Consider the following 57,671-nt stretch of genomic DNA (forward strand, 5'->3'; position numbering starts at 1 on the left):
GGCTTCATAGCTCAACTGAATAGAGCATTTGACTACGAATCAAAAGGTTTCTGGTTTGAATCCAGATGAGGTCACCAAAAGACAGAAAATGCTGCATTAACTGCAGCATTTTCTGTCAAAAGGAAAAAGTCTGAAGAAAAGCTTTCAGGTATAAAAAATTGAAAAATAATTTGTTAGAATAAAAAATTGTTCTACATTTGCAATCCCGAAACGGGAAAACGGCTTCATAGCTCAACTGAATAGAGCATTTGACTACGAATCAAAAGGTTTCTGGTTTGAATCCAGATGAGGTCACCAACTAAAGGACGAACGCGAGTTACATCGGTTCGTCTTTTTTTTATGCCCGGAAGTTTATATTATTTATATTTGTAATAACCGATACCTGTTAAAACACACCACTATACCACAATGAAATCCCTATCCGCATTCACCATCTTCCTACTCATCTCCTGTACCTGCCTGGCACAGCCGCAAAACAACCATACGGAAGAAAAGATCTGCTTCCTCACTTACGGCTTCCCCGATGTGGAAAGGGTACAGGTGGAACAAACCATCGCCCGGAAATGGGGCTTTGCTTTTTATACAGTAGGGGAGTGTGCCGTTGATCAAACGCTCATCGACAGCGTGGCCCGTGTCAATAACATGGCAAACAGAAAGATGGAGGCAAGATACGGCAGCAACTGGAGCAGCCGCTATCAGCAGGAGGTAGATGCTGTTTTCGCCACGCCTGAAAGGGCACAGGAATTGGTGAACCAGCAACTGTATATCTGGCGCAAAGAACAGGAATTAAAAGCGCAGAACGACAGCCTCCGGTACGCCTGGGCTGCTACGGGAAGAAAAGGCGTTTATAAGGTAATCGTTTCCGGATCAGTAAAAAATACTATCTTTTACAAGCTGTTGGTAGACTATCCAAAATATAAAGTTTCCCTGCTGACAAACAGATAATTGTTTTACCCAAACGGAAACCGGGAATTATGATACGGATCAGAAAAGAAGGCATACTGCTGAAACAAACCAATCTCGGGTTTGAAAACGAAGGCGTGCTGAATCCTGCCACTATCAGGGCGGGAAACCAGGTACTTTTTTATTACAGGGCAGTACAGAAAGGCAATCACTCCAGCATCGGTTTTTGTAAATTAAGCGACCCGCTTACGGTTGAACAACGCCTGGATAAACCCATTCTGTTTCCTGAACACGACTACGAAGCCAAAGGGCTGGAAGACCCCCGCGTTGTGTGTATCGACGGGTTATACTACCTCACATACACTGCCTACGACGGCGTGAGCGCCTGCGCCGCGCTGGCCACTTCCTCCGATGGTATAAAGTTTGAAAAACACGGGCTGATAGTGGCACAAATGGATTACGCGGAATTTAAACAGCTTGCGGAAACCAATGGCCCGCTGGATGAAAAATATATCCTGTACAACGATTTTAATCCGCGTTTATGGGATAAGGATGTAGTACTTTTCCCCAGAAAAATTAATGGCCGGTTTTATTTTCTGCACCGCATAAAACCACACATACAACTGGTTTCGGTAAACGAATTATCCGATCTCACGGCGGATTTCTGGAAAGATTATTATCTCCATCTCCACGACCATATCATACTAACGCCAAAGTATAAACATGAAATGAGTTATGTGGGCGCCGGCTGCCCGCCGGTGGAAACGCCGCATGGCTGGCTTTTCATTTACCACGGCGTGCATGAAACCCCGCAAGGCTACGTATATGTGGGCTGCGCAGCCTTGTTCGATCTCAATGATCCTGCGAAAGAAATTGCACGGTTACCTTATCCCATATTGGCGCCGGAGCGGGATTGGGAAATCAGGGGAGATGTGGATAATGTTTGTTTCCCTACCGGCACAGTCGTATTCGGCGATACCCTTTATATTTATTATGGCGCCGGTGATGAAGTGATCGCCACCGGAAGCATCAGCTTAACTGAACTGCTGAATGAATTGCTGGCTTATCCCGTATAGCAGGCTATAACCGCTTCAATTACGCGTTTGGTTTCATCGGGGTCGCGCACTTTGATGCAGGCTACGCCCGTTTCCTTTGCGGGGTAATCATTGCCGCCGGGAAAAATGGCGTCTCCTGCAAACAACATTTCTTCAATAGCGATTCCCAAAATATCCCTGAGTTTATGAATGCCGTAGGCCTTGTCGATGCCGTGCCTCGTGATATCCACTGAAGTAGTGCCACCCAGGCTTACAGAAAACTCCGGGATGATACCATCCAGCAAGGCTTTCATTTTTTGCCTTTTTGCAAAATCGGGATCCCACTTTTTCTTTTCTTCCAGCGGGGCTGCCTGTCCTAATGCGGAGAAGGTGATCTGGCTGCCACGGTCTTCTATGGCAGGCCCCCAAAGCTTGGCAGCTTTATATCCCAGGGTGTTTACCACCTCGTTCAAAGCGCTAATGATTTTCTCTTTTTCTGCCGTGGTGAAATCTTCCGCATATAATTTATCCCACTTACCATTGTATGCGTAAAACTGCGTGCCGCAGGTAGGGAGAATAGATAGCCGTTCCAGCCCTTTTTCGCCAGGCAGTTTTGCCAGCACCTGCTGCTCAAACTGTGGCCAGGCGCCGCCGGAAATAATCGCCACCCTGGCCACGGTTAGTAATGAATATAATAGTCCGCTCATTTCTTCATCAATAGCAGATTTACTCTGCGCCAACGTTCCATCCAGGTCAAATACTACCAGCTTCTTCATTTGTTGCGGTTATTTTTTTAGTAAGGCCAGTGCGCGTTCACAAATATTATCTGCCGTGAATCCAAACTCACGCAGCAATACAGGTCCCGGTGCGGAGGCGCCAAAGTGATCAATGGAAATAATCTCACCCTTATCACCCGCATAACGGTGCCATCCCTGTGAAATACCCGCTTCCACTACAATCCGGTTGGTTACATCGGGGGGAAGTATCTGGTCGCGGTAAGCCGGCGATTGCGCTTCAAACAGTTCCCAGCTGGGCATGGATACGGTGCGCACGGCGATATTAAATGACTGCAGTTTCTCCTGGGCAGCTACAATTAAATCCACTTCGGCGCCGGTGGCTATCAGGATCAGCTCGGGCTTTGCATCAGGCGCATCTGCGAGGATGTAACCGCCATAGCGCAAACCGTTGGCAGCTGCATATTTGCTGCGATCCAGGGTAGGCACCGCCTGGCGGGAGAGGATCAACGCCACCGGTTTGTCCGGTTCCAGGATCGCTATCTGCCACGCAGCAGTCGTTTCGTTGGCATCTGCCGGCCGGATCACTACCAGGCGGGGAATGGCGCGCAGTGCGGCCAGCAGTTCCACGGGCTGGTGGGTAGGACCGTCTTCTCCCATAGCAATACTGTCGTGCGTAAACACAAAGATTACTTTCAATTCTGAAAGTGCCGCCAGCCGGATCGATGGCCGCATGTAATCGGAAAAGGTGAGGAAGGTGGCGCAATAAGGGATGATGCCGCCGTGTGCCGCCAGTCCGTTGGAAATAGCGCCCATGGCATGTTCCCGTACACCATACTGGATATTCCTGCCATCGTAGCCCCATACGCCGCCGGCGGCGCCCTGCAGGTCGCCGTGTTCCATCGCCGGACTTTCAAAATTACCGGCGTCCTTTAATTCTGTGTTGGTGGACGTGTTAAGATCTGCAGATCCACCGATGAAACCGGGAAGATGTTTGAAAAACGCCTGCATCACTTTCCCGGAAGCGGCGCGGGTGGCCAGTCCCTTGGCATCAGCGGCAAACGGCGCAATGTCCTTATCCCAGTCTTCGGGAATATGGTCATGTATCAGCGAGCGTAATTCTTTGGCCAGCTCCGGGTATTTTTGTCCATAGATGATCATTTGCTCTTCCCATTTGGAAGATAATGTTTTGCCAACGTCTACGGCTGCACGAAAATGATCCAGGGCTTCCGCCGGCACTAAAAAATCCGGTTCCACCGGCCAGCCAAGTTTCTCTTTCGTGAGTTTTACATCTTCAGGGCCCAGCGGGGAACCATGCGCACCGGTGGTATCCTGTTTGGGAGAACCAAAACCAATACGCGTGCGCACGAGTATGATGGAAGGCCGCTCTGTTTCTGCCTGCGCCATACGGATCGCTTCATCAATTGCTTCCAGGTCGTTGCCATCCGCTACCTTCTGGGTATGCCATCCATACGACTCAAACCGTTTTGCATGATCTTCTGTAAAGGTAACCGGTGTGGCAGATGCCAGGGTGATCCGGTTATCATCATACAAATAGATCAGCTTGCCCAGCCGTAAATGACCGGCAAGGGAAGCGGCTTCGGATGCCACGCCTTCCATCAGGTCGCCATCACTCACCAGCGCATAGGTATAATGGTCTATTACCGTATCACCCGGACGGTTATACTTTGCCGCCAGGTAAGCTTCAGCCATCGCAAGGCCCACGCCGTTGGCAAATCCCTGTCCAAGCGGACCGGTAGTTACTTCCACGCCCGGCGCCAAACCCCTTTCAGGATGCCCCGGCGTTTTACTGCCCCATTGCCGGAACCGCTTCAGCTCTTCCAACGGCAAATCATACCCCGTAACATGCAGCAAACTATATAACAAGGCAGAGCCATGCCCGGCCGATAATACAAACCGGTCGCGGTTAAACCAATGCGGATCGGAAGGATTATGACGCAGAAACCGGGTCCATAGTACATAGGCCATCGGCGCAGCTCCCAATGGCAGCCCCGGATGCCCGCTGTCTGCTTTCTGTACGGCATCTACCGATAAAAAACGCAGCGTATTGATACATAGTTCATCCAATGCAACGGGATTGGGAATAAGAGAAGTGTTGTTGGTCATGGTATTCCTTTTTTGTAAAAAAAATGATCATACATAGGTCAACAAACTTCATGCGCAGATGGTTGCCCTATTATTTTTTAATTAGTCTACTAAAATTATAGACTTTTAAAAAAATATTGTATTATTGTGCTTCGTAGGCTTTCCGGGTCCGCTTTAGGGGAAACTCATCCACCTGTTGACATACCCCGTTTATCTTTCAAAATAATACCGACATGGAAACATCATTACAGTTAATGAGGAATAGTTGCTGTGTAGCATTTGCGGCAAACCGATGTTAGGACGCATCAATCAGAAATAAAAAGGCCGGAACTGTTGACGCAGTTCCGGCTGGTAATCAAGGCTGTTGGAGACATTTTACAGTGATGGCAGTTACCTGCTTTCACCGGCCTCATTTTTTCATACCAAAGTAAAGATAATGAAAATTGCTATTGCATGCAGCTGCGGGCTGCTGCTGGCGGCTACCGCATGGTCGCAGGAATTGCGTGCACCTCACAGCGCAGATACCACCAAACCTGTGCACAGGAACATTGTTCAAAACAACATTTCACTTTCAGGACGGATTATCGACGCCAAATCACAACAACCTATCGCCGGCGCTATTGTGCATATCAAAGGCACCACCCACGAGGTGCAAAGCAGCGCAAACGGGGAATTTGCCTTTCTCACCGGTCAGAAAGTGCCGGTCATCTACCAGATATCTTCCCTGGGTTATAAACTCAAAGAAGTATATGCCGATAAATCCAATGCAGGTAATATCGCCCTGGAAGAGCTCAGTACACAATTGAATGACGTGGTGGTAGTAGGTTATGGTACCCAGAAAAGAAGGGACCTTACCAGCGCCATCTCCTCCGTAAAAGGCAGCGACGTGGTAACGGTGCCGGTAGCGAGCTTCGATGCACAGCTGCAGGGCAGGGCCGCCGGGGTGCAAATTAATTCCAATACCGGTGTTCCCGGCGATGGCGTATTTGTAAGGGTACGCGGTACCACCTCCATCAACGCCGATAATGACCCGCTCTATATCATCGACGGCGTATTTATGAATAACTCCAGCCTGCAAACGGTGAATACCGGCGGCCGCTCCAGCTCCCCGCTGGCAGATATCAATCCTGCTGATATAGAAAATATAGAGGTATTGAAAGATGCCAGCGCAACAGCCATTTATGGCTCCCGGGGCGCCAACGGCGTAGTGATCGTTACTACCCGCCGCGGCAATTATAACAGCAAAGCAAAAGTAACGGCAGACGTATCGGCAGGCGTGGCCTGGGCGCCCAAAATGTGGGACCTCACCACCGGCCCGGAACATGCTACGCTGGTCAATGAGTTTTACCGCAACTCCCTGGCCGACGCCACGGCTCTCAACGACAAAGCAGGCATCACCAAATACAGCTACCAGCCCTTCCGCGCGCTGACGGACAATCCGGATAAATTGCCTGCACCCAGAGGATTGCCGCAGGATCAGCAAACCTACGACCGCCTCGGGGAAATATTTCAAACAGCCCCGCTTCAGAATTATAACCTGTCCCTTTCCGGTGGTAACCGCGAAACCAAGTATTATTTCGGCGGCGGCTATTCCAAACAGGAATCTATCCTCCGGCCCATCTCCTTTGAAAGGGCCAGCTTTAAACTGAACATCGATCAGCGTGTGAATGATAAGGTAACCATCGGGTCCAGCAACAGCTTCTCCCGCAGCTTCCGCAGCCAGGGCCGCGCCGGCGATGGCCCGCAGGGTGGCCTGTTGCAGGCCGCCTTGCATACGCCCACCTATCTCCCGGAAACAAATCCCGACGGTACACCGGCACGGTGGGCAGGCTTTGATAACGTGCAGGTACTCATCGATAACTACGATGTACACACCACCAGCCTCCGTTATATCGGTAACCTTTACCTCGATGCCACCCTGCTGCCGGACCTGAAGTTTCACAGCAACATCAGCATCGATTACAACAATTATAACGAATCTGAATACTGGAATAACCTCACCCAGCTGGGCGCCAGTCCCACCAACGGTTTGGCCACTTCCGCCATTACACAGAACACTTCCTGGATCAATGAACAAACGCTTACCTGGCGCAAACACGCAGGAGAAAAACATTTCTTCGGCGTACTGGTAGGCAACACCATCCAGAGTAATACGGAAACATTAACCTCCGCGCAGGGAACCGGCTTCCCTAACAATTCTTATAAATATATTTCTGCGGCCGCTACCCGCACTGCCGCGCAAACATGGACCCGCAGCACGTTGTCGTCGTTCTTCTCCAGGATTGATTACAACTATGCAGGTAAATATTATTTTGAGGCAAGCATCCGCGCAGATGGCTCCTCCAAATTCGGCGACAACTATAAATGGGGATACTTCCCGTCTGTAAGCGCTTCCTGGCGGCTCAAGGAAGAAAACTTCCTGAAGTCGGTGAACAGCATCAGCGATCTGAAAGTACGCGCCAGCTACGGCATCACGGGGAATCAATCCGGCATCAGCAACTTTGCGGCAAAAGGGCTGTGGTCCGGCGGTGCAGGCTACCCCGACAACAGCACCGGCGATCAGCCAGGCACCGCACCTTTGCAGTTGCCAAACCCCGACCTCCGCTGGGAGAAAACCAGCCAGTTCAACGGCGGACTGGATCTCGGATTACTCAACGGCCGTATCAATATCACTGCAGATGTATACTACAAATACACCAGCGATGTACTGCTGCAACTGCCTAAAGCAGGCGTTTCCGGCTTTACTTCCATCTATAGCAATGCCGGTGAAATCAGTAATAAAGGTTATGAAATCGGGATCAATACCACTAATATCAGCACCCGTAATTTCACCTGGACAAGCAGCCTGAATATTGCCGGCAATACCAACCGCATTGAAAAACTGCCAACACCCATATATCAGTATAACCGCGACTGGATTATCATGCAGGAAGGTTCACCCATGTACTCCTTCTGGCTGTACAACCAGCTGGGCGTGGATCCGCAAACCGGTAACGCCATCTTTGAAGGCGAGAAAGATGGCAAGCTGCCGGTATCTGCCCGCAAAGTAATGGGCAACGCTATGCCGAAATTTTATGGTGGCTTCAGCAATACCGTTTCCTATAAAGGTTTTGATCTCAGCGTGTTGTTATCCTTTCAGTATGGCAACGATGTATATAACCTGAACAAATTTTTCGGAGAAGGAGGAGGCACCCGCGATGCCAACCGCGTGTTATTTGCCGATCAGCTGAACCGCTGGCAGAAACCCGGCGACATCACCAATGTACCGCGTCTCACCGCCTATGGTCTCAACTACACCATCGATCAGAACAACCGCTTCCTGGAAGATGGTTCCTTCCTGCGGCTTAAATCACTCACGGTAGGATATACCATTCCTAAGTCTGTCAGTGAAAAACTGCATATCCAGCTACTGCGTGTATACTTCATCGGTAGTAACCTCTGGCTGCTGACCAAATACACCGGGCTGGACCCGGAATCAAATGTGACCGGGATACAAACCGTACAGGGACTGGATCTTGGCACGCCGCCGCAACCACGCAGCGTGCAGTTTGGCTTAAACGTAACTCTTTAAACGCTCTTAATTCTCCTGTATGAAAGCATATCGGAAATATATATCGCTCTTCTTTCTTTCGCTGACAGCCCTGTCATGCAAGAAATTTCTCGACGTGGAACCACGGGACAGTGTGTCTGACGAACAAACGATCATTGATAAAACATCCGCCGCTACCGCTTTGCGCGGCGTATACAGGAAGCTGGGCAGCGACGGTTACTACGGCGCTTTGTTCCAGACCTTTGGCTACCTGCCCGGTGATAATGTGCAGTGGACCGGCTCCCAGTCGGTTATACAGCAGTTTATTACTCATAAAATAAATGCAGACAATGGTAACCTGCAAACAGTATGGGCGGCTATTTACGCTACCATCAATGGCGCCAACAACGTGATCGCAAAAGTACCCGGTCTGCAGGACGCTACTTTTTCTGATACGGAAAAGAACCAGGCAGTAGGAGAGGCGTACTTTATCCGCGCCCTGAGCTACTTTGATCTTGCCCGCACCTGGGGAAATGTACAGATAACGTTAACGCCTACACTCAATGCTTCCGATAAGCTGGATGTAAAAGGCAGCACACAGGCACAGGTATACCAGCAGGTATTAAGCGATCTCAATGCAGCCGACTCGCTGCTGCAACCGCCGTCTCTAACAGGCGCGCCCAACCCGGTGAGGGTAAACCAGCAAACCGCCTGGGCGCTGAAAGCACGCTACTACCTGTACCAGTCGGACTGGGCCCAGGCAGAAGCCTATGCCACCAAAGTTATCAGCGACACAAGAAGCTATACGCTGCTCAAGCCTTACAGCGCCTTCTTTTCCCCGGCCAGCGCCGTGGCTACAAAAGAATCCGTATTTGAGCTATCGTACAGTGCTACTTATCTGAGCGGCCACCGCAACTACTGGCAGCCGCCGGCCAACGGTGGTACGCGGCAATGGGCGCCATCAGATGCGTTTATCACGCTGGTAAATGATCCGAAAACAGGCGGCAACCGCAACGCACTGGTAGCTAAAACCTCTGCCGGCCTGTGGTATGGCAACCTTTACTACAGAAGTCCCGCCACCGATCCGGCTTATGTGATCCGCATAGCAGAACTCTACCTGATCCGCGCGGAAGCACGCGCCCAACAGGATAAACCAGATCTGGCCCGCGAAGACCTCAACGTTATCCGCGACAGGGCCGGGCTCTCACCCGTGAATGAACTGATTGCAAAGAATGACTTGCTGCTGGCCATTGAAAACGAACGGAGAATAGAATTCGCACTGGAGCCTCACCGCTGGTTCGACCTGGTACGCACTAAACGCGCCGGCGCCGTATTGAATATCACGAATCCCCAGCTGTATGTATTCCCGATTCCGGCGAATGAAGTCACCTTATCGAACGGCAATCTGAAACAAAATGATGGTTACTGATCTTATCACCTTATAACAAATCACCAATGAGTAATGTCACAATCGGGGAAACGCCCGCCTGGAAAGACTATGAAAAAATTGGGTTCAGGGTAATCTTTATTTACTTCGTGTTGCAGGCGTTGCCGCTCGACTGGAAGTTTTACAGTTACCTTTTTTCTACTCCCATTTTTAACCTTCATTATGAAGATATCTTTAACCTGGCCAATTATACAATGCGCTTCGGCGCGGGGCCTGCTACCTATGCCGACTGGGGCATACTGCTGATCATTGCAGTAGCGGGCGCCGTTGTATGGACTTACGCCGATGGCCAACGGACACGCACCTACGACGCAGCCTTTTACTGGCTGCGCGTGATTCTCCGGTACCGGCTGGCACTGGCACTGTTGGCCTATGGCTTCCTGAAGCTGTACGCATTGCAGGCGCCATATCCCTCGCTGAGCAGCCTGAATACACCGTATGGCGATTTTAACCGCTGGAAGTTGTTTTCTCTCAGTCTTGGTATCGTTCCTTCCTACGAACTATTCCTCGGCGGTGTGGAAATATTTTTAGCGGTATTGTTACTGATCCGTAAAACCGCATCTATAGGCGCTTTCATGTTCCTCATCTTTTGTGGTAATGTCTTTATGTCCAACCTGGCATACGAAGGGGGCGACCAGGTATACAGCCTGCTGCTGATCACCTATGCCTTTGTTATCTTCAGCTTCGATCTGCAGCGGATTGTCCGTCTGCTTATCCTGCAAAAGCCTACAGCGGCGGCCACTTTTAAACCGGCATTTGAAGGCATCCGTAAAAACGGCAGGTGGATCCTGAAAACAGCTTTCCTGCTTTTCTTTGTGGTGATTTATGGTGTGAAAACAGGTGTGGGCGCAAAATACGATCCCTATCAATATCCCACCACCAAAGGGTTACCGGCTATCAGCGGGTTATATAATGTGGCCACGTTTGTTGTTAATGGCGATACACTTGCTTATTCTTTAACAGATTCCCTTCGCTGGCGCAACGTGGTGTTTGAAGAATGGAACACCATCAGCATCCGCACCAACAAACCGGCATTGGTAGATTCCAATAATCAGCACCTGGTGAAACGTGATAACGCGGAAAGACTATACGAAATAGAAGGTACCAGCGGCAGGCATTACTACAGTTACGCCGCCGATACTACGCAACACCTGCTTACGTTACAAAACAGGCATCCTAAGCTGTCGGCGGAAACCTTGTCGCTGCACTACTCGCGGCCGGATAACAACAGGGTGATACTCACGGGAACTACTTACAGCAGGGATTCTATCTATGTAATACTGGAAAAAGTAAATAAGAAATACCTGTTGGAAGAAGTGGCAAACGGAGGAGGACGAAACAGGAAGTTAAAACTTTAAACCAATTATCATGGCTCATAACACACCAACATTACCAGATGAACCCGTGATCAGGGATGCAGCGCCGGTGGCGTTGCCGGCTGTCGATGCACCATTGTCGCAGCTGCCGGCCTGGAAAGAATACCAGCTGGTATTATTCCGCATCGCCTTTATTTTTTTCATTGCGTTATCAGTTCCCAATAGTGTGGAGTGGTACCAGCAACTGGTGCAACTTGACTGGACGCAGTTGAACTACCGCGACCTGTATGATATTGCGCGCTTTGGCTCTGGGATTAATTTCCTTGGCAACACCATCTTCGGCAGTTCCCTGCTGGGCTATGCCAACTGGATCACCACGGCGTTAATAGCTACAGCCGGCGGTCTCGTGTGGACCGGCATCGTAAAAGCCCGCAAGCTGCCGCGTAAAGAATATTATACGGCGTGGTACTGGCTACGGGTGGTGGTAAGATACCGCGCGGGAATCGGTATCATCGGCTTTGGGTTTACGAAGCTGTTACCGGTACAAATGCCGTATCCATCTTTCGGTATTTTAAATACCAACTTCGGGGATCTTACTGCACAGAAAATTTACTGGTTATCTATCGGTATTGTGCCCTGGTACCAGGTGTTTGCGGGCGTGGTGGAAGTAACGGCAGGCGCACTTTTATTTTTCCGTAAAACGACTACGCTGGGTGCTGTTTTGTTGTTCGCCGCGTTGGGAGATATCGTGTACGTGAACTTTGCCTACGATGGCGGCGTGCATGTATACAGCAGTTATTTCGTACTGCTGGCAGCGTTACTGTTAGTAAATGATGTACCCAAAATTTATCGTTTGCTGGTACAGGAGCGTTTCACGGTACCGGTAAATTATTATCCTGTTTTTCCGGAGAGATGGCAACGCTATACCCGCATAGGGCTGAAATCTGCTACCATCTTCCTTTTCCTGGGTGTGCTTTTTTATCTGCAGCTGATCAATTTCCTGTATGATCCTTACAAACAACCATCTGTGGCGGGCGTAAAGGAGCTACGCGGCAACTACCAGGTAACGGAATTCCGGTTAAATGACCAGGTGATCCCGTATTCACCGCTAGATACGGTTCGCTGGCAGGAAGCCACGTTTGAGAACTGGTCTACTTTTACTTACCGCGTTAATAAGCCGCACCCGCTGGATCTGTCTAATGGTGGCGGCGATCCACAGCGCGATGTGAACCGCACCTTTGAAATAACCGGTCTCGCCGGCGGTCAGCGGGCTTTCCATTATTATGCAGATGAGGTAAATAAAGTACTTTACCTCGAAGATAAATACAAACCTATTCCGGACAGGCGTAACCGCACTGCCGGTGTGGGCGGCGATGGTGGCGTGGTAGTAGATAAAGCGGCAGAAAAGGCAGCACGTGAAGAAGCGGCTAAATCTGCGAAGGACTGGATCCCGGCAGCAATACGTAAAAATATAGGTGATGAATCATTAAAGATAGCGCCCATTGCATTGTCTGCCCGGAGGGCAAAAGATTATGCCGCCGCACCTGCCTGGGAAAACCGGAAGCGCTTTACCGTGAAATACTCCACCAGCGATGGTTCACATGTGATCCTCACCGGCGTGGATGAAAATAAGAACAACATCTATGTAGTGCTGGATCGCATCAACAGGGAGTATACGTTGACACCCAGCACCTTGCAGGCAGGAAAATACTAAGAAGCGCTATGTTGATAAAACGAACCAACTGTTACCGGGTGGCTGTTGTAATGGTGTTGGGTATGCTGGCTTGCCATACCAACACCCGGCCACCGGTACCGGGTTGGCCGGAACATTTCGGGTTTGGAAAAACAGCCACCCGCCGGCAAATCGATTCACTGAACATCTCCATTGCTCCCAATGGCAAGGGCCTGCCCGCCGGCAATGGCAATGCAGCAACGGGCAGGGAGATCTACCTGGCCAAATGTGCCTCCTGTCATGGTGAAACCGGCGCCGAGCCCACGCCCAACCGGCTGGTAGCTACGCTCAGCGATACGGTGCGCACAAAAACTATCGGCAACTACTGGCCTTATGCCACCACGGTATTTGATTATATCCGCCGCGCTATGCCCTTTAACGCACCGGGATCGCTCACCAATGAAGAAGTGTACAGCCTTACTGCTTTCCTGTTGTATCGCAACGATATCATCGACAGCACCCTGCAACTGGATGCAACAAACCTGTCTCATATTGTAATGCCCGCAAAAAAATACTATGTGAACGACGACCGTCGTGGTGGCAACGAAGTAAAATGAATATTATGTCAGGGGAAGACAACAAGATACCAAGAAGAACAATGCTGAGAGCAGCGGCGGTTTCCGCTGCTGCGGCACTAATGGGCGCTTCCAGGGTGCAGCGTGGTACCGGCAACGTCAGCACGGTCAAGGACACGGTTTACACGGATCCTACCAAAATCACCGGCACACTTCCGGGTACACTCGGCACGCGCTCGCCATTTGAGCAGCCGCTGAAAAAGCCCTCCGATATTTCTTCCCGCACACCGCTGCAGGATTTGTATGGCATTATTACGCCATCGGACCTGCATTTTGAAAGAAGTCATGCCGGCGTGCCGCTCATTGACCCCGATAAGTACGAATTGCTGATTCACGGTATGGTGGAGCGGCCTATGATCTTTACCTTACGCGATTTAAAGCGTTTTCCGGCCGCATCGCGCATCGCCTTTATCGAGTGCTCAGGGAACTTCCGATCGGGCAAGGAAACCATGACGCCGCAGGAAATTTGTGGCCTCACGAGTCAGAGTGAGTGGACCGGTGTAATGCTGTCCACCCTTTTCCGGGAAGTGGGCGTGCATCCAAAGGCGACCTGGTTCCTGGCAGAAGGTTCTGATGCTGCGGTAATGACCCGCAGCATCCCGGTGGAAAAGGGCTGGAAAGACGCCATGATCGCCTACGGGCAGAATGGAGAGGCTATTCGCCCGGAACAGGGTTATCCCGCGCGTTTATTCCTGCCGGGATGGGAGGGAAATACCAACGTAAAGTGGATCCGGCGTATTGAATTATCAGATCAACCCTTTATGACGCGTGAAGAAACTTCCAAATACACGGAAACCATCCGGGATCATAAGATCCGGCAATTCAGCTTCGATATGGACGCCCGGTCTATCATCACCTATCCGTCGTTTCCCCAGCAGGTGGAAAAGGGCTGGATAGAAATAAGAGGCATTGCCTGGAGCGGCCGCGGAAAAATTGATAGTGTGGAAATCAGCACCGATGCAGGGAAGCATTGGTCAAAAGCAGTGTTGCAGGAACCGGTAATGGATAAAGCACACACCTGTTTCCGTCATCTCTGGTACTGGGACGGGCAACCCACAGAGATCATAAGTCTTGCTACAGACGACACGGGCTATCGCCAGCCTTCATTAAAGCAACTGATACAGGCGCGTGGAACAGACATGGGAGGATATCATGTGAACCCGGTTACCGCATGGGTAATAAAAAGGGATGGCACCGTGTTGTTTAAACCGGAAAAATGGAAGTGAGCCTATTCGAATAAGGTCAGCTCATCGCGGGTAACTGCGTGAAAAAGATTTTGTAACTGGTGCACATGTACAATGGCACGGCCATATGGCACCAGTCCTTCTGCGGCATCTGTAAGTGGCTGAAACACTTCGTTTTCGTGCCTGATATGCACACTATGCAGCCGGTTATATTTCAGGGAATATACATTTTCATCTTCGCCGTAGTCGGGATCTCCTTTGATAAATCCAAATCTCAGCAGCAGGTCCACATCCAGCACCATCGGGTTTACCTTTGCATAGGGCAGTTTACTGAGCGGCAGTCCTGAATTATACACAAAGCCCTGTAAGATGCCTTCTACTACAAAGGCTGTTTCTTCCATGTTATAATCAAAGTAAGATACATAGTTGCCTATCCGTATGTCTGATTCTTCTATCATGTTTTTATCTTAATAAAATATAATCAGCAACAAAGTGATCAACGCCGGTAACGCCTGTACGAAAAAGATCTTTTTACTGGCGGTAAGTGCTCCATATATACCGGCAACAGCTACACAGCTTAGAAAGAAAGTGGCCACATGTAAGCTCCACACCGGGTCGGAAATAAAGAAGGTCCAGGCCAGGCCGGCTGCCAGGAAACCGTTGTACAGGCCCTGGTTGGCTGCCAGCGCTTTGGTAGGAACAAACAGTTCCCGGGGCAGTTGCTTGAATATTTTAGGTCCCCTGCTGGTCCAGGCAAACATTTCAAACCAAAGGATATAAAGATGTTCCAGCATTACAAAAGCAACCAATATTTTGATGGCGACCAGCATAGTGTTGAGGTTTATAAATAAATATAGGTCAAATTATTCTTTCTGCAAGCCAGCCAATGACCAACGCGAGCAAGGTGCCTGCGGCATAACATACACAATCGCTCCACAGGAATCCATGTCCCAGCAGGATGCCGGCCGGCGTGTTACGGAACTTTACTGCCCATTCTGCCTGGTACAGCTGCTGTATTTCTATCAGCAGGCAAACCACGTAATTGCTGATGCCAATTTTCCACAGGGGAGTAACCGGGAACAGGAACCGGATGCCAAAAAAGATACAGGTGGCAGATAATACATCGCCTCCATATATGCGTATGATGTCAGGAAAATATTGAGGAGCCCACCTGGTGGCGAGTCCTAAAGGGATATTCAGTAAAATAAGGAAAAAGTAGATCCAGCGCCTTTTTGCTACCATAGGTTCAAAAAGCGGTAAATATAGCAAAGAAAACCGGAATATGAGGATGGTCAGGAGAGAGAAAAAGGGACCTGCGGCCCCTTATACGATGCAATAACCCGGTGGTCGGGTTATTGCTGGTTATCACTTTCAACGTTACTTTTCTTTTTTCCGCGGTTAGTTCCGCCTTTACGGCCAATAGCGGCCATGTGTTCACGATTTCTGCTAACGGCTTCACCGCCTTTTTTACCTGCAGCACGGGCTTCCTCAGAAGTGAATTTGTGGGCAACACCTTGCTGGTGTGCAGCTTTTCCTCCTTCTCTGGAAATGGCACGTTGCTGTTCAGGGTCCATAGAAGCAAATCCGCGTTTGCTGTGTTTACTCTTTTGATCGGAGTTCTTTTCCGAAGCATAATTAACCGGCGTGGCAGTTTGATATCTGATGTCTTCCATAATCCTGAGGTTTTTTTTAGTGATAGTAGTTAAACATTTACGCTAACCCGGAACAAGATATGTGCCATCACGGTTTAACTACGATGGTGGCGGATTTGAGGCGCATCGGGATGTGAAATGGGGCAATACATTCCACAATCCATAGAATTTTCCACACACTTTTATTGTCTGTTCTACAGTTTTTAATCAGGAACTCTCTCATTTTCCGTGGCTTATATTTTGTTTTTGCAACCATGTCATTTCTTTTCTTAACCCATCTAAATTTTTTTGTTATGGCAAAATATTCAAAAGAATCCCAACACAAAGTGGAGAAAAGTATGCACGAAATGCATGAAGGAAAACTGAAAAGCGGAAGAAGCAAAAAGAAAGTTACGAATCCTAAGCAAGCTATCGCTATAGGCTTGTCCGAAGCCCGCGAAGAAGGAGCGAAGGTGCCTAAAAAAGCAGCGGCAAAAAAATCCACTACCAGGAAATCTACTGCAAAAAAAGCAGCCCCCAAAAAAGCGGCAGCGAAAAAATCTACCGCAAAAAAATCTACTGCAAAAAAAGCAGCGCCTAAAAAAGCAGCAGCGAAAAAATCTACCGGAAGAAAAACAGCTGCTAAAAAAACAACGGCCAGAAAATCTACCGCAAAAAAAGCAGCGCCTAAAAGAAAGTCAGCCGCGCGTAAAAAATCAGCTGCAACCGCATGAGTAAAGGGTTTTCAGGATCGTTTTATCCGTTTAATATATACAAAAAGACCGGTGACTGGATAGCACCGGCCTTTTTTTATGGTATATGGCTTGCAGGATTATGAAGTATGGAAAAACACAGCATTACTGTGATCATTAGAGGTAAACCCTACGGGTTGGTTATTACAATCGACAAGGGCGCTCTGGAAACAGCATTTCAAGTGATTCCTGATGTGAGCGAACATGTGCTCGATGAATTTGAACCCCACGGTACAGCCTTTATTGCTGATCACGAAGATACCCTTGAGGGAAGCATCCGCACGGTAGAAACCGAACAGATTGCCCGTATTATCTGGGAAGATATTCTGGATAAAATGAAATAAGGCTTTGTTGCTTCACTACTACGGTTGTACCTTCGCAGCAAAGCGAGTATGAATTGCTATGATGGTAACCGATAAAACCTATAAGAACGCTAATCGCAGGGAAAGGATCATATTCCTCGTCAAACTGCTGGTATATCTGGGCATTGTTTATTTTAACCTTGAACACCCTGCCGTATATGATAAATTTACATGGCTGTTTAAGCTTACCAATGCACTCTCTTTTTTCCTGGGAGCCAACCTCGTTATCTCCCTGGCCTGGCTGGTCATCCTCTCGTGGTATACCCGCCGACGCAACAGGCAGCGGCCTATCGAAAAAGACAATTTCATTCTCGGCATCAACCGTATTTCCTCCGTATTAAATACTATTTTTCTCCTGCTCGCCATCACCTTCTTTTTTGGCGTAAATCCCCTGAAATTTGTCACGAGCATCACCATCGTGGCAGCAGCCATCGCCCTGATCACGAAAGATTATATCGCCAATATGATCAATGGACTCATCATTATGTTCTCTGATCAGTTGTCGCTCGGCGACCACATACGCATTGGCGATATCAAAGGCAGGGTGATGGATATTACCCTCATCAACCTGGTACTGCAGAACGACGACGATGATATTGTTATTATTCCTAATTCGGTAGTGTTTACGTCGATTGTACTGAATCAGTCCAAACAAAACATCCGTAAACTCACCATCGAGTTTGAACTGGATCATAAGCATCCGTTTACCATCCGCGGACTGGAAGACCGCCTGAAGCAAGCCATCGACGCGTATTCCCGCAGCTATACCCCCGAAAGCTTCTCCTTGAAAACAATGGAGATCAAAAAAGATTTTGTACAGTTTAAAGTACAACTGCTGATGCCGCAAACCAATAAGGAAGTTGAACGCCTCATCAGGCGGGCGCTCAACACAGAAATTATGGCCATCGCAGAAGGTGTGAGCTAAGCCAGTACCATCGCTTCCACAAAGCTTTCCACAAACTGATCTATCTGCGCCCTACTTACATTAGGCATACAGATGATATGCGAACAGCCGCTTTCTGAAGCCAGCTGCCACTTCCGGCGGATGCTTCCGGGAGGATCCGGAAACACCACCGTAATAGCATCGGGGTTGCGCCACGCCGGAATACCGTTTTCGTTGAGGCGTTCCACTGCATAAGCGGCTACTGTTAAACTGTGCCTGGCCCTTTCACGCAAACCTTCCACACCCAGGCTTTTCAGTGCATACCACAGGAACAACGGACTATGGCCGTTTCTTGAACCGGTAATGGTGGTGTCCATACTGCCGATATACGCTACCGACCGGGCAATCCTGTCACGGTTGGATTTTCTCGCAATCACCACCCCGCAGGGAATCGGGGCGCCAATAAATTTGTGGCCGCTGATGGCAATGCTGTCTGCCCCATCCGCAAAATCAAATGCGGGCCTCGGCTCCAGGAAAGCGCTGTAGCTGCTGGACAACGCCCCATCAGCATGAATATAATGATGGCGTATCGCCAGGTTCTTCAGGATATCTTTGATTCGCTTTACATCATCCCGCGCTTCCGTCATGGTAGTACCGATGTTCGCCAGCATAATCACCGGCAGATGCCTGTTCATTCGGATGGTGTTTTCCAGGTCGTCATAATCTATTTCCCCGTTCGGCAATGTGCGGATAATAATCCCCGGCATATTGAGCAGGTGCAGGTTCTTCTGCACACTGTAATGAGTAGCCTCGGAATAATACACCATTCCTTTGGGATATAATTCCCGCGCGAGATACAGGCCATATAAATTGCCCTCAGACCCGCCGTTGGTAACATAGCCCCACCAGTCGTCTTCGGGCGCACGGAAAAGGCCGGCAAAGAAGGAAACCACGTATTTCTCCATCTCCCTGGATCCCACGGCGTAAGTGGCCGGCACAAAAGGATCACCCAGGTTATTTAACGGATATTGTAAAAAGGGCAGGAGTGGACTATAATCAAAATCTTTGGATACAGGATATCCCAGGAAGTCCCTGGTACGCGTTTGTACCTGCGCTAACAGTTCATTCAGCGCTGCAGCATCTGCCGCGGCCAGCCGGTACTCTTTCATAATCGTATTTTACAGGTGTATGATGCTGTAAAAGTACATATTGGTAATCTGATTGAACTGGAATAGAGATTAAATTAGAAAATATATACTACTTTTAAGTCTTTGTAAGATAAATAGCACTGCCTGGCAGCCGCCGGGCATCTTTTAAAAGAAAAATATAACTGCTATGGATACACTGGATAAAACAGACCGGAAAATACTGGAAGCCCTCCAGGCCGATGCGCGCCTGAACACCAAAGAAATTGCACATCGTATAGGGCTCTCCGTTACCCCCACCTACGAACGGCTGAAGAAAATAGAAAAAAGCGGGGTGATCAAAAGCTATGTAACCCTGCTGCATGGAGATAAAGCGGGCAAAACGCTCGCAGCATATTGCAATGTATCATTACAGCTGCATTCACAACCGCTGATAAAGAAATTTGAAACCGCTATTGCAAAAATGGAAGAGGTAATGGAATGTTATCATGTAGCGGGCACCTACGATTACCTGCTAAAGGTAGTGGTAAACGATATGCGCAGCTATCAGTATTTTCTGACCAATAAACTGGCGGCCATTGAAAACATCGGGCAGGTGCACAGCTCTTTTGTGATGACGGAAATCAAGCACACCACAGCTTTCCGGCTGGCATAGTTAGCGCCTTAGCACACTTACCCCGCCCAGCGGATGATCCTGCACCACTACCGTATAGGCCAGGGGGTTAGTTTCCGGTTCTTCGGACAAAGGAATGGTAAACGAGAAACTGCTGCCGTTGCCGGGCATACTGTTAAACCAGATCTGCCCCTGGTTACGTTCTACAAAGTCTTTGGAAAGATGCAGCCCCAGCCCGCAGCCTTTTTCATTCTGCGTGCCGCTGGTAGAGTAGTAGATATTGGAGAAAATGCGGTGCTGGTTTTCCACGGGAATACCGGTACCATTGTCTTTCACCGTAATTTCCGCCTGTTCGCCGTTATGTGTGGCGGTAATCATTACTTCACCACCGGAAGGAGTGAACTTAATGGCGTTATTGATCAGGTTACGCATTACCAGCCTGATCATATCTGGGTCGGCGTATACCATAATGCTCTTATTCAGTTCATGCGACAGCTTCACTTCTTTCTGCCGGGCGAGGGTTTGCAACAGCTCAAATTCGCGGTTTAATAATAAGGTGACGTCAAAGTCGTCGGCTTTTACACCAATGCCTTTCATCTGGTTGCTGGCCCATTGCAGCATATTGTCCATCATATAGGCCGTATTTTTTACGTCCCTCCATAATTCGTCGGTATAAATGCGGAACTGGGCCGCATCAATTTTTTCATCTTTCAGCAAAAAGAGTAATCCCTCCAGGATGGCCAGCGGTGAACGGAGGTCGTGCGAAATGACCGAAAATATTTTATCCTTTACCTGGTTAAGATTTTCCAGGGTAGCATTTTGCTCCAGGATAATGCGATTTTGCATGGATACTTCCCGGTTCTTGTTATTCAGTTCCAGATACAGTTCCTGTTGCCTCTTATAAAGCCGGTATACCATTACTGTAATCAGCAACAACGCGAGGAAAAGCGCCCCGGCCGACAGTACCAGCACCCGCTGTTGCTGTATGGTAGCGAGGTGCATGTGTTGTTCTTTCTTCAATAAAATATTTTCGCGTTGCTTCTTTTCAGATTCATATTTTTCCTGTGAACGGGATATCAGCCGGCCTTTTTCAGCATTGAAAAAGTCGATGTTCCGGTTGCTGTATTCCTTGTAACTCGCAAAGGCAGCGGCATAATCATTCCGGGCAGAATCCAGCTCATAGCGGATCTTGTAATAGATCATCTCGTTTTTCACATTGCCCAGGGTATCATTTAATAACTTTGCTTTTTCCAGGTTTTTGGCAGCGCCTTTCAGATCGCCCTGCATGGTTTGTATCTCAGCGAGGTTCAGGCTCGACTTCACCACGCCGGGCAAATTGCCGGCCTCCTGGTAGTAGGTATTGGAGAGCTGGTGATAGCGCAACGCATCGTTGTACCGGTGCTGAAGCATGGCAACAATACCCATATTCTCATAGGTATAGGCCAGGCCGCGCTGATCGTGCAGTTCGAGCTTTATTTTCTCGGCCTTCTCCAGGAACAGCATAGCCGAATCTGGTATTTTCAGGGAGATATAAGCAGAGCCGATATTATTCAGGGTCTTGGCGATCTCCGTTTTTTCGTTTCTTTTTAGCTTTATAGCCAGGGCCTTTTTCAGGTAAATGAGTGCGTCCCTGGGCGTATTCAGTTCTGTGAAAATATTCCCCACATCATTATTGAGTACCCCGAGTGTGTAAGAGTCGCCGAGGACTTCTGCCAGTTTCAGGGCGTTGAGGGTCAGCTGCATCTGCTGATCCAGGTGTCCTTTGGTATTTTCCACGAGGGCAAGGTTGCGCCATGCCCATATTTTTCCTTTGGTATAATGAAGACTGTCGCTCAACCGGAGCGCTTCGGCGCCATACTTCGCAGCAGAAGGGGCATTTATAGTAAAATAAGTCCTGGCTACCTGGTTCAGCAGGTTTACACGGGCGGTATCGTTTTGTGAATGGGAATGTAGTACTGCCAGCAGGCTGTCGTGGATAAGCTGTTGCGCTGTTACCGCAGGCGACAGCAAAATCAGACATAATGGGATTAAAACGCTCTTCTTCAAAGGACTGGCCGGCAGCATATTTAATATTGTTGGCAGTGACAGAGTGGAGCGATTCGGGGGCGGTCCACTTTAATATAGGTTAAAATTAAAGATAATGTGCCACGATTCAAAGTAAGTTGGGAAAAAAGTGAGGAATGAGAGCATGAATTTAGTGTTATGCCCGCCATAAATCAATTAGGTTGTATCTTTCCGGAAAGATTAATAGCCATGAAACCGCTCATTACCATAGAATACTGTCCGAAATGCGGCTGGTTACTCCGGGCCGCCTATATGGCCCAGGAACTGCTGACTACCTTCACAGACGAACTGGGAGGCGTTACCCTCCGCCCCAGCGAAACAGGGGGTTCCTATATTATCTGGCTTGGCGAAGAAAAGATCTTCGATCGCAAGGAGAGCGGGCATTTCCCTGAAATAAAATTCCTCAAACAACTGGTAAGGGACCACGTGAACCCTGAAAAGAGCCTCGGGCACTCGGACCGACCGTAGGGCACGCCTTCGGCGTGGAAATTGTCTTGGCTCAGGATTACGCTGATTTTACTGATTTTAAGGATTTGATCATAATGTGATTTTAAGATTAGGGGAGATATATGCGGATCTATTCGCTTATATCTCCCCTAATCAGTATAAACGAAATCAAAATAAAAATCAAAAAAACAAAATCCGAAAATCAGTAAAATCAGTGTAATCCTGAGCCAAGACAATTTCCACGCCGAAGGCGTGCACTCCGCTAAAATCTTTACATTTGCAGCCTATGCGTAAAAACCTCCATATCACGGCTTTATCACTTTTATTAGCAATAGGCGCAAAGGCACAGCAGGATAGCACTACCACAACCCCTTCTTCACGGGAAGGGCTATACGATAGCGTATGGATACGTAAACGGAGCTTCTTTCCGTTGCCGGTACTCGGCTACTCCCAGGAAAAAGGGCTGGAAATCGGCGCCGCCATGTTGTATTCGTTTTATACCGATAATAAGAATCCGGACAGGGCTACCCGTAACTCCACGCTCAACCTGATCCCCGCGATCACCACGGAAAGCCAGTATAAGATAGACCTGAAAGCAAATATCTGGACGCGCAGCAATACCTGGCATTTCAAAAGCAATCTCCGGTATCATAACTACCCGCTTTATTTCTTCGGTATCGGCGATACTACCCATTACGATAACCGGTCGCTGGTAAACAACAGCCGCTATAAAGTACAGGCGGAAGGGGAACGCCGCATCAGCGGACACTTTTATGCAGGCGCCTCCATATTATACCAGCACGATACCTACAGCAGCGGCGATAGTAAAGGCATTTATACCACCATGCCGCTCACCGATAAAGAAGGAGGATATGTTACCTTTCTCGGACTCACGGGTATCTTCGATAACCGCGATAATGAAAACTTTGCCCGACGCGGTTCATGGCTGAAACTCAACCTGGCATACGCACCTTCTTTTTTAAGTAAACACCCGCTTTTTAAAATCGAAGCACAAGGATCACATTTCCTGTCCATCTCCCGCAAAAGCACACTGGGCTTTAATGGCATCTTCAACAGTTTGCAGGGGAATGAACTGCCCTTTTACCTGCTGCCGGAAATGGGGAACGACCTCATCATGCGCGGCTATTACACCGGCAGATACCGCAACCAGAACTACCTGGCCGGACAAGCAGAATACCGCTATCTCGTTGATCCTAAAATGCGCATCCATATCTGGTTTGTGGATATCAAACCAAAATTTGCACTGGCAGCATTTGCCGGCACCGGCACCGTGTTCGCCAACCGTGATTTCCGTTTCGGCGGATTTAAACCAAGCTATGGCGCAGGGATCCGTTACTTCTACGACGAAAATGCAAGACTCACTATTCGTATAGACTATGCCGTTGGAGAGAAACGCAGTGGCGAATCCAGGCAAAAAGGATTGTATCTGTCTCTGGCGGAAGCATTCTAATGCAGTGCAATGGTGATGGTTATGTGGTAATAATTTGTTAACTTTCAATAGATTAAATACCATACTCCAAAACCATTGCATATGAAAAATCTATTCCTGCTAGGAGCAGTTGCCGTGCTTTTGATTGTTACCCACAGCACCCAGGCCCAGGACAATTCCAGCACCCAATCTTCTTCACATTCCAAATTTTATCTTAAAGTTACCGGCGGATATTTTTTCAGCGTATCGCCGGGGCAGTTTCCCAATGTTGGCCCATATCCTCCGCAGGATCTGCACACAGCGTTTAACCCGGCTTCCGGCATGGATACGATTAGCCGGAAGGTGCTCACCGGTTCTTACGGAGAAGGTTTCAGGGGAGGACTTTCTGTTGGCTATAATATCAATAAATATTTTGCGGTAGAAGGAACTTTTAATTATTTTCACAGCAAGAAAAACCTGATGACCCGTCAGCGGGCTACCCTGGCCGGTTCTGGCAGGGAACTAGGACATGTGGAGTCGCATGGACATGTGAACGCAATAGATTTTGCACCCAGCCTGGTGGTAAGCCCGGGCTTCGAAAAAGTAAACCCCTATGTGCGCTTTGGCGTAATCGTTCCGTTATGGGGCCGCCTCTATATTGAAACGGATGCTACCCAGGTGTCAAGCCCCGCCGGTATTCCTACAGGCACACAGGTAGTTACCAATATCAGCAGGAAAGAAGAAATCAAACCTAATCCTACCGTCGGTTTCCAGGGAGCATTTGGTGTATCATTTACAGTGTCACCCCGCTTTGATGTTTTCGTGGAAACGGAATACAAGAATGTGCCGGTACGCAGTAAAGAGAAAGAAATCACTGCGTACAATGAAACCAATACCCTCATCAATGGTTCCACCGGCGCGGTGATACAATCCCTGCCAGGTCGTACTATTAATGATTTGTCGGTAGCGGAAAAGAATACGAAATACGTAACTACGCTGGATCAGGGCTCCAATACACCGGTAAACCAGCAGGGTACCAAAGTGATTTATAAAGATGATAATAAACCGGGCAACGACCTGAAATCCTATATCAATATCGGGGGACTGGGATTGAATGTAGGATTGAAATTTAATCTGTGATCATAAATAACATAAAAATGGGAGGCCATTTAACCTCCCATTTTTTTATGCACTTGCCTGGTCGAGTAACGCTACTGCTGCCGAATCCAGCTGCAGCTGCACGCCATTCATCAGCTCATGCAATTGTTCTTTACTGGTAGCACTGGCAATAGGCGCCGCCACTGCAGGGCGTGTAAGCAGCCATGCCAGCGCCACGCCGGCTGGTGTGGAGTGATATTGCGCTGCTACCTGGTCCAATGCCGCCAGGATACGAAGCCCCCTTTCGTTAAGATAGCTCAACGCTTTCTGACCACGGGCGGCGCTTTTGCCGGTGTCGGCGGCCGTCCGGTATTTGCCCGTCAGGAAGCCACTCGCCAGCGAATAATAATTGATTACGCTGAGATGCTGTTCTTCACAGATCTTTGCATACTGCTGCTCATATTTTTTGCGGTCGTACAGGTTGTATTCCGGTTGGAATGTTTCGTACCGCGGCCAGCCGTTTTGCTTACTGGCTTCCAGGCTTTCCAGCAGGCGGGCGGCACTCATATTGGAAGTGCCGATAGCCCTTACCTTACCGGCTTTTATCAACGTATCATAAGCGGCCAGCGCTTCTTCCACAGGAGTGGCTTCGTTATCGAAATGTGTTTGGTAGAGGTCTATGTAGTCTGTTTGCAGGCGCTTCAGGGAAGCCTCGGCAGCTTTGAGGATATAGCCCTTGGTCACATTTTTGCCTTCACCCATATCACCGCCGGCTTTGGTGGCCACTACTACTTTGTCGCGGTTACCACGGTCGCGCATCCACTTACCAATTATAGTTTCAGATTCACCTCCCGAATTGCCCGGTACCCAGCGCGAGTATACGTCCGCCGTATCTATAAGGTTAAACCCATTTGCCGTAAACTCGTCCAGTAGTGAAAAAGAAGTGGACTCATTGGCCGACCAGCCGAATACATTGCCGCCAAAGGCCAGTGGGGCTACTAATAGCCCGGATTGTCCCAGTTTCCGTTTTTCCATAATAATTTTTTTATTGATACCTATCACGGGTACATCCCGTACGTAATTTAATTACTTTTGTCTTTCACCGACTAATTTTTATGCCAGAACAGATGCCTGCTATTTCACGTGAAGATTTTAACTGGTTAACACAAACCTATGGAAAGGAGAGTGGCTACTCGCACATAGATACCAAAGAAAGTGTGGTGCATGAAATATTTGTAGATAAGGTACTTATCGGTACCGCCTTCCTGAACTGTGCTTCCTATGAACTTTCTTTTGATACGCCGGAACTGCACATCAGGAAAAACAGGCTCGATAATTATAAGTTGCACGATAAAGCAGTACTCATCCCCGATGAGATGAATGAGGAAGATGAAGAGGAGCTATTGCTCCGCTGGTCTGATCTCATGCACGAACTAAAGATGCTCGAAAACCTGCACGGTCTTTCCAATGCCCGCGAACCGCTGGCACAGCTGTACCTGGATATCTTTAATGAAGATGATGCGGAAGAGCAGATCAGCCATTTGCCGGACATCGTGCTGCCAAATGCCACGGCCATATGGGAAGAATTATATGCTGCACTATCTGCCACCGGCAACGTGGTGGAATTTGAATGGCAGCAATTTGCAGAAAGCGGTATCCCTGCGCTGAATGGACTAAAACCATTGCAACAGGCCGGTATTACGCTGAAAGCACCGGACGCAGATGATTTTGAAGCTATCATCGGCGCAGAAGATTTTGCCAAAGGCGTGCTGGATTTTGTAAATGACCAGCTGGATGAACACGAATTGAAAATAGTGGCAGCCGGTACCAGCCTGGATGAATATCAATCCTTCACCTGTCTCAATATGCAGGACTTCCGCCTCGCCAATGCCCTGCTGAAAATGGAGGAACTCTGCCTGATCTGTTTTTTTTAGGACATTAAAATCCGGTTAAAAAAATACAAAGGCGCTGCCCAGGCAGGTACTTTTAAATACCTTAGTACATTCATTACAGTATACCACATGAAATTATTCCGGCATTTATTTTTTGTATTGATTGCGGTGATGTTCCTGCCACAGGTGCAGGGGCAGGCCGGGAAAATACAGGTAAAAGGCACGGATAATATTCACCTGACCACCGGTGTCGCCTTTAAAGCGGCCGGGAAAACGCCGCGGTTCCGCACTACGGTTAACAGGTTCAAACGCCGCCCTGTTGGTATCAACGACAGCTACGGCCACGAAAAGGTTTGCCCCCTTTTATTGTCAGCGGTTACTACCCGGTTTATTTATGTAGACAAAACCCTCAAAGGATATTATTTCAATCCTTACCTAAGCGTACCCACACCGCTAAGAAGCTGGAGAGGCCCACCTGCCGCCTGATAACCCGCTTATCATTTTATTTATTTCATTTTCTTTTTTAGCGATTTATGAACTTACATATGATCGCGAAGAAGTGGTGTTGGTGGTTGCTATGTATTTCCCCCTTCACTTCTTTGTTCGCACAATCTGCAGCGGATAGCTTTTCGCTGCAGCGGGCCATTGCGCTTACACTTGCGCATTACCCCGCTATAAAGGCCAAACAGGCCCAGGTAAACGCCGGACAGGCAAGCCTTACAGATATTAAACACAATTGGTACCCGGCCATAAAACTGCACGACCAGGTAGATGCCGGCACAGATAACAGCATATACGGATCTTACTTCACCATGGGAATGATTCCCTCTACTTCCGGTGGTATCCGCCCGGAAAATAACAGTGCCTTAATGAGCGGCAATATCGCAATGGCCGCTATGCAGTGGGAGATCTATAACTTTGGCGCTTACGGCAGTGAACAGAAAGAAGCGGCACAATCACTTAAAGTGCAGCAAACAGATCTGAACAATACGGCCAACCAGCTCACGGTATCCGTTATTCAAAATTACCTGGAACTGCTCCGGCTGTATGCCTTGCAGCAAATAGCATCAGACAATATCCGGCGTAATGAAGAAGTACTGAAGGCCGTAACGGCCACCGTGCTGCATGGCCTCAAACCCGGGGTCGACAGCGCCATAGCCGCCGCAGAATTGTCGAAAGCAAGACTCACCCTGCTTGATATAAAAAACAATTATAACCAGGTCCGCATTCAGCTCAGTGTTTTCACCGGCCTTGATACGGCGCTGATATTGCCCGATACCATTAATAATAAACGCCTGCGGGTGTTGCTGGGCAGTGAAGCGCCGGACAGCCTGGCAGCCCATCCCATGCTGGCCTATTATCATGCGGTATACGAACAACAACGCGCCGCTGCCGAAGTAATCCGCAAAGCAAGGATGCCCAAAGTAAACCTGATGGCAGCAGGATGGATGCGTGGCTCCAGCGGATCATTCAATGATGTATATGATAAAAACCTGTGGAGTGGCCTCGGGTACAGCAGGTACAACTATTTATTCGGATTGGGTATCACATATAATCTTACAGACCTGAAACGCACACACGAAAAAGTAGCTGTGCAGCAATACCGCTCGGTAGTAGCCGCGCAACAACTGGCTACTACCCGCACCACGCTCAGTGGGTTACTGCAACAGGCGCAGTCGGATATTCAAACTTCGCGCGAGAAGCTACAGGAACTGCCTTTGCAACTGGCAGCTGCACGGGCTGCAGCCTGGCAAAAAATGGCGTTGTATAAAGGTGGCCTCACCAATATTATTGATGTCACCACTGCTTTATTTGTTTTGAACCGCGCGGAAACAGACCTGGTACAAACGCAGGATGCAGCCTGGAAAGCACTGTTCCGTGCTGCTTATGCCGGCAATACTATTTCACAACTTTTACCTGATCTGAATTAAACGCTATTCATTATGTCATTTGTATCTTCGGCACTGAAGAAGCCCATCGCGGTGGTGGTAATCACCGGCGGACTACTGCTTTTTTCGTTGCTGTCCATCTTCAATATACCCATCGATATATTCCCGAAACAGAACCTGCCAACTATCTACGTGATAGAGCCATACGGAGGAATGTCGCCGCAGCAAATGGAAGGGTTCTTTGCCACCCGCCTGCAGGATCAGTTCCTGTATGTAAACGGCGTAAAAAGTATTTCTACCAAAAACATACAGGGGTTAACGTTATTAAAGCTCACCTTTTATGAAAGCACAGATATGGCGGAAGCTTCTGCCCAGGTGGCGTTACAGGTGAACCGCGCCATGAAGTTTTTTCCGCCGGGAGCCTTGCCGCCGCAGGTCATGCGTTTCGATGCATCGTCGCTGCCGGTGGGAGAGCTGGTATTCAGCAGCCCTAAAAAGTCGCTGAAGGAAATTTATGACCTGGCCGCTACCCGTATCCGGCCTATGTTTGCATCTGTACCCGGACTGTCGGCGCCACCGCCCTTTGGCGCCAACTCCCGGTCGGTGGTCATAAATGTTGATCCGCAAAAGCTGCGCAGCTTTAACCTCAGCGCCGATGAAGTAGTGGAAGCTATTGCGAAAAATAATGTGATGACGCCCTCAGGGAACATCCGTATCAACAATACCATGTTTGTGACCACCATCAATTCCCTCGAAAAAGAGGTGGCGGACTTTGGTGATATTCCCATTGTTACCAATGGCAACAACAACGTGTTCGTACGCGACATAGCCCGTGTAGCCGATGCTACGGATGTAACCGTGGATTATGCATTGGTCAATGGCAAACGCTCGGTGTATATCCCTGTAGTAAAAACAGCCGATGCCTCCACCTGGGACGTAGTGAAAACACTGAAATCCAAAATCCCGGAAATGCAAAGCCTGCTGCCGGATGATGTAAAGGTATCGTACGAATTTGACCAATCGGTGTTCGTGATCAATGCCGTGAAAAGCCTGATCACAGAAGGCGCGCTGGGCGCATTGCTCACCGGGCTGATGGTACTGTTGTTCCTGCGCGACCTGCGTAGTTGTCTGGTGGTAGTGGTTACCATCCCGGTAGCAGTGCTCTGCGCTGTAATGGGATTGAAGCTGGCAGGGCAAACCATCAACATCATGACGCTGAGCGGCCTTGCACTGGCCATCGGTATTCTGGTGGACCAGGCCACAGTGACCATCGAAAATATCCACCAGCACCTGGAAATGGGGAAGTCCAAACGACAGGCAATTTATGATGCATGCGAAGAAATTGCATTCCCGCTGTTGCTCATCCTGCTCTGCATCCTGGCAGTATTTGCGCCTTCATTTATTATGACCGGGGTGCCACGCGCCATGTTTCTGCCACTGTCGCTGTCTATCGGCTTTGCTATGGTGGCTTCCTACTTCGCAGCGCAAACATTGGTACCGGTTATCGCCAACTGGTGGCTGAAAGCAGATAAATACCAGCACCATGCCCATGCCGGCCTGGCGCTGGATGCGGAAGAAATAAACGAAGTAAACGATCATCTGCAGCAGGCGGTGCAGCATCCGGGAAAAGCAACCGGCTTCGAACGCTTTAAACAAGGCTTTATGCAGGTCCTGGAAAGCGGTATGAATAAATCCCGTATAGTCGTAACCGTTTATATCATTGGTTCCCTGCTATTGGCTGGTGGTTGCTACGTATGGATAGGGAAGGACCTCATGCCTCACATTAACGCCGGGCAATTTCAGCTTCGTTTACGCATGCCCGATGGTACCCGCCTGGAGCGCACGGAAAGCGCACTGCATGAAGTGCTGGCGGTAGTGGACAGTACCGTGGATGGGCATGTTGCCATCAGCTCCGCTTACGTGGGGTTAATTCCCAGCAGCTATGGTACCAGTAACCTCTATATTTTTAACAGCGGTACCCATGAAGCGGTATTACAGGTGAACCTGGAGGAGAATTATAAAGTAAATATCGAGACACTGAAAGACCTGCTCCGGCAGAACATCACGGCGAAAATACCGGAGATACGGTTGTCCTTTGAGCCGATAGATCTCACGGAAAAAATTATGAGCCAGGGAGCCGCTACGCCGATAGAAGTAAGGGTGGCGGGGAAGGATATGAAACAGATTTCCGCGTATGCACAACAACTGGTAGATAAACTGCGCGACATTCCTTTCCTGCGGGATGTACAAATTGCGCAGCCACTGCATTTCCCGGTGATCAGCATTCACATCGATCGCCTTAAACTGGCACAGATGGGTTTGAACATTTACCAGGTGGCGCGTTCTGTTACAGCATCCACGTCCTCCAGCCGCTTTACGGAAAAAAATCAATGGCTCGATGAAAAGGTGGCATATACCTACCAGGTACAGGTGCAGGTGCCGGAGTACAACATGACGGCCTTAAACGACCTGAAAGAGATCCCGCTGGTGAAAGGCCAGCCCAGACCAGTATTGGCAGATGTAGCCACTTTTACCCAAACGGAGATGCCAGGGGAATATGACCGCTCCGGTCCGCGTAGATTCGTTACCGTTAGCGCCAATATTTCGGGCAAAGATCTCGGCGCTGCCACAGCCGCCGTGCAACAGGCCATTCAGGAAACCGGCACACCGCCAAAGGGACTGATCACAGAATTGAAAGGCGCATCGAGCCTCCTGGTAGAAACGTTGAACAGCCTGCAAAACGGGCTGATGATAGCAGTAGCAGTTATCTTCCTGTTGCTGGCGGCCAATTATCAATCGTTTAAATTATCACTGGTGGTACTCACTACCATCCCGGCAGTAATCGCCGGCGCGCTGATCGCCTTGTTGCTCACGGGCGCTACACTCAACCTGCAATCTTATATGGGCATGATCATGTCCACTGGCGTATCGGTAGCCAATGCCATCCTGATCGTTACCAACGCGGAAAAGCTCCGGGTGGAATACAGAGATGCGCGGAAAGCAGCCATCGTGAGCGCTGGTATAAGGCTGCGACCAATCCTGATGACCAGCCTGGCCATGATTGCAGGGATGATCCCAATGGCCAGTGGTCTTGGGGAAGCAGGAGATCAGACAGCACCGCTGGGACGCGCCGTAATCGGCGGATTGATAGCCTCCACACTTGCCGCCCTGCTCATATTACCGCAGGTATATGCGCTGATGCAGCGTAAAACAGGTTATCAGTCGCCCTCCCTAATGCCTGACAATGCCAATGTTTAAAATAAAATCTAAAATAATGAAGTACTATAAATATTATCTGTTCACGGTAAGTATAATCATTGCCCTGGCGGCCTGTAATTCAGCCGCTATGACTGATAAAAAGAAAACAAATAAAGAAGAACGTCATTATACGCTGGCAACAGTAGTACAGCGACCACTGGCTGGTAGTATCCGCCTGCCGGGCGCGTTAGCCGCCTTCCAGAAGGTTAGCATTTATCCCAGGATCAATGGTTTTGTGAAAAGCATTTCGGTAGACCGCGGCTCCAAAGTGAAAAAAGGACAGGTACTCCTGGTGCTGGAAGCGCCGGAAGTAACCCAGCATTATTATGCTGCACAGTCCAAATACCTGCAGGCAGCGGCCATGTTCGCCTCCAGTAAGGATAACTACGAACGCACCGTAGCCACCAGCGAAGAACCGGGCACCATTTCCCCCCACGACCTGGAGCTGGCAAAAGCCCGCATGCTGGCCGACAGCGCATTGATGAACAGTGAGCAGGCCAATTTCCGCGCACAGGAAGTAAACCGCGGATATTTAACTGTTACCGCGCCCTTCGATGGCGTGATCACGGAACGTAACATTCATCCCGGCGCCCTGGTGGGACCGGACACCAAAGTGGATGATAAGCCCATGCTGATGCTGGAGCAAGAAGACAAGTTAAGGCTGATGCTTCAGGTCCCTGAAATATACAGCGCCCAGTTATCAGAGCAGTCTGCGATCACATTTGAAGTGAATGCCATTCCCGGTGAACATTTCCAGGGTACCATCGCCAGGCAGGCGGGTACACTGAATGATAAATACCGCTCTGAAGCTGTAGAAATAGATGTACAGAACGCGAAACGGCTACTCAAAGCAGGAATGTATACAGAGGTAATGCTGCCGCTGAAAGGTTCGGCTCAGGCGCTGTTAGTGCCAGCCAGCGCGATTGTTATGTCTACGGAAAGGAAGTATGTAGTCGCCGTAAGAAATCACTATACAAAATGGGTTGATATAGAAGAAGGTAATCATCATAACGACTCCACGGAGGTGTTCGGCCATCTGCAGGCAGATGACCGGGTGATCGCACCGGCAACAGATGAAATTAAAGAAGGTATCATGATCCCGTAAGCATAGTTCCGGCGTTTTTTTTGTAACCATACCTTAAAACCATGACTTATGACGATCAAAAAAAGCACTTCAGAAAAGCGTGAGCTGAAAGAAACAAAGCGTAAGAATGAAACACTGGCTCCGGCCAAGGGCGGCGCCAAAAAGGAAAGGAACGACGACCGGAATAACGTATTGGAAGGATATGATGAAGACGAATACGATCAGAAAGATATCGCAGACAGCAAACGCAAAAAGAAAAACCAGGACTAAAAAAAAGTGCCGTCCCGAGGAGTCGGGACGGCTTTTCTGCTAACTGTTCCGTCTATATTGATTTTCTTATGTTCTTATTAAAAAAAGAGAACAAATAACATCCACCTAGTAATCAATAACGGATTTACCTGTTGTTCAACTAAAAAAACTTTATAAAGTGGCAATGAGATTCCCTCACGTATTTTTACGCGAAATGTTTTCGATAGGTTAAAATGTTTTTGGATTTTATGTTTGGATGCGTAATGACAATCATAGCGGGTTACGCTATGCGGATGATGGCTGCTATCTTCTTAAATATTCTTTCCCTTTTGTGTTATCCTGAAAACTCCTTTAGTGCGCATCTGAAATAATAACACGAAACGATTTAAAATTGTTCTGGGAAAACCGTTTTTAAAAATTAAAAAGTTCGCGGATGCCAAGAGCAAACATCTGAACCCCGATAACTGCGAGAATAAGTCCCATCATTTTTGTGATCACCATCATTACATTGGTGCCGATTATTTTTACAATGCGTTCACCTGCAATAAAGAGCAGATAGGTAATATAACATATAAATGCATAAATGGCTATCACAATAGCAAGATGTGTAAGGTCTTTAGCCGCGGAATAACTCATGGAAGTGGTAATAGCGCCGGGGCCCGCCAGCAGCGGCATTGCCAGTGGGGTAATGGCTACGCTGATCCCCTGGTCGGCCTTCACGGGTTGAGCGCCGAGTTTGGGATTTTCATTTTTATTCTCCTTTTCTCCGCGTACCATTTCATAGCCGATCACGAATACAAGGATACCGCCGGTAACCCGCAGCGCGGCCAGTGTAATACCAAAAACATGAAAAATGAGTTTACCCGCCACACTGAAAACAAGAATAATACAGAAGGCAATGATCACCGATTTGGTGGCAATGTTTCGCTTCGCTTTTTTATCCATATTGGATGTCAGCTCCATGAAAACAGGGATGGCTGAAACAGGATTTACAATTGCCAGTAATCCCATGAATACGGTGGTTGCAAAAGCAAGATAATTATCAAATAATGCCATCATATCAGCAATATAATAAATTTTATTTACCGGCAAACATCGCTGCTAGGAACGTAAACGGGGCAATTGCCAGTTATGACGCAGGCTTATCAGCCGGATGGTCACTATAACGGTAACGGCTATACCCTGCGCAATATCTCCGGAAACGCCGGTAAAGTGCCCGGCAACCAGGTACAGGATGCCACCGGCAATAGATGCCGCAGCATATATTTCACGGGTAAAAAGAATGGGCTGCTCCCCGGTGATAACATCGCGCAGCAATCCGCCGAAAGTACCGGTAATAACGCCCAGCGCCACACATATGGGCATGGGAAGCCCCGCCGCTAGTCCCTTGTTGATACCGGTAATAGTAAACAACCCGAGACCGATAGCATCAAACGTGCTGAGTAAACGGGTGAGTTTTTTTACATAGGAAAAAAATAATGCGGCAATAATAGCGGCGGCAATAATGGCCGTGTTGGTGAGTTCGTCCGTCATCCAGGCTACCGGCGTGGCGCCTGTCAGCAGGTCGCGGATAGTACCACCGCCAATAGCGGTGATAAAGGCCAGCGCCAATAGTCCGATAACATCATACGATTTATTAATAGCTGCTGTGGCTCCCGAAACAGCAAACGCAAAAGTGCCCAGTAATTCCAATACCTGGATGAAGGTAAGCTGCATTCTCCTTGTCTGATTTACGAACTAAGGTAAGGATACTTTATATGATTACGACAGGAGAACAACAACCAACTCAATAATCATCCTCATAGGCAGATTCACCACGGAGCGTACGCTCTATCTGGCTGCGGAGACCATGACTGAATCCTTCCACTTCAATTTTAGGATGATGATCCAGGTAGATCATAAAGCGCCCTGTTTCCTTCGTAACAAGGTCATAAATATCTTCCAGTAAAGCGCAAAGCAATCTCCGGGTATTTTCAGCAATCTGCGCAAGAGAGGAATCTTCAAAATGCCGGTATTCACGGTTTTTATAAGATAAGGTAATCTGTATCATAACTGACGGTTTTTCTGCAGGAATTAGGATTACCGGTTAAAATATGGCTAACCGGCTGGTTTTCATTATCTAATTATTAAATCTGACATAAAAATAGGCAAAAAGAAATTGTTTTTTTAATACTAAAGGGTGATTTTTTATCAAGTGAGCGCTACCGTCCCTATATTGTTCATTTTTTTTCTATTATAATTTGGCTACCATTGCAAATTATTCTTACATAATGAAGAAACTTACGCTACTCATTGTTTTTATCGCGCTGTATTATTTACCAGCACAGGCGCAGCCCGGAAAGGGCATCCGGTGGAGCCTCGACGGCAAATCCTATTTTAAAGCCACCCCTGCCGGGATCGAATCTTACCCGTTGTCCGGTGAACCATCTTCCCTGAAAGTCTCTGCAGCCAGCTATCACAGCCTTGCCATAAAGGATTTTTATTTTTCAGGAGATGAAAAAAAAGTACTGTTTTACACCAATTCGAAAAAAGTATGGCGCTATGAAACCCGCGGTGACTACTGGTTACTGGACATTGCCAGCGGAAAACTCCTGCAGCTCGGGAAAGATAAACCGGCTTCTTCTCTTATGTTCGCCAAATTATCACCAGACGGCACGAAAGCCGCGTACGTAAGCGGGCATAACATTTTCGTGGAAGACCTCGCCACAGGCGTCATTACTCCCATTACCACGGACGGTACCCGCCGTTTTATCAACGGTACATTTGATTGGGCCTATGAAGAAGAATTCGGCTGCCGCGACGGCTTCCGCTGGAGCCCGGATAGCAAGCGCATCGCCTACTGGCAGATTGATGCCACAAAGATCCGCGACTTCCTCATGATGGATAACACCGATTCCATATATTCTTTCACTGTGCCGGTGGAATACCCGAAAGCAGGAGAGAGCCCCTCTGCCTGCCGCATCGGCGTTGCAGATATACAAACTGCTAAAACAACCTGGATGCAGGTTCCGGGCGATCAGCAACAACATTATATTCCCCGCATGGAATGGGTGCCCGGTAAAAATACCCTCATCATCCAGCAGCTGAACCGCAAACAAAACGAAAGCAAAATAATGCTCTGCGATGCCGCCAATGGAAAGGTACGCCCTGTTTACCAGGAAAAGGACAGCGCCTGGATCGATGTAAAGTCGCGCTGGGACGATGACAACATCGCCGGATGGGACTTTATCCGCAACAGCAAATCCTTTATCTGGGTGAGTGAACAGGACGGCTGGCGCCATCTCTACAATATTTCTACGGAAGATGGTAAAGCCACTTTACTCACACCCGGTAACTATGATGTGATCAGCATCGCCAAAATTGATGAAGCCAGTAACACCATTTATTTCCTCGCCTCACCGGATAATCCCACGCAGCAGTACCTTTACAAGGTGCCGTTAAACGGAGGCAAGGCAGAGCGCATCACACCCGCGAATGAACCCGGCTCCCACGAATATAAAATTTCACCTTACGGAAACTGGGCCATCCACGATTTCAGTAACGCATATACTTATCCTGTTAGTGAAAACCTGCAACTGCCGGCGCACAAAAGCAAGGACAATACCGTACTGAATGCTATTACCAAAGGCGCTGCAGCACCCAATAAACCGGAGTTTTTCAGCATCACCACTGTTGACGGCGTTACCATGAGCGGCTGGATGAGTAAACCCGCCAATTTTGATCCCTCCAAAAAATATCCCGTCGTATTTTATGTATACGGTGAACCCGCCGGCGCTACCTCGCTCGATGCCATTGGCGCAGGCCGCAACTTCCTCTACGACGGCGATATGGCCGCCGACGGATATGTATACATATCAATGGATAACAGGGGCACCCCGTTGCCCAAAGGCCGTAATTGGCGTAAATGCGTGTACCGCAAAGTAGGATTGATCAATGCACGCGACCAGGCCATGGGCGCCAAAGCATTGTTGCAGAAATATACTTTTCTTGATCCGCAACGCACCGCTGTATGGGGCTGGAGCGGCGGCGGCTCTATGACGCTGAACCTCCTGTTCCAGTATCCGGAGATCTATAAAACGGGGATCGCCATTGCTGCGGTAGGCAACCAGCTTACTTATGATAACATTTACCAGGAACGCTATATGGGTCTGCCGGAAGAAAACCGGGAAGATTTTGTAAAAGGTTCGCCTATCACTTATGCAAAAAACCTCCAGGGCAATCTGCTTTATATCCATGGCACCGGCGACGATAATGTACATTATCAGAACGCGGAAATGCTGCTGAATGAACTGATCAGGTATAATAAGCAGTTCCAGTTTATGGCTTATCCTAACCGCACGCATAGTATCTCTGAGGGACAAGGCACTTTTGAACACCTTTCTACTTTATATACTAATTATTTGCGTTCGCATTGTGAACCGGGCGCAAAATAAGTACCTTTGCCTCCCTAAATTGAAAAGTATGTCCAGGACAGCTATTATTGGAATACTGGCAGTGTTGCTGGTGATTATCTGCGCGTTTTTGCCATGGTCAGTAGTAGACGTGGATGGCAGGCACCTGGTTTTTACGGGTGTAAACGGAACGGGTTCCAATTACGGAGAGCCGGGCCGGTTATGTATTATCCTTTCTGTACTGGCAATTGGAATATTCCTGGTAAAAAATAAGTGGGTGTCCAGGGTGAACCTCTTTATTGTGGGGTTTCTGCTGGCCTGGACTTTCAGGAATATGTTGTTGTATTCGAGATGTGAGATGGGTGATTGTCCGCAGTCGCAACCCGGCCTTTACTTATCATTGGCTGGTGCGCTGGTAGCCTTTGCCTGCGTGTTGTTTACACGTCCGCCTAAAAACAGTAAATAAAAAACAGCATCGCCTCCGGCGATGCGGATTTTGTCTTTCCCGCTGATTACGCTGATTTTACTGATTACGTTGATTTTACTTTTGGGATTTTTTTTATGATTTTAAAAAGATTCGGGGAGATATAAGCGAAAATATCCGTTTATATCTCCCCGAATCATTAAAATCCAAAGTGATCAAATCCCTAAATCAGTAAAATCAGCGTAATCAGCGGGAAAGACAAAATCCGCTTCAGAAGATGGTTTTATGTAAGATCCATGCGCCCGCAAGGATACCGGCTCCCATCAACCAATACCGTAAAATCACCGGGAGCGGACGTTGCGCGGTTACTTTCGCCTTGATAAAACTGAAGATTGTGAGTCCCAGGAAAACCAGCAGGATACTGGTAGGGGAGGCCGCTGCGAAATTTTCATTGGAAAGATAAGGTCCCAGCGAAAGGATACCACCCAGCAAAAAGAAAACCCCGGTCATCAACGCACTCTTGATAGCACGGGAACGACTAAACGCAGATTCCTTTACTTTCTCCTGTTCCAGCATCAGCTCCCACGAATGGGCATCCTTTTCCATTTCCTGTTCTATGTGTGCAATCATACGCGGGTTGATATCCAGGCGTTGCAGCTTGGTCCGTTCCTGGTCCGACAGCAGGGCGCTGTCGTGCTGCAGGTCGCCTTTATTAGCCTGGAAAGCGCTGATCATCACCAGCACAGCGCCAATGATCAGTGCGCACAGGTGAATGGTATAAAAGGTCTGCACTTCAATGGGAAATACCTGTATCACCTGCGTAGCAAAGAACAACAGGAAAAGCCCATCGGGAAACCCGATTAAAAAATCTGTCTTCCACCCGGAACTACGGATGGCTTTATGGGATATAGTCATACAAGGTTCACTAACTGAAAGCCTGCTCCAGGCTTCTTTTGATGATCTGCACGCAATCGTTGATCTGTCCTGCATTGATAGACAGGGGCGGTGCAAACCGTATTTTATCACCGTGTGTTGGCTTGGCCAGCAGACCGTTTTCTTTTAAAGTAAGACAAAGGTCCCAGGCAGCTTCCGGGTCTTTATGTTCAATAACGATGGCGTTCAGCAATCCTTTTCCACGGATGGTGGTGATGTAAGGCGAATGCAGTTCCTTCAGGCCGTTGCGGAGCAACAGTCCCATTTCAGCGGCGTTTTCCGCCATCTTCTCATCTTTCAGTACCTGCAGGGAGGCAATGGCCACTTTGCAGGCAAGCGGGTTGCCACCGTAGGTGGAGCCATGTTCGCCGGGTTTAATGGTGAGCATGATCTCATCATCCGCCAGTACAGCGCTCACCGGCAAGGTGCCGGCCGACAAAGCCTTTCCAAGTATCAGGATGTCCGGGCGCACATTTTCATGGTCGCAGGCCAGCATTTTGCCGGTACGGGCCAATCCCGTCTGTATCTCGTCTGCAATAAATAACACATTGGCATCCTGGCAGTACTGCCACGCTTTGGATAAATACCCTTCATCCGGTACCATTACACCCGCTTCACCCTGTATGGGTTCTACCAGGAATCCGGCTACGTTTTTATCCTGTAAAGCCTGTTCCAGTGCGGTTAAGCTGTTGTAGGGAATAACTTCATAACCCGGTGTAAACGGACCAAAATTATCACGTGCAGCAGGATCCGTACTGAAAGAGATCACATTCAGCGTACGCCCGTGGAAGTTATTGGCGCAAACAATGATTTTTGCTTTGTCTTTCGGAATGCCTTTTACAATATAGGCCCAATGACGGCAAAGCTTCAGCGCTGTTTCCACCGCTTCCACACCCGTATTCATGGGCAATACTTTGTCATATCCGAAATAAGCAGTGATGTATTGTGCGTATTCTCCCAGCAAATCATTGTGAAATGCACGGGAGGTAAGTGTCAGCTTTTTTGCCTGCTCTATAAGGGTGGCAATAATTTTAGGGTGACAATGCCCCTGGTTTACAGCAGAATAACCGGACAGAAAATCATAATAACGTTTGCCATCCACATCCCATAGAAAAACACCTTCGCCCCGGTCCAGTACAACCGGCAGCGGATGATAATTATGGGCACCATATTGTTCTTCCAGCGCCAGGTAATGTTGTGACTTTTCGCTTATCGTGTATGAAGGTACCATAACCCAAAAGTAAGGAAAAAGATGAAAGAAGCTGTTAGCCATCAGCTAACAGCTCCCGGCTAATTGCCCCCTTTCAGTTTCTTTACCAGGTCCACATATTCCTGCATCGCCGCATCTTTCGTTTTACCTTTCAACTCCGCCCACGCTTCGTGCTTGGCTTTCGCTACAAAATCAAATGGGTTGGAAGGGCCGTCGTTATCCACGTCGCCGGTTGTTCCCTGTTTGTACAAAGCATACAACTGCAGCAAAATTTCATTGGACGGTTTCTCCGGCAGGGTTTTACTGGCTGCTACTGCCTCTTCAAACTGACTGGTTAGTTCCATGTGCGGTGAGTTTAAGTTTTAATAATACGGGTTAACACCCTCATTTTTCCCTTATGTCTATAAAGTTGAGCTTTATATATTAATATATCAAAAAAAGCCCGCTCCACCCTTTCTATCTCCTTAAAAACCAAATAACAAAACATAATTACTAAACGCATTAACTAATGAACTAATTTCAATACCTTTGCCGGCTGAAAAGGTCCGATGCAGTACATTGCAGCAGGACACGGAATAGCAAAAAAACATATGAAGAATATTCGCAATTTTTGTATCATTGCCCATATTGACCACGGTAAAAGTACCCTGGCAGACCGTTTACTGGAGTTTACACATACTATTTCCGACCGCGACATGCAGGCACAGGTGCTGGACGACATGGATCTTGAACGTGAGAAAGGTATCACCATCAAGAGCCACGCCATTCAGATGGATTACACTGCAAAAAATGGTGAAAAATATATCTTTAACCTGATCGATACCCCCGGCCACGTGGACTTCTCCTACGAAGTATCCCGCGCCCTTGCCGCCTGCGAAGGAGCACTCCTCCTGGTAGACGCCGCACAGGGTATCCAGGCACAAACTATCTCAAATCTCTACCTGGCACTGGAAAACGACCTCGAAATCATTCCCGTTATCAATAAAATTGATATGCAGGGCGCCATGATCGAAGAAGTGAAAGACCAGATCATAGAACTTATCGGCGTAAAAGGAGAAGATATCCTGCTTGCCTCCGGCAAAACCGGTATCGGCATTGAAGAAATCCTGGAAGCCATCGTAAACCGTATTCCCGCTCCCAAAGGCAGTAATGAAGCGCCGTTACAGGCACTTATCTTCGATAGCGTATTCAACTCTTTCCGTGGTATCATCGCATATTTCCGCGTGTTCAACGGCTCCATCAAAAAAGGAGATAAGATCCGGTTTTTTAACAGCGGAGAAGAATATTTTGCAGATGAAGTAGGCATCCTGAAACTTGGACTCGATCCCCGCAAGGAAGTATTCACCGGGGATGTAGGGTATATCATTACCGGTATCAAAAGCGCTAAGGAAGTGAAAGTAGGGGATACCATCACCTTATCCAATAACCCTTGCTTAGAAGGTATCAACGGCTTCCAGGAAGTAAAACCAATGGTATTCGCCGGTATCTATCCTGTAAATACAGAAGATTTCGAAGAACTGCGTGAGTGCATGGACAAACTGCAGCTGAACGATGCTTCCCTTACCTATGAGCTGGAAACCTCGCAGGCGCTGGGCTTTGGCTTCCGTTGCGGATTCCTCGGCATGCTCCACATGGAAATTATCCAGGAACGCCTCGAAAGGGAATTCAATCAAACCGTTATCACCACGGTTCCCAACGTAAGCTTCATTGCACACACTACCCGCGATGGTATTATTATCGTAAACAACCCGAGTGAAATGCCCGATCCTACCAAACTGGACAGGATCGAGGAACCTTTCATCCGCGCACAGATCATCACCAAGCCGGAATATATCGGTAACATCATGACCCTGTGCCTCGGCAAACGCGGTAACCTCCTGAATCAAAGCTATCTGACCACCACCCGCGTGGAACTGATGTTTGAAATACCATTAACGGAAATCGTATTCGACTTTTATGATAAACTGAAAAGTCAGACACGCGGATACGCCTCCTTCGACTATACACCCATCGGATTCCGCGACAGTGACATCGTGAAAATGGATATCCTCCTGAACAACGAGAAAGTGGATGCACTCAGTGCCCTGATCCACAGAAGCCGCGCACAGGAGTTTGGCCGTAAACTCACCGAAAAACTGAAAGAGCTGCTGCCACGCCAGCAATTCCTCATCGCCATCCAGGCAGCCATCGGCGCCAAGATCGTTGCCCGCGAAAACATCAGCGCTATGCGTAAAGACGTAACCGCAAAATGTTATGGTGGTGACATCTCCCGTAAACGTAAATTACTCGAGAAACAAAAAGAAGGTAAGAAACGTATGCGCCAGATAGGCAACGTGGAAATACCACAGGAAGCTTTCCTGGCGGTACTCAAGCTCGATGACTAAAGCGTATTTTGTCTTTCTCGCTGATTACGCTGATTATGCTGATTTGTTTGATTTTTACTTTTTGATTTTATAAAGGATTTTGGGAGATATAAGCGGATATATTCGTTTATATCTCCCTTTAATTTTTTATATAAAAATCTAAAAAATCCAAAAGTAAAAATCAAACAAATCAGCATAATCAGCGTAATCAGCGGGAAAGACAAACTCCGCGTGGAATTTATTATATTTGAGAAAACCAATCACCCATGCGTTCTTTAGTGCTCTCTTTAACATTCGTATTTTCCGCGCTCACTTTCTCGGCCGTAAAAGCGCAACAGGCGCCACCCGCCGCCGACCAGGTAGTAAAAGATGCCTGTGCGCAGGCAGCCAAAGCCAATAAAAAAGTGATCGTCATCTTTCACGCATCCTGGTGTGGCTGGTGCCATAAAATGGATACTGCCATGAATGACGCCAGCGTGAAAAAAGCATTCGACAACAATTACGAAATCCGTCATATCACGGTGCTGGAAAACGGCGCCAACAAATCGCTGGAAAACCCGGGCGGCGCCGATCTGCTGGCAAAATACCATGGCGACCAGGAAGGCATTCCGTTCTGGCTTGTATTAAACACCAACGGTGAACTGCTGGCCGACAGTCGCATGAAAAGCCCCACCGGCAAACTGCAGAACGTAGGTTGCCCAGCCCAGAAAGAAGAAGTGGATTACTTCGTTGGCATCCTCGAAAAAACATCAAAAATGAAACGCGGAGAACTCGATGCCGTACGTACCCGGTTCGGTAAAATAGCCAACGCCGCGCATTAAGCGTATTTTGTCTTACTCAGGATTACGCTGATTTTATTGATTTATTTGATTTGAACATTTTTGGATTTTAAATGATTTGGGGAGATATAAGCGGATATGCGTATTTTGTCTTTCCCGCTGATTACGCTGATTTTACTGATTATTTTTTAAAAGATTTGGGGAGATATAAGCGAAAATATCCGCTTACATCTCCCCGAATCCTTTAAAATCCAAAATGTTCAAATCAAATAAATCAATAAAATCAGCGTAATCCTGAGTAAGACAAAATACGCGGAAAATTCGTACTTTACCACTCCTTTCATACACCAGCCAATCTCCCGGAAATAAGTTTTTATACAACAATCTATTCATATGCACCTGACTGCACGGGAAACCGAGAAATTATTACTGCACCTGGCCGGTGAACTGGCCGAGAAAAGAAAAGCACGAGGACTGCGCCTTAACTACCCGGAAGCCATTGCCCTTATCAGCAGCCGCTTAATGGAAGCGGCACGCGACGGGAATACCGTGGCAGCGCTCATGCACTATGGCGCTACCATTCTTACCCGCGAAGATGTGATGGAAGGCATACCCGAAATGATTCACGAAGTTCAGATCGAAGCTACCTTTCCAGACGGTACCAAACTGGTCACCGTACATGATCCTATCCGTTAACCAGTACTAAATCTTACAACCATGATCCCCGGAGAATATTTTTTAAAGAAAGAAGATATCATTGCCAATGCCGGCCGGAAAACCGTCAGGTTGAGCGTGGTGAACACCGGCGACAGACCGGTACAGATAGGCTCCCATTGCCACTTTTTTGAAGTAAACCGCATGATGTCTTTCCCAAGGGAGGCTGCATTCGGTATGCGGCTCAATATACCTTCTGGCAACGCTGTACGCTTTGAGCCGGGAGAAGCCAAGGAAGTAGAACTGGTGGAGCTGGGCGGCGCCCGGAAGGTGATCGGTATCAATAATCTTGTAAACGGCGATACTACCGATCCTGCTGTGAAAGCCGCAGCCATTGCCAAAGCAGCTTCCCTCAATTTTAAATCCGAGCAACTATGAGCCTGTCCATCAGCAAAACAAAATATGTAAATATGTATGGTCCTACCACCGGCGATCGCGTACGGCTGGCAGATACAGACCTCATCATAGAAATAGAAAAGGATTACAACGTATACGGCGATGAAAGCAAATTCGGCGGCGGTAAAAGCGTGAGAGACGGTATGGCGCAATCGGCCACCGCACTGCGTAGCGAAGGCGTGCTCGATTTTGTGATCACCAACGTGATGATCATCGATCACTGGGGGATTGTGAAGGGAGACATAGGGATTAAAGACGGTAAGATCGTTGCCGTTGGACAGGCAGGTAATCCCGACACGATGGACGGCGTACATCCGCAGCTCATTATAGGGGCATCCACCGAAGTACACAATGGCGCTAACCTCATCGCCACCGCTGGCGGTATTGACACGCACATTCACTTTATCTGTCCGCAACAGGTGGATCATGCCCTCTTCAGCGGAGTAACCACCCTGATAGGCGGCGGTACCGGTCCGGCCGATGGCACCAGCGCCACTACGGTAACACCGGGAAAATGGAACATCCAGCGCATGCTGCAGGCGGCAGAAGCATATCCCGTAAACCTCGGCTTCTTCGGTAAAGGGAATTGCGCTACCACAGGGCCATTGGTGGAACAGATAGCTGCAGGCGCGCTGGGGCTGAAAATTCATGAAGACTGGGGCGCTACGCCGGCCGTAATAGATGCTTCCCTGAAAGTAGCCGACGAACTGGACGTGCAGATCGCCATCCACACGGATACGCTGAATGAAGCCGGTTTCCTGGAAGATACACTCAACGCCATCAACGGACGCGTAATACATACCTTCCACACAGAAGGCGCCGGTGGCGGCCATGCTCCGGATATCATCCGGGCAGCTTCCTTCCCGAATGTATTGCCTGCATCTACCAATCCCACACGCCCTTATACGGTAAATACCATCGATGAACATCTCGACATGCTGATGGTATGCCATCACCTGGATAAAAAAGTACCGGAAGATGTGGCGTTTGCAGATTCCCGCATCCGCCCGGAAACCATCGCTGCAGAAGATATCCTGCACGACATGGGCGTATTCAGCATCATGAGCTCCGACTCACAGGCAATGGGTCGCATCGGTGAAGTGATCATCCGCACCTGGCAAACCGCCGATAAAATGAAGAAACAACATGGCGCACTGGAGGAGGATAAGAACAGCGAGAATGATAACTTCCGCGTGAAAAGATACATCGCCAAATATACCATCAACCCGGCTATCGCACACGGCATCTCCACGCATATCGGTTCCCTGGAACCCGGTAAAATGGCGGATCTCGTGCTGTGGAAACCCGCCTTCTTTGGCGTGAAGCCGGAAATGATCATCAAAGGCGGCATGATCAATGCCAGCCGCATGGGCGATCCCAATGCGTCCATTCCAACACCGCAGCCGGTAATTTACCGCCACATGTTTGGCGCACACGGAAAAGCACTCCTGCACACCAGCGTATTATTCGTATCTGCGTTATCGTTAGAGAAAGGCATTAAAGAAGAATACGGTTTACAGAAACAATTGTTGCCGGTGAGCAACTGCCGTAACATCTCCAAAAAAGATCTTATTCATAACGATAAAACACCCGATATCACCGTAAATCCGGAAACATACGAAGTACGGATAGACGGCGAAAAAATTACCTGCGAACCGTTAAAGGAACTGTCGCTCGCACAGCGTTATTTTTTATTTTAATCCGGAAGAGATATGTTGGTAAGGGAAATTATAGGAAATACGGATACGCATACACGCAGCAGTAAAGAAACCGACCTGCTGCCGCTGGAATGGTTTGAAACTTCCCGGCGCATTCAGCGGAAACTCACTGCCGGTGGCCGTGAAGTGGCATTGAAGTTTACAAAGGAAGGGCAGCAACTGCAACAAAATGATATCCTCTACCAGGACAACGACCTGATGATCGTGGTAGACATCCTTCCCTGTGAAGCTATTGTGATCCGCCCGCGGAACATGGCCGAAATGGCAAAGGTGTGCTACGAAATCGGCAACAAACACCTGCCGCTTTTCCTCGAAGAGGAGCAGCTGCTGATTCCCGCGGAGGAGCCGCTGTATCGCTGGCTCCATGCGGCCGGGTACCCGGTGGTAAAAGAACGGCGCAAGTTACTGCACATCCTGCGTACTAACGTACAACCACACACGCATGGAAACAGCGGCCCTTCATTTTTTGAGAAGATCCTGGAACTGGCGTCAAAATAGAGCATATGGAACAGCATTATCTCGGCAGCTTACTACACCTGGCAGACAGCACATTGCCCATTGGCGGTTACACACATTCTGCCGGGCTGGAAACCTTTGTGCAACAGGGGCTGGTCAACAGCGCCGCCACTGCGGCTACCTTTGTGCGCAGTATGCTGCAAAATAATATCCGCTATAACGATGCCGCATTTATGAGCCTGGCCTACACCGCAGCTACACAAAATAACGTGAAGGAATTGTTGGAGCTGCACCACCTGTGTACGGCCGTAAAAGCACCGCGCGAACTCCGGGAAGCCAGCCAGAAGCTGGGCGCAAGGCTTACCCGCATTTTCAGCCGCAGGTATACCAGCGACCTGGTAACGCAGTATGAAACAGCAGCAGGTAACAGCCCGCACTACTGCCTGGTGTTTGGTATATACGCCCACCTCACCGGTATTCCCTTGTCGTCCGCATTGTATGCGTTCTATTACAACGCCGCCATGGGAATGGTGACCAACTGCGTGAAGCTGGTACCCCTGGGGCAAATGGACGGGCAGGACATCATCTTTGACCTGCAACATCTACTAAAAGAACTGACAGCAGCAACGATACAACCCGACAGATCATTGCTCGGCCTTTGCAACGCGGCATTTGATATCCGCAGCATGCAACACGAACGCCTGTACAGCCGGTTGTATATGTCGTAACAATAATTATTCATACAATGAGCAGAGAATACATAAAAGTAGGAGTGGCCGGTCCGGTAGGTTCCGGCAAAACAGCCCTCATTGAGCGGTTGACAAGGCAAATGGCGCAACACTACCAGGTGGCCGTTATCACCAACGATATTTATACCAAGGAAGATGCGGAATTCCTCACGAAAAACAGCCTCCTGCCGGCAGAGAGGATCATTGGCGTGGAAACCGGTGGCTGCCCCCATACCGCCATCCGTGAAGATGCCAGCATGAACCTGGAAGCCGTGGAAGAAATGGTACGTCGCTTCCCGGATATTGAAATCATCTTTATTGAAAGCGGCGGCGATAACCTCTCCGCCACCTTCAGCCCCGACCTGGCAGATGTGACCATTTTTGTGATAGATGTAGCGGAAGGAGATAAGATCCCGCGTAAAGGAGGTCCCGGTATTACCCGCTCCAACCTGCTCGTGATTAATAAAATTGACCTGGCACCTTATGTACACGCCGACCTCGGCGTAATGGAAAGGGATGCCCGCAAAATGAGAGTGGGACAACCTTTTGTGTTCACAGACCTCATGAGCGGCACCGGGCTGCAAGACGTAATTAACTGGATTAAAAGATATGCATTACTGGAAGACAGCGCCGTGCCCAACCTCTTAACATGATCAGTGAACTGAAGATATTGACGGGCAAAAGGGACAGCAGCACTTACCTGAAGGAATGCTACTGCACGCGGCCCTTTAAAGTGGCCAACGTGCGGGAGGAACGCAGCGACCCGGTATTGCGCCTCATGATGATGAGTTCTTCACCGGGAATGCTGGATAAAGATCATTACCAGTTAGATATTACCGTAGCCGCAGGCACCGCCCTGCACCTGCAAACGCAGGCCTACCAGCGGCTGTTCAACATGGAAACAGGCGCTACGCAGGAAATGCGCGTACGACTGCAAACAGGGAGCACCTTCACCTTTTTACCACACCCCCTGGTGCCGCATGAAAAGGCAGCCTACACCGGCACGGCAAATCTGTACCTGGCCAACGACTGCCGTCTTATATGGGGAGAAATCATTACCTGCGGCCGGAAATTAAACGGGGAAATATTCCTGTTTACAAAACTGCACAGCATCACACAGGTATTTTTTGGGGAGCAGCTGTTGCTAAGGGATAACCTCCTGATGCAACCCGGCGTTACCAGCTTTGATGCAATGGGATGGATGGAAGAATATACCCACCAGGCCACCTTCCTGTTTTTTGATACCCATGAAAAGGTACTCCTGAACGAAACTGCGGACAGGCTTCACCGTTACCTGGAAGATCAACCGCGTATCCTGGCCGGCGTTACCCGCACTGCCGGCAATGGCATCATGGTAAGAATGCTGGGCCATAGCGGGGAACAACTATTTGAATGTCAGCAACAACTGGCAAAGCTTTTATCTGTTTAAAAATGTAGTATGTCATTTATTGATAACAGTTTATTACTAACGGCAGTTACTATCAGCTGTCTTCATACGGCCTCCGGACCGGATCATTACGTGCCCTTCATCGTTTTTTCCCGCACCCGGAAATGGTCGGTGGCTAAAACCATCGGGTGGACGGCCCTCTGCGGCCTCGGACATGTAATGAGCTCACTCGTGATCGGGATGATTGGCGTAGTACTCGGTTGGCAGCTGTCACGTTTTACCACCATCACAGAAGTGCGTGGCGGCATTGCGGGATGGGCATTGCTGATATTGGGGCTTTTTTACCTCATATGGGGATTGTATAAAGCCATCGCCAACAGGCCACACAAACATTTTGATGTATATGATGACGGCGATATGTATGTTTATCAGCACCGGCACAATGAAGCCTACGTTGCGCCACAGAAAAGGATCCGCGTAACGCCCTGGATCCTGTTCGTAATATTCGTAATGGGTCCGTCGGAACCCTTACTGCCGTTATTGTTTTATCCGGCCGCACAACAATCTATACCCGGCATCGTAATGCTGGTAGCTACTTTTACGTTCTTTACCATCCTCACCATGATCATCATGGTCCTGTTGGGATACTATGGTTTTTCACTTATGAAACCCGTTGCCACAGAAAGATATATGGCCGCCATCAGCGGCGCTGCTGTTACACTCTGTGGAACAGGCATGGTTTTTATGGGTTGGTGAACTGTTTGGCAGCTCAAGCTGTTATAGCAGATAAACCTTTACCACATGAAGAAATGGCTCAGGATCATCCTTATTACCGGCGGTATATTTATAGCACTCCTGGTGCTGTTAATCCTGGGTATGACCTGGTACATACATGCGAATAAAGACAATTTCCTCAAACAGATCACCGCTCAGCTGAATGATCACCTGAGCGGAAATATCCGCATCGCGGATATGGAACCTTCCCTCTGGAAGAGCTTTCCCAGTGTATCTATCGCCCTGAAAAAAGTAGTGCTGGAAGACAGCCTCTTTCAACAGCATCATCACCCATTGCTGGATGTTGACTACATTTTCGTACGGGTAAACACGTTATCACTGTTACGCAAACACATAAATGTAAATGAAATCACCCTGCAGGATGGTACCATCTTCCTGTATACAGATACCACCGGCTATTCCAATACATATGTGCTGCAACGGAAGTCGGCACCAAAGAAAAACAACAGCTCAAAAGATGCCAGCATTAAAAAGCTGATGTTAACGAACATCAGTTTTATAATAGATAACCGGCAGAAGTTTAAACTATTCCACCTGGATGTACGCCAGCTGGATGGTAAGGTGAGCGCCACCGACAGTAGTATCCAGTTTACGATGATATCGGATATCCTGTCTAAAAGTTTTGCTTTTAACACCGTTAAAGGAAGTTATCTGAAAGATAAAAAAATGCAGTTGAACCTCTCCGTGATCTTCAATAAACGCACAAAGATCCTGCATATACCACAACAGGAAATCCGTATAGATGACCACCCGGTACTCATTACAGGGCAGTTTGGGTTTGGCGAAAAACCACCGCCTTTCCAGTTGAAAATTAACGCCAACCAGGTATTACTGCATGATGCAGCCACCTGGCTGCCGCCTGCCATCAGCTCCAAACTAAGCAGCATTACCCTCACAAAGCCGCTGGATGCGGAAGCTAACCTCAACGGCTATATGAAATACAGGGATACGCCCAAAGTGCTTATCACCTGGAAAACCACCAACAATGTAATGGTGACTACAATGGGTGAATGGACCAACTGTAATTTCACCGGGAGATTTAATAACGAAGTGTTACCGGGACAAGGCCACACTGATGAAAATTCTGCCGTCAATATTTTCCAGTTGAGCGCCACGCTGGCAGGCGTACCGCTGAAAGCAGACACCATCCGGGTGGTAAACCTGAAACAACCATTGCTACACGGGCATTTCCGGTCGGATTTTCCGTTAACCAACCTGAACAGCGAGACAGGGGAAAGCCCGATATTGTTCAAAGACGGCAACGCCAATGCAGATCTGTACTACACGGGGCCCGTGCTAAACAGCGATAATACGCCTTCGTCCCTGCAAGGGGTAGTACAGGTAAAACAAGGGGCATTTACCTACCTGCCGCGTAACTTATCTTTTCATGATGCCAATGCCAACCTGCGCTTTACCGGGCAGGATCTGATGCTGGAAAACGTCCATATACAAACGCAGAAAAGTAACCTGCAGATGGACGGCATGGTAAAGAACCTCCTGAACCTCTATTTTACTACGCCGGATAAAATTGAACTCACCTGGAATATCCGCAGCCAGCTGGTAGACCTCAATGAGTTCAAGAGCTTCCTGGCGCCACGGCAAAAAGTTAAACCAACCCGCACCCAGCAGAAAGCAAAAATGACCCGGGTGAACCGGCAATTGGATGTAGTACTGGCTTCCAGTAATGTAAATATGCTGGTGCAGCTGGATAAGGTTACCTATCAGCGCTTTAATGCACAAAATGTAAAAGCATCTGTACAGCTAACGAATACGGATATACTGTTAAAACAAATTGCACTGCAACATGCAGGCGGAAATATGCAGATGGCCGGGGTGCTCCATCAACAGGGGAATAACAACAACTTCAACATAAACGCCACCGTGAACAATGTACACATCAGCCAGCTTTTTTATGCATTCGATAACTTTGGCTTGTCGGCCCTGAAATCAGATAACCTGAGAGGGAATGTATCGGCAAAGGTGAACCTGAAAGGGAATGTGCTGGATAACGGAAGTCTTGCTAAGAACTCCCTCTACGGCACCATTAACTTCAACCTGAAGAACGGTGCACTCATCAATTTCGGCCCGCTTGCAGACATTGGTAACTTCGCCTTCCGCAAACGCCGTCTCGACAGTATCACCATCGATAACCTGTCCAGTACCTTCCAGGTGGAGGGAAATAAAATACTGATTCCACCCATGCGCATCGCTTCCAGCGCCATCAATATTGATGTGAATGGGGTATACGGAATAACCGGGGGGACGAATATCAACCTGGATATTCCATTGAGGAACCCGGCAAAAGATTCGGCCATTACCGACAAAGCAGAGAAGCGCAAACGCAGCAGGAAAGGAATTGTGGTGCACCTGCGCGCGGTATCAGAAAAGGATGGCAAAGTAAAGATCAAGCTGGGCAAAGGAAACGATGACTAAAAGTGACTTCTGTGAATGATCACAAAAGCCACTCTTACTATTTCTAAGCCACCGTTTGGAAGGCCTGCTCAAGATCTCCCTTAATATCACTGATATGTTCAATACCCAGCGAAATGCGCAGCACGCCCGGTGCTACGCCCGCTTTCTTTTGTTCTTCCTCGCTCAGCTGCTGATGGGTGGTAGTAGCCGGATGAATGATCAGCGTTTTGGAATCGCCTACATTAGCGAGGTGGTAAATTAACTTTAACGCCTGTACGAATTTATCAGCGACTTCTTTTCCTCCTTTGATCTTAAAGCTCAATACGCCGCCAAAGCCGTTTTGCAGGTATTTCTTCCCCAGCGCATGGTATTTGTTGTCAGGCAAACCAGGATAGTTTACAGATTCTACCTGAGGATGCGCTTGCAGCCACTGTGCCAGCGCCAGTGCATTATCTACCGTCCGCTGTACCCGGAGGGAGAGGGTTTCCAGCCCCTGCAGGAACAGGAAGGAGTTTTGTGGCGCCAGTGCCGGTCCCCAGCTGCGCAAGCCGGCTACACGTGCCCGGATAATGTAGGCAATGTTGCCAAACGGGCTGTGGGAGCCGAATACTTCCCAGAATTTCATGCCATGATACGCCTCATCAGGCTCGCTGAACTGCACGAACTTACCATTGCCCCAGTTATAGTTGCCGCCGTCGACAATAATACCGCCAATACTGGTGCCATGCCCGCCAATCCATTTGGTGGCCGCTTCTACCACCACGTTGGCGCCATGTTCCAGCGGACGGGCCAGATAACCCGCTGCGCCGAATGTATTATCCACTACCAGCGGAATATCGTGCTTGCGCGCTATGGCGCTGATCTTTTCAAAATCAGGAATGGCAAACCCCGGGTTACCAATGGTTTCCACGTAAAGCGCTTTTGTATTGGCATCAATCAACGCCTCAAAACTATCCGGGTTGTCAAGATCCGCAAAACGCGCCTCTACGCCAATACGCTTGAAACTTACTTTAAACTGGTTAAAAGTGCCGCCATACAAATAGGAAGAAGTCACAAAATTATCTCCCGGTAACAGGATATTATGCAGGGCAATAAACTGGGCAGCCTGCCCTGACGCCACTGCCAGCGCACCTACGCCGCCCTCCAGCGCCGCCACTCTCTTCTCAAATACATCCGTGGTGGGGTTCATAATACGGGTGTAAATGTTACCAAACTGCTTCAACTGAAACAGATCCGCCGCATGTTCTGCACTCTCAAAAGTATAAGACGTGGTTTGGTAAATAGGCACCGCAGCAGCATGGGTAGAGGATTCAGGCTGATAACCCGCGTGCACCTGTAAAGTGTCAAAATGTAATGGCTTACTGGACATAACCGGAAAGTTTAAAGGTTTGAGTATAAGTCTACAAATATAGTAGACTAATTGCAATAACAAAATATTTTAACATGATTCTCACACAAAAAATAATATCTTCGGCGGCATAATTACAAAATGCATGTTTACGTGAAGAAACGCAGTTGACCGATGTTATTAACTATTACCATCAAACGTTACCCCGCCACAGACCTGGGCTACCTGTTGCATAAACATCCCGCTAAAGTACAAACCGTTGAACTAACCGCAGGGAGTGCACACATCTTTTACCCGGAAGCAACCGACCATGCCTGCACCGCCGCTTTACTGCTGGACATTGATCCCGTAAGACTGGTACGTGGAAAGGGTAACGGCCACGACTTTGCACTGGAACAATATGTAAACGACCGCCCATATGTGGCCTCGTCGTTTATGAGCGCCGCCATCTCCCAAGCCTTCGCCACCGCCATGAACGGGCGTTGTAAAGATAAGCCACACCTGGTTGATGAAGCCATTCCGTTTGAAATAGGCCTGTCCGTGTTACCGGTGAAAGGCGGCGAACCTTTACTCCGACAGTTCTTTGAGCCACTGGGCTATGAAGTAACGGTACAATCGCACCTGCTGGATGAACAATATCCCGAGTGGGGGCAGAGCCGTTATTTCAATGTAACACTCCGCCACACATTGCCGCTGAAAACAATCCTGAAGCACCTGTATATCCTGGTACCGGTTTGTGACAACGACAAACATTATTTCGTGGGCGGCCATGAAATTGAAAAGCTGATGGAGAAAGGAGAGGGCTGGATGGATACACATCCTGCCAAAGAACTCATTACCCGCCGCTACCTCCGGAATATCGCACCACTCGCAAAACAGGCGCTGGAGCTGATCATGAAGGACGAGGTGTTACCGGTAGAAGAAAAACCGGCAAAAGATAAAGTGAAACTGCACGATCTCCGCCTGCTAACGGTAAGGGATATACTCCTGGAACTAAACGTGTCCATCGTGGCAGACATGGGCTGCGGAGAAGGTAAGCTGCTCCGCCTCCTGGCGGAAAAGCCACAATTCAAAAAAATCCTGGGAATGGATGTAAGCTACCGGTCACTGGAAATTGCACAGGATAAACTAAAACTGGACCGCCTGCCTGAAATGCAGCGCAACCGCATACAGCTCATCCAGGGATCACTAACGTACAGGGATAAACGACTGGAAGGTTTTGATGCCGGCGTACTGGTGGAGGTGATTGAACACCTGGACGAATCCCGCCTGTCAGCCCTGGAAAAAGTAGTTTTTGAATATGCACGGCCCGCCCATGTGATCATGACCACCGTAAATGCAGAATATAATGTGATGTATGAAAAGCTTGCTGCTGGCTCATTCCGGCACGGCGATCACCGTTTTGAATGGACGCGCGCAGAATTTGAAACCTGGGCCAACCGCGTAGCCGCACAATTTGGCTATATTGTATCCTTCAGGCCACTTGGAGAAACAGATGAAACACTGGGAGGACCCAGCCAGCTGGCATTATTTAAACGATCATTATGAGAGACATTATATTAGAAAAGATAGAGGAACTGGAACAACAACACCAGGTAAAAGTATTATATGCCTGCGAATCCGGTAGCCGCGCATGGGGCTTTGAATCGCCCGACAGCGACTACGATGTGCGCTATATTTACACCCGGCACAGGGATAGTTACCTGAGTATCACGGAACCACGGGATGTGATTGAATTACCGGTAGATGAAGTACTGGACGTAAGCGGATGGGATATCCGCAAAGGATTACAGCTGTTCCTGAAATCCAATGCTCCCCTGTACGAATGGTTACAGTCGCCCATCATCTACAAGGAAGAAACGGACTTTAAGCAAACCCTCACAAGCCTGATGGGAAAATATTTCTCGCCACGCTCAGGTTGTCATCATTACCTGTCTATGGCCTTTAATGTTTTCTCCAACGAATTACAGGGAGAAGCTATTAAACTGAAGAAATACTTTTATGTATTGCGCCCTATGCTGGCCTGCCAGTGGATCCTTGCAGGTAAAGGAGTGCCGCCGATGGAACTGGCGCCGCTGCGTACCTTGATCAAAGATGATGGCATCCAGGCCATCATCGACAAACTGCTGGAATTAAAAGCCACTGCAGATGAGCAAGCCACGGTAGCGCCTGATGAAACATTGCACCAGTGGATGGCATATACATTGGAAGATTGCAAAATGCAGGCTGCTGAACTGCCCGCTATAAAAAACGATACCGCGGAACTGGATACGCTTTTCCGGAAATATATTTCGTATGACTTTTGAAGCACTGCAACAACAACGGGAATATATCCTGCTGGAATGCATCAGCGGCAGCAGGGCATATAATCTCCAGGTACCCACATCAGATACAGATATCAAAGGCGTGTTCATATTACCGCAACACGAACTGTATGGGATGACCTACACTCCACAGGTGGCCAATCAAAGCAACGACGAAGTGTATTTTGAAATAAAACGCTTCCTGGAACTACTGGATAAAAACAATCCCAATATCCTGGAACTGCTGAGTACCGCCAACGGCAACCAGTTGTTCCGGCATCCGCTGATGAACCTCATTCAGCCCCGCGACTTCCTGTCAAAGCTTTGCCTGGAAACCTTTGCAGGCTATGCCAAAACACAGATAAAGAAAGCCCGTGGACTGAACAAAAAGATCAATCAGTCGCACGGAACAGAACGGAAAAACATCACTGAGTTTTGCTACGTGATTGCCGGCAGCCGGAGTATTCCCTTACGGGAATGGCTGCACGAAAATAATCTTGTGCAAAGTGATTGCGGACTCGCACGGATAGATCACTTCCGCGACGTTTATGCGTTGTACCATACCAGCCAGTTTGAACCCGGCGTTACCTTTAAAGGTATTTTCTCCGGTGCAGATGCGAACGACGTACAACTCAGCAGCATCCCGAAAGGACCGGACCCATTAGCGATTATGCAGTTTAACAAAGATGGCTATACGGTATATTGCAAAGACTTTGCAGCCTATTGGGAATGGGTGGAGCTTCGCAATGAAGCCCGCTATGAGCATAATAAGGAACTGGGGGCAGACTACGACAGCAAACACATGATGCATACCTTCCGTCTGCTCACCATGGCAGAAGAGATTGCATTATATAAAGAAGTACGCGTTTATCGCAACGACCGCGATTTCCTGCTTCGCATCCGCAACGGTGAATTCAAGTATGAGGAATTGTTGGATATGGCCGCCCAAAAATTAAATGACATGGAACAGCTGTATGCTGCCTCCGATCTTCCGGATCACCCGGACCCGGAACTGGCGGCAAACCTGTTAATCAGCATAAGAGACGAATTTTATGTCCCGAAGAAATAGACAATTATCACACATCTCCCTGCCGGAACTTTCACTGGTATTATTGATCGGCCCTTCAGGCGCCGGTAAGTCCACCTTTGCCCGCCGCTTTTTCAAGCCCACCGAAATTATTTCGTCGGATGTTTGCCGCGGTTTGATCAGCGATGATGAAAATAACCAGGCTGTTACTACCGATGCTTTTGAAGTAGTGAGGTTTATAGCCGCGAAACGATTGAAGCTGGGGCTGCTTACCGTGATCGACGCCACCAATGTTCAGCCGGAGGCGCGCCGCGAATGGGTGCGGCTGGCCCGTGAGTATCATGTACTGCCGGTAGCAATTGTGCTCAATATGGCGGAGAAAGTATGCCAGGAACGTAACCAGCTGCGGAGCGACCGTAACTTTGGTGCGCATGTGATTCCGCAGCAGATCAGTCAGCTCAGGCGCGGTATCCGTTACCTCCGGGACGAAGGTTTTCGGCATATATTTGAACTACACTCGCCGGAAGAAGTGGAACAGCTGGAAACAGTTATCCGTAACCCGCTCTACAATAATAAGAAAGATGAACACGGACCTTTTGATATCATAGGTGATGTACACGGCTGCTACGATGAGCTATGCACCTTGCTGGATACATTGGGTTACGAAGTAGATAAAGAAAACTGCAGCCTGGTCAGCGCACAGCTCACTACTAACGCAGAGGGATACACGCGTTTCCGTAAACCTGTGTTTGTAGGCGACCTGGTAGATCGCGGCCCGAAATCCCCGCAGGTATTGCGGTTGGTCATGAACATGGTAAACAATGGCCTCGCGCTTTGTGTACCGGGAAACCACGACGCCAAACTGCTCCGCTACCTGAATGGAAAAAATGTGCAGCTGCGGCATGGCCTCGAAGCAACGGTGGCACAACTG

53 protein-coding genes, 2 tRNA genes and 1 pseudogene (1 of these 56 running past the window's edge) are annotated in these 57,671 nt (G+C 48.6%); 40 read left to right on the forward strand and 16 right to left on the reverse strand.

Annotated elements, in window-relative coordinates; genetic code table 11:
• The 4 genes from AB6805_RS31520 to AB6805_RS31535 all read left to right on the forward strand — a co-directional run bounded on the left by AB6805_RS31520 (position 1) and on the right by AB6805_RS31535 (position 1,979).
• Positions 1–77: transfer RNA gene (locus AB6805_RS31520), tRNA-Arg, on the forward strand.
• A 143-nt stretch (positions 78–220) separates the two neighbouring features.
• Positions 221–297: transfer RNA gene (locus AB6805_RS31525), tRNA-Arg, on the forward strand.
• A gap of 111 nt (positions 298–408) precedes the next feature.
• Positions 409–945, forward strand: a complete 537-nt coding sequence (locus AB6805_RS31530; RefSeq protein WP_370913408.1) for a hypothetical protein — start codon at positions 409–411, stop codon at positions 943–945.
• A gap of 29 nt (positions 946–974) precedes the next feature.
• Positions 975–1,979: a hypothetical protein gene (locus tag AB6805_RS31535; RefSeq protein ID WP_370913409.1), complete on the forward strand. Its 1,005-nt coding sequence runs from the start codon at positions 975–977 to the stop codon at positions 1,977–1,979.
• Here AB6805_RS31535 and AB6805_RS31540 read toward each other — a convergent pair.
• Both AB6805_RS31540 and tkt read right to left on the reverse strand, forming a co-directional pair.
• Positions 1,967–2,713, reverse strand: a complete 747-nt coding sequence (locus AB6805_RS31540) for an HAD-IIB family hydrolase (RefSeq protein WP_370913410.1) — start codon at positions 2,711–2,713, stop codon at positions 1,967–1,969. The two genes, AB6805_RS31535 and AB6805_RS31540, sit on opposite strands and share 13 nt — an antisense overlap.
• A gap of 9 nt (positions 2,714–2,722) precedes the next feature.
• A complete protein-coding gene (gene tkt, locus AB6805_RS31545) occupies positions 2,723–4,798 on the reverse strand; it encodes a transketolase (protein WP_370913411.1) in 2,076 nt (691 codons plus the stop codon).
• A 415-nt stretch (positions 4,799–5,213) separates the two neighbouring features.
• On the opposite strand from tkt, the gene AB6805_RS31550 reads away from it, so the two are divergent.
• Genes AB6805_RS31550 through soxC form a run of 6 tightly spaced genes read left to right on the forward strand, consistent with a single transcriptional unit; the run spans position 5,214 to position 14,602 of the window.
• On the forward strand, positions 5,214–8,348 hold the full coding sequence (locus AB6805_RS31550; RefSeq protein WP_370913412.1) for a SusC/RagA family TonB-linked outer membrane protein: 3,135 nt from the start codon (positions 5,214–5,216) through the stop codon (positions 8,346–8,348).
• Between the two features lie 19 nt (positions 8,349–8,367).
• Entirely contained in the window at positions 8,368–9,735 is a 1,368-nt protein-coding gene (locus AB6805_RS31555; RefSeq protein ID WP_370913413.1) for a RagB/SusD family nutrient uptake outer membrane protein, read from the forward strand.
• A 26-nt stretch (positions 9,736–9,761) separates the two neighbouring features.
• Positions 9,762–11,111, forward strand: coding sequence for a DoxX family protein (locus AB6805_RS31560; RefSeq protein ID WP_370913414.1), 1,350 nt, complete (start codon positions 9,762–9,764; stop codon positions 11,109–11,111).
• A gap of 10 nt (positions 11,112–11,121) precedes the next feature.
• A complete protein-coding gene (locus AB6805_RS31565) occupies positions 11,122–12,783 on the forward strand; it encodes a hypothetical protein (RefSeq protein WP_370913415.1) in 1,662 nt (553 codons plus the stop codon).
• A gap of 8 nt (positions 12,784–12,791) precedes the next feature.
• A complete protein-coding gene (locus AB6805_RS31570; RefSeq protein ID WP_370913416.1) occupies positions 12,792–13,358 on the forward strand; it encodes a c-type cytochrome in 567 nt (188 codons plus the stop codon).
• A 5-nt stretch (positions 13,359–13,363) separates the two neighbouring features.
• A complete protein-coding gene (gene soxC, locus AB6805_RS31575; RefSeq protein WP_370913417.1) occupies positions 13,364–14,602 on the forward strand; it encodes a sulfite dehydrogenase in 1,239 nt (412 codons plus the stop codon).
• Between the two features lie 2 nt (positions 14,603–14,604).
• Here the strand turns inward: soxC and AB6805_RS31580 are convergent, their stop codons facing one another.
• The 4 genes from AB6805_RS31580 to AB6805_RS31595 all read right to left on the reverse strand — a co-directional run bounded on the left by AB6805_RS31580 (position 14,605) and on the right by AB6805_RS31595 (position 16,233).
• Complete coding sequence (locus tag AB6805_RS31580; protein WP_370913418.1) at positions 14,605–15,018, reverse strand: hypothetical protein; 414 nt, start codon at positions 15,016–15,018, stop codon at positions 14,605–14,607.
• Positions 15,019–15,027: 9 nt separating this feature from the next.
• Positions 15,028–15,390: a DUF1304 domain-containing protein gene (locus tag AB6805_RS31585; protein WP_370913419.1), complete on the reverse strand. Its 363-nt coding sequence runs from the start codon at positions 15,388–15,390 to the stop codon at positions 15,028–15,030.
• A gap of 28 nt (positions 15,391–15,418) precedes the next feature.
• A complete protein-coding gene (locus AB6805_RS31590; RefSeq protein ID WP_370913420.1) occupies positions 15,419–15,802 on the reverse strand; it encodes a DUF2809 domain-containing protein in 384 nt (127 codons plus the stop codon).
• A gap of 110 nt (positions 15,803–15,912) precedes the next feature.
• Entirely contained in the window at positions 15,913–16,233 is a 321-nt protein-coding gene (locus AB6805_RS31595; RefSeq protein ID WP_370913421.1) for a KGG domain-containing protein, read from the reverse strand.
• A 233-nt stretch (positions 16,234–16,466) separates the two neighbouring features.
• Here AB6805_RS31595 and AB6805_RS31600 point away from each other — a divergent pair, with 233 nt between their 5' ends.
• The 3 genes from AB6805_RS31600 to AB6805_RS31610 all read left to right on the forward strand — a co-directional run bounded on the left by AB6805_RS31600 (position 16,467) and on the right by AB6805_RS31610 (position 18,230).
• Positions 16,467–16,925 carry a DUF6496 domain-containing protein gene (locus AB6805_RS31600; protein ID WP_370913422.1) on the forward strand — a complete coding sequence of 153 codons (459 nt, stop codon included), beginning with the start codon at positions 16,467–16,469 and terminating at the stop codon, positions 16,923–16,925.
• Between the two features lie 107 nt (positions 16,926–17,032).
• Entirely contained in the window at positions 17,033–17,287 is a 255-nt protein-coding gene (locus AB6805_RS31605) for a hypothetical protein (RefSeq protein WP_370913423.1), read from the forward strand.
• A gap of 58 nt (positions 17,288–17,345) precedes the next feature.
• On the forward strand, positions 17,346–18,230 hold the full coding sequence (locus tag AB6805_RS31610) for a mechanosensitive ion channel family protein (RefSeq protein WP_370913424.1): 885 nt from the start codon (positions 17,346–17,348) through the stop codon (positions 18,228–18,230).
• Here AB6805_RS31610 and AB6805_RS31615 read toward each other — a convergent pair.
• The gene (locus tag AB6805_RS31615) at positions 18,227–19,357 is read right to left on the reverse strand and encodes a histidine decarboxylase (protein WP_370913425.1); all 1,131 of its coding nucleotides are present in this window, start codon (positions 19,355–19,357) and stop codon (positions 18,227–18,229) included. The genes AB6805_RS31610 and AB6805_RS31615 overlap by 4 nt on opposite strands.
• A gap of 166 nt (positions 19,358–19,523) precedes the next feature.
• Between AB6805_RS31615 and AB6805_RS31620 the strand changes: the two genes are divergently transcribed.
• A complete protein-coding gene (locus AB6805_RS31620; RefSeq protein ID WP_370913426.1) occupies positions 19,524–19,988 on the forward strand; it encodes an Lrp/AsnC family transcriptional regulator in 465 nt (154 codons plus the stop codon).
• Here AB6805_RS31620 and AB6805_RS31625 read toward each other — a convergent pair whose 3' ends face one another.
• Positions 19,989–21,956 carry an ATP-binding protein gene (locus tag AB6805_RS31625; RefSeq protein WP_370913427.1) on the reverse strand — a complete coding sequence of 656 codons (1,968 nt, stop codon included), beginning with the start codon at positions 21,954–21,956 and terminating at the stop codon, positions 19,989–19,991.
• A gap of 192 nt (positions 21,957–22,148) precedes the next feature.
• Here AB6805_RS31625 and AB6805_RS31630 point away from each other — a divergent pair, with 192 nt between their 5' ends.
• The 3 genes from AB6805_RS31630 (at position 22,149) to AB6805_RS31640 (ending at position 25,026) form a co-directional block, all read left to right on the forward strand.
• Positions 22,149–22,478 (forward strand): SelT/SelW/SelH family protein, encoded by a 330-nt coding sequence (locus tag AB6805_RS31630; protein ID WP_370913428.1) that lies wholly within the window; start codon positions 22,149–22,151, stop codon positions 22,476–22,478.
• A gap of 265 nt (positions 22,479–22,743) precedes the next feature.
• Positions 22,744–23,928 (forward strand): hypothetical protein, encoded by a 1,185-nt coding sequence (locus AB6805_RS31635; protein WP_370913429.1) that lies wholly within the window; start codon positions 22,744–22,746, stop codon positions 23,926–23,928.
• Positions 23,929–24,009: 81 nt separating this feature from the next.
• The gene (locus AB6805_RS31640; RefSeq protein WP_370913430.1) at positions 24,010–25,026 is read left to right on the forward strand and encodes an outer membrane beta-barrel protein; all 1,017 of its coding nucleotides are present in this window, start codon (positions 24,010–24,012) and stop codon (positions 25,024–25,026) included.
• 45 nt (positions 25,027–25,071) lie between these two features.
• On the opposite strand, the gene AB6805_RS31645 is transcribed toward AB6805_RS31640, so the two are convergent.
• Positions 25,072–26,019 (reverse strand): aldo/keto reductase, encoded by a 948-nt coding sequence (locus AB6805_RS31645; protein ID WP_370913431.1) that lies wholly within the window; start codon positions 26,017–26,019, stop codon positions 25,072–25,074.
• An 80-nt stretch (positions 26,020–26,099) separates the two neighbouring features.
• On the opposite strand from AB6805_RS31645, the gene AB6805_RS31650 reads away from it, so the two are divergent.
• From AB6805_RS31650 to AB6805_RS31675, 6 genes are all read left to right on the forward strand, one after another.
• Entirely contained in the window at positions 26,100–26,918 is an 819-nt protein-coding gene (locus tag AB6805_RS31650; RefSeq protein WP_370913432.1) for a hypothetical protein, read from the forward strand.
• An 87-nt stretch (positions 26,919–27,005) separates the two neighbouring features.
• Positions 27,006–27,362, forward strand: coding sequence for a hypothetical protein (locus tag AB6805_RS31655; protein ID WP_370913433.1), 357 nt, complete (start codon positions 27,006–27,008; stop codon positions 27,360–27,362).
• Between the two features lie 47 nt (positions 27,363–27,409).
• A complete protein-coding gene (locus AB6805_RS31660) occupies positions 27,410–28,807 on the forward strand; it encodes a TolC family protein (protein WP_370913434.1) in 1,398 nt (465 codons plus the stop codon).
• A gap of 12 nt (positions 28,808–28,819) precedes the next feature.
• Positions 28,820–32,023 (forward strand): efflux RND transporter permease subunit, encoded by a 3,204-nt coding sequence (locus AB6805_RS31665; RefSeq protein WP_370913435.1) that lies wholly within the window; start codon positions 28,820–28,822, stop codon positions 32,021–32,023.
• 16 nt (positions 32,024–32,039) lie between these two features.
• A complete protein-coding gene (locus AB6805_RS31670) occupies positions 32,040–33,128 on the forward strand; it encodes an efflux RND transporter periplasmic adaptor subunit (RefSeq protein ID WP_370913436.1) in 1,089 nt (362 codons plus the stop codon).
• 48 nt (positions 33,129–33,176) lie between these two features.
• Positions 33,177–33,377 (forward strand): hypothetical protein, encoded by a 201-nt coding sequence (locus AB6805_RS31675; RefSeq protein ID WP_370913437.1) that lies wholly within the window; start codon positions 33,177–33,179, stop codon positions 33,375–33,377.
• A gap of 390 nt (positions 33,378–33,767) precedes the next feature.
• Here the strand turns inward: AB6805_RS31675 and AB6805_RS31680 are convergent, their stop codons facing one another.
• The 3 genes from AB6805_RS31680 to AB6805_RS31690 all read right to left on the reverse strand — a co-directional run bounded on the left by AB6805_RS31680 (position 33,768) and on the right by AB6805_RS31690 (position 35,406).
• Positions 33,768–34,415, reverse strand: coding sequence for a MarC family protein (locus tag AB6805_RS31680; protein WP_370913438.1), 648 nt, complete (start codon positions 34,413–34,415; stop codon positions 33,768–33,770).
• 42 nt (positions 34,416–34,457) lie between these two features.
• Complete coding sequence (locus tag AB6805_RS31685; protein ID WP_370913439.1) at positions 34,458–35,072, reverse strand: trimeric intracellular cation channel family protein; 615 nt, start codon at positions 35,070–35,072, stop codon at positions 34,458–34,460.
• A gap of 70 nt (positions 35,073–35,142) precedes the next feature.
• Complete coding sequence (locus AB6805_RS31690; RefSeq protein ID WP_370913440.1) at positions 35,143–35,406, reverse strand: hypothetical protein; 264 nt, start codon at positions 35,404–35,406, stop codon at positions 35,143–35,145.
• A gap of 220 nt (positions 35,407–35,626) precedes the next feature.
• Between AB6805_RS31690 and AB6805_RS31695 the strand changes: the two genes are divergently transcribed.
• Positions 35,627–37,789 (forward strand): S9 family peptidase, encoded by a 2,163-nt coding sequence (locus tag AB6805_RS31695; RefSeq protein WP_370913441.1) that lies wholly within the window; start codon positions 35,627–35,629, stop codon positions 37,787–37,789.
• A 28-nt stretch (positions 37,790–37,817) separates the two neighbouring features.
• On the forward strand, positions 37,818–38,213 hold the full coding sequence (locus AB6805_RS31700) for a hypothetical protein (RefSeq protein ID WP_370913442.1): 396 nt from the start codon (positions 37,818–37,820) through the stop codon (positions 38,211–38,213).
• Positions 38,214–38,441: 228 nt separating this feature from the next.
• Here AB6805_RS31700 and AB6805_RS31705 read toward each other — a convergent pair whose 3' ends face one another.
• Genes AB6805_RS31705 through AB6805_RS31715 form a run of 3 tightly spaced genes read right to left on the reverse strand, consistent with a single transcriptional unit; the run spans position 38,442 to position 40,658 of the window.
• Positions 38,442–39,086: a VIT1/CCC1 transporter family protein gene (locus AB6805_RS31705; RefSeq protein ID WP_370913443.1), complete on the reverse strand. Its 645-nt coding sequence runs from the start codon at positions 39,084–39,086 to the stop codon at positions 38,442–38,444.
• A gap of 10 nt (positions 39,087–39,096) precedes the next feature.
• On the reverse strand, positions 39,097–40,335 hold the full coding sequence (gene rocD / locus AB6805_RS31710) for an ornithine--oxo-acid transaminase (protein WP_370913444.1): 1,239 nt from the start codon (positions 40,333–40,335) through the stop codon (positions 39,097–39,099).
• A gap of 59 nt (positions 40,336–40,394) precedes the next feature.
• Positions 40,395–40,658, reverse strand: coding sequence for an acyl-CoA-binding protein (locus AB6805_RS31715; protein ID WP_079471849.1), 264 nt, complete (start codon positions 40,656–40,658; stop codon positions 40,395–40,397).
• A 246-nt stretch (positions 40,659–40,904) separates the two neighbouring features.
• On the opposite strand from AB6805_RS31715, the gene lepA reads away from it, so the two are divergent.
• From lepA to AB6805_RS31770, 11 genes and pseudogenes are all read left to right on the forward strand, one after another.
• Entirely contained in the window at positions 40,905–42,698 is a 1,794-nt protein-coding gene (gene lepA, locus AB6805_RS31720; RefSeq protein ID WP_370913445.1) for a translation elongation factor 4, read from the forward strand.
• A 245-nt stretch (positions 42,699–42,943) separates the two neighbouring features.
• Positions 42,944–43,498: a thioredoxin family protein gene (locus AB6805_RS31725; RefSeq protein ID WP_370913446.1), complete on the forward strand. Its 555-nt coding sequence runs from the start codon at positions 42,944–42,946 to the stop codon at positions 43,496–43,498.
• A 351-nt stretch (positions 43,499–43,849) separates the two neighbouring features.
• Positions 43,850–44,152 (forward strand): urease subunit gamma, encoded by a 303-nt coding sequence (ureA, locus tag AB6805_RS31730; RefSeq protein ID WP_370913447.1) that lies wholly within the window; start codon positions 43,850–43,852, stop codon positions 44,150–44,152.
• Between the two features lie 21 nt (positions 44,153–44,173).
• A pseudogene (gene ureB / locus AB6805_RS31735) lies at positions 44,174–44,473 on the forward strand (urease subunit beta); the annotation flags it as partial.
• A 71-nt stretch (positions 44,474–44,544) separates the two neighbouring features.
• The gene (ureC, locus tag AB6805_RS31740) at positions 44,545–46,266 is read left to right on the forward strand and encodes an urease subunit alpha (protein ID WP_370913448.1); all 1,722 of its coding nucleotides are present in this window, start codon (positions 44,545–44,547) and stop codon (positions 46,264–46,266) included.
• 12 nt (positions 46,267–46,278) lie between these two features.
• Positions 46,279–46,782 carry an urease accessory protein UreE gene (gene ureE, locus AB6805_RS31745; RefSeq protein WP_370913449.1) on the forward strand — a complete coding sequence of 168 codons (504 nt, stop codon included), beginning with the start codon at positions 46,279–46,281 and terminating at the stop codon, positions 46,780–46,782.
• Positions 46,783–46,787: 5 nt separating this feature from the next.
• The gene (locus AB6805_RS31750; RefSeq protein ID WP_370913450.1) at positions 46,788–47,468 is read left to right on the forward strand and encodes an urease accessory protein UreF; all 681 of its coding nucleotides are present in this window, start codon (positions 46,788–46,790) and stop codon (positions 47,466–47,468) included.
• Positions 47,469–47,485: 17 nt separating this feature from the next.
• Complete coding sequence (gene ureG / locus AB6805_RS31755) at positions 47,486–48,121, forward strand: urease accessory protein UreG (RefSeq protein ID WP_370913451.1); 636 nt, start codon at positions 47,486–47,488, stop codon at positions 48,119–48,121.
• The gene (locus AB6805_RS31760) at positions 48,118–48,897 is read left to right on the forward strand and encodes an urease accessory protein UreD (protein WP_370913452.1); all 780 of its coding nucleotides are present in this window, start codon (positions 48,118–48,120) and stop codon (positions 48,895–48,897) included. Before ureG ends, AB6805_RS31760 begins: the two co-directional genes overlap by 4 nt.
• 9 nt (positions 48,898–48,906) lie before the next feature.
• Entirely contained in the window at positions 48,907–49,611 is a 705-nt protein-coding gene (locus tag AB6805_RS31765) for a hypothetical protein (protein ID WP_370913453.1), read from the forward strand.
• A 45-nt stretch (positions 49,612–49,656) separates the two neighbouring features.
• On the forward strand, positions 49,657–52,083 hold the full coding sequence (locus AB6805_RS31770; RefSeq protein ID WP_370913454.1) for an AsmA family protein: 2,427 nt from the start codon (positions 49,657–49,659) through the stop codon (positions 52,081–52,083).
• A 43-nt stretch (positions 52,084–52,126) separates the two neighbouring features.
• Here the strand turns inward: AB6805_RS31770 and AB6805_RS31775 are convergent, their stop codons facing one another.
• Positions 52,127–53,431: an O-acetylhomoserine aminocarboxypropyltransferase/cysteine synthase family protein gene (locus AB6805_RS31775; RefSeq protein ID WP_370913455.1), complete on the reverse strand. Its 1,305-nt coding sequence runs from the start codon at positions 53,429–53,431 to the stop codon at positions 52,127–52,129.
• 153 nt (positions 53,432–53,584) lie between these two features.
• Between AB6805_RS31775 and AB6805_RS31780 the strand changes: the two genes are divergently transcribed.
• The 4 genes in view from AB6805_RS31780 to AB6805_RS31795 are tightly spaced (each overlapping or abutting the next) and all read left to right on the forward strand, a layout consistent with a single transcriptional unit that may run on beyond the window.
• Complete coding sequence (locus tag AB6805_RS31780) at positions 53,585–54,958, forward strand: 3' terminal RNA ribose 2'-O-methyltransferase Hen1 (RefSeq protein ID WP_370913456.1); 1,374 nt, start codon at positions 53,585–53,587, stop codon at positions 54,956–54,958.
• A complete protein-coding gene (locus AB6805_RS31785; protein WP_370913457.1) occupies positions 54,955–55,716 on the forward strand; it encodes a nucleotidyltransferase domain-containing protein in 762 nt (253 codons plus the stop codon). The genes AB6805_RS31780 and AB6805_RS31785 overlap by 4 nt, the downstream gene beginning before the upstream one ends.
• A complete protein-coding gene (locus tag AB6805_RS31790) occupies positions 55,706–56,782 on the forward strand; it encodes a DNA polymerase beta superfamily protein (RefSeq protein ID WP_370913458.1) in 1,077 nt (358 codons plus the stop codon). The genes AB6805_RS31785 and AB6805_RS31790 overlap by 11 nt, the downstream gene beginning before the upstream one ends.
• Positions 56,766–57,671: the beginning of a polynucleotide kinase-phosphatase gene (locus AB6805_RS31795; RefSeq protein WP_370913459.1), read on the forward strand. Its footprint extends 1,698 nt past the window's final position; 906 of the gene's 2,604 nt are visible here — the first part of the coding sequence; its start codon is at positions 56,766–56,768; the stop codon falls past the right edge of the window. The genes AB6805_RS31790 and AB6805_RS31795 overlap by 17 nt, the downstream gene beginning before the upstream one ends.

Source organism: Chitinophaga sp. RCC_12, from assembly GCF_041360695.1.
Lineage (GTDB): Bacteria > Bacteroidota > Bacteroidia > Chitinophagales > Chitinophagaceae > Chitinophaga.

Excerpts from the sequence above, each read along its gene's own strand:
- AB6805_RS31585 (WP_370913419.1), bottom strand. The coding sequence starts at position 15,390 with ATGCTGGTCGCCATCAAAATATTGGTTGCTTTTGTAATGCTGGAACAT.
- AB6805_RS31535 (WP_370913409.1), top strand. The coding sequence starts at position 975 with ATGATACGGATCAGAAAAGAAGGCATACTGCTGAAACAAACCAATCTC.
- soxC (WP_370913417.1), top strand. The coding sequence starts at position 13,364 with ATGTCAGGGGAAGACAACAAGATACCAAGAAGAACAATGCTGAGAGCA.
- AB6805_RS31580 (WP_370913418.1), bottom strand. The coding sequence starts at position 15,018 with ATGATAGAAGAATCAGACATACGGATAGGCAACTATGTATCTTACTTT.
- AB6805_RS31540 (WP_370913410.1), bottom strand. The coding sequence starts at position 2,713 with ATGAAGAAGCTGGTAGTATTTGACCTGGATGGAACGTTGGCGCAGAGT.
- AB6805_RS31760 (WP_370913452.1), top strand. The coding sequence starts at position 48,118 with ATGATCAGTGAACTGAAGATATTGACGGGCAAAAGGGACAGCAGCACT.
- AB6805_RS31700 (WP_370913442.1), top strand. The coding sequence starts at position 37,818 with ATGTCCAGGACAGCTATTATTGGAATACTGGCAGTGTTGCTGGTGATT.
- AB6805_RS31620 (WP_370913426.1), top strand. The coding sequence starts at position 19,524 with ATGGATACACTGGATAAAACAGACCGGAAAATACTGGAAGCCCTCCAG.
- AB6805_RS31725 (WP_370913446.1), top strand. The coding sequence starts at position 42,944 with ATGCGTTCTTTAGTGCTCTCTTTAACATTCGTATTTTCCGCGCTCACT.
- AB6805_RS31780 (WP_370913456.1), top strand. The coding sequence starts at position 53,585 with ATGTTATTAACTATTACCATCAAACGTTACCCCGCCACAGACCTGGGC.
- AB6805_RS31665 (WP_370913435.1), top strand. The coding sequence starts at position 28,820 with ATGTCATTTGTATCTTCGGCACTGAAGAAGCCCATCGCGGTGGTGGTA.
- AB6805_RS31565 (WP_370913415.1), top strand. The coding sequence starts at position 11,122 with ATGGCTCATAACACACCAACATTACCAGATGAACCCGTGATCAGGGAT.
- AB6805_RS31765 (WP_370913453.1), top strand. The coding sequence starts at position 48,907 with ATGTCATTTATTGATAACAGTTTATTACTAACGGCAGTTACTATCAGC.
- AB6805_RS31550 (WP_370913412.1), top strand. The coding sequence starts at position 5,214 with ATGAAAATTGCTATTGCATGCAGCTGCGGGCTGCTGCTGGCGGCTACC.
- AB6805_RS31555 (WP_370913413.1), top strand. The coding sequence starts at position 8,368 with ATGAAAGCATATCGGAAATATATATCGCTCTTCTTTCTTTCGCTGACA.
- AB6805_RS31785 (WP_370913457.1), top strand. The coding sequence starts at position 54,955 with ATGAGAGACATTATATTAGAAAAGATAGAGGAACTGGAACAACAACAC.
- AB6805_RS31600 (WP_370913422.1), top strand. The coding sequence starts at position 16,467 with ATGTCATTTCTTTTCTTAACCCATCTAAATTTTTTTGTTATGGCAAAA.
- AB6805_RS31660 (WP_370913434.1), top strand. The coding sequence starts at position 27,410 with ATGAACTTACATATGATCGCGAAGAAGTGGTGTTGGTGGTTGCTATGT.
- AB6805_RS31630 (WP_370913428.1), top strand. The coding sequence starts at position 22,149 with ATGCCCGCCATAAATCAATTAGGTTGTATCTTTCCGGAAAGATTAATA.
- AB6805_RS31650 (WP_370913432.1), top strand. The coding sequence starts at position 26,100 with ATGCCAGAACAGATGCCTGCTATTTCACGTGAAGATTTTAACTGGTTA.
- AB6805_RS31750 (WP_370913450.1), top strand. The coding sequence starts at position 46,788 with ATGGAACAGCATTATCTCGGCAGCTTACTACACCTGGCAGACAGCACA.
- AB6805_RS31640 (WP_370913430.1), top strand. The coding sequence starts at position 24,010 with ATGAAAAATCTATTCCTGCTAGGAGCAGTTGCCGTGCTTTTGATTGTT.
- AB6805_RS31590 (WP_370913420.1), bottom strand. The coding sequence starts at position 15,802 with ATGGTAGCAAAAAGGCGCTGGATCTACTTTTTCCTTATTTTACTGAAT.
- lepA (WP_370913445.1), top strand. The coding sequence starts at position 40,905 with ATGAAGAATATTCGCAATTTTTGTATCATTGCCCATATTGACCACGGT.
- AB6805_RS31605 (WP_370913423.1), top strand. The coding sequence starts at position 17,033 with ATGGAAAAACACAGCATTACTGTGATCATTAGAGGTAAACCCTACGGG.
- AB6805_RS31530 (WP_370913408.1), top strand. The coding sequence starts at position 409 with ATGAAATCCCTATCCGCATTCACCATCTTCCTACTCATCTCCTGTACC.
- AB6805_RS31715 (WP_079471849.1), bottom strand. The coding sequence starts at position 40,658 with ATGGAACTAACCAGTCAGTTTGAAGAGGCAGTAGCAGCCAGTAAAACC.
- rocD (WP_370913444.1), bottom strand. The coding sequence starts at position 40,335 with ATGGTACCTTCATACACGATAAGCGAAAAGTCACAACATTACCTGGCG.
- tkt (WP_370913411.1), bottom strand. The coding sequence starts at position 4,798 with ATGACCAACAACACTTCTCTTATTCCCAATCCCGTTGCATTGGATGAA.
- AB6805_RS31560 (WP_370913414.1), top strand. The coding sequence starts at position 9,762 with ATGAGTAATGTCACAATCGGGGAAACGCCCGCCTGGAAAGACTATGAA.
- AB6805_RS31695 (WP_370913441.1), top strand. The coding sequence starts at position 35,627 with ATGAAGAAACTTACGCTACTCATTGTTTTTATCGCGCTGTATTATTTA.
- AB6805_RS31790 (WP_370913458.1), top strand. The coding sequence starts at position 55,706 with ATGACTTTTGAAGCACTGCAACAACAACGGGAATATATCCTGCTGGAA.
- AB6805_RS31770 (WP_370913454.1), top strand. The coding sequence starts at position 49,657 with ATGAAGAAATGGCTCAGGATCATCCTTATTACCGGCGGTATATTTATA.
- AB6805_RS31680 (WP_370913438.1), bottom strand. The coding sequence starts at position 34,415 with ATGATGGCATTATTTGATAATTATCTTGCTTTTGCAACCACCGTATTC.
- AB6805_RS31615 (WP_370913425.1), bottom strand. The coding sequence starts at position 19,357 with ATGAAAGAGTACCGGCTGGCCGCGGCAGATGCTGCAGCGCTGAATGAA.
- AB6805_RS31690 (WP_370913440.1), bottom strand. The coding sequence starts at position 35,406 with ATGATACAGATTACCTTATCTTATAAAAACCGTGAATACCGGCATTTT.
- ureC (WP_370913448.1), top strand. The coding sequence starts at position 44,545 with ATGAGCCTGTCCATCAGCAAAACAAAATATGTAAATATGTATGGTCCT.
- ureE (WP_370913449.1), top strand. The coding sequence starts at position 46,279 with ATGTTGGTAAGGGAAATTATAGGAAATACGGATACGCATACACGCAGC.
- AB6805_RS31705 (WP_370913443.1), bottom strand. The coding sequence starts at position 39,086 with ATGACTATATCCCATAAAGCCATCCGTAGTTCCGGGTGGAAGACAGAT.
- AB6805_RS31610 (WP_370913424.1), top strand. The coding sequence starts at position 17,346 with ATGATGGTAACCGATAAAACCTATAAGAACGCTAATCGCAGGGAAAGG.
- ureA (WP_370913447.1), top strand. The coding sequence starts at position 43,850 with ATGCACCTGACTGCACGGGAAACCGAGAAATTATTACTGCACCTGGCC.
- AB6805_RS31670 (WP_370913436.1), top strand. The coding sequence starts at position 32,040 with ATGAAGTACTATAAATATTATCTGTTCACGGTAAGTATAATCATTGCC.
- AB6805_RS31685 (WP_370913439.1), bottom strand. The coding sequence starts at position 35,072 with ATGCAGCTTACCTTCATCCAGGTATTGGAATTACTGGGCACTTTTGCG.
- ureG (WP_370913451.1), top strand. The coding sequence starts at position 47,486 with ATGAGCAGAGAATACATAAAAGTAGGAGTGGCCGGTCCGGTAGGTTCC.
- AB6805_RS31570 (WP_370913416.1), top strand. The coding sequence starts at position 12,792 with ATGTTGATAAAACGAACCAACTGTTACCGGGTGGCTGTTGTAATGGTG.
- AB6805_RS31675 (WP_370913437.1), top strand. The coding sequence starts at position 33,177 with ATGACGATCAAAAAAAGCACTTCAGAAAAGCGTGAGCTGAAAGAAACA.
- AB6805_RS31635 (WP_370913429.1), top strand. The coding sequence starts at position 22,744 with ATGCGTAAAAACCTCCATATCACGGCTTTATCACTTTTATTAGCAATA.
- AB6805_RS31775 (WP_370913455.1), bottom strand. The coding sequence starts at position 53,431 with ATGTCCAGTAAGCCATTACATTTTGACACTTTACAGGTGCACGCGGGT.
- AB6805_RS31655 (WP_370913433.1), top strand. The coding sequence starts at position 27,006 with ATGAAATTATTCCGGCATTTATTTTTTGTATTGATTGCGGTGATGTTC.
- AB6805_RS31595 (WP_370913421.1), bottom strand. The coding sequence starts at position 16,233 with ATGGAAGACATCAGATATCAAACTGCCACGCCGGTTAATTATGCTTCG.
- AB6805_RS31645 (WP_370913431.1), bottom strand. The coding sequence starts at position 26,019 with ATGGAAAAACGGAAACTGGGACAATCCGGGCTATTAGTAGCCCCACTG.